General features: G+C 71.3%; 49 protein-coding genes. 11 read left to right on the top strand and 38 right to left on the bottom strand.

The features are described 5' to 3' along the window. Positions 1–90 precede the first annotated feature (90 nt). Positions 91–1,356, top strand: a complete 1,266-nt coding sequence (locus tag ACFYYH_RS17710) for a hypothetical protein (protein WP_388551560.1) — start codon at positions 91–93, stop codon at positions 1,354–1,356. Positions 1,357–1,453: 97 nt separating this feature from the next. On the opposite strand, the gene ACFYYH_RS17705 is transcribed toward ACFYYH_RS17710, so the two are convergent. From ACFYYH_RS17705 to ACFYYH_RS17670, 8 genes are all read right to left on the bottom strand, one after another. Beyond that, the gene (locus tag ACFYYH_RS17705) at positions 1,454–1,792 is read right to left on the bottom strand and encodes a metal-sulfur cluster assembly factor (RefSeq protein WP_363080665.1); all 339 of its coding nucleotides are present in this window, start codon (positions 1,790–1,792) and stop codon (positions 1,454–1,456) included. After that, on the bottom strand, positions 1,789–2,253 hold the full coding sequence (sufU, locus tag ACFYYH_RS17700; RefSeq protein WP_388551558.1) for a Fe-S cluster assembly sulfur transfer protein SufU: 465 nt from the start codon (positions 2,251–2,253) through the stop codon (positions 1,789–1,791). The genes ACFYYH_RS17705 and sufU overlap by 4 nt, the downstream gene beginning before the upstream one ends. 18 nt (positions 2,254–2,271) lie before the next feature. Further along, positions 2,272–3,546 (bottom strand): cysteine desulfurase, encoded by a 1,275-nt coding sequence (locus tag ACFYYH_RS17695; protein ID WP_388551556.1) that lies wholly within the window; start codon positions 3,544–3,546, stop codon positions 2,272–2,274. Further along, positions 3,543–4,307: a Fe-S cluster assembly ATPase SufC gene (gene sufC / locus ACFYYH_RS17690; RefSeq protein ID WP_388551554.1), complete on the bottom strand. Its 765-nt coding sequence runs from the start codon at positions 4,305–4,307 to the stop codon at positions 3,543–3,545. The genes ACFYYH_RS17695 and sufC overlap by 4 nt, the downstream gene beginning before the upstream one ends. A 7-nt stretch (positions 4,308–4,314) precedes the next feature. Further along, entirely contained in the window at positions 4,315–4,632 is a 318-nt protein-coding gene (locus ACFYYH_RS17685) for a bifunctional 3-phenylpropionate/cinnamic acid dioxygenase ferredoxin subunit (protein WP_388551553.1), read from the bottom strand. Continuing rightward, positions 4,632–5,810 (bottom strand): Fe-S cluster assembly protein SufD, encoded by a 1,179-nt coding sequence (gene sufD, locus ACFYYH_RS17680; RefSeq protein ID WP_388551551.1) that lies wholly within the window; start codon positions 5,808–5,810, stop codon positions 4,632–4,634. Before sufD ends, ACFYYH_RS17685 begins: the two co-directional genes overlap by 1 nt. Before the next feature lie 74 nt (positions 5,811–5,884). Continuing rightward, positions 5,885–7,306, bottom strand: coding sequence for a Fe-S cluster assembly protein SufB (gene sufB, locus ACFYYH_RS17675; protein ID WP_066950221.1), 1,422 nt, complete (start codon positions 7,304–7,306; stop codon positions 5,885–5,887). After that, a complete protein-coding gene (locus ACFYYH_RS17670) occupies positions 7,303–8,052 on the bottom strand; it encodes a helix-turn-helix transcriptional regulator (protein ID WP_388551549.1) in 750 nt (249 codons plus the stop codon). Before ACFYYH_RS17670 ends, sufB begins: the two co-directional genes overlap by 4 nt. 257 nt (positions 8,053–8,309) lie before the next feature. Here ACFYYH_RS17670 and ACFYYH_RS17665 point away from each other — a divergent pair, with 257 nt between their 5' ends. The 3 genes from ACFYYH_RS17665 to ACFYYH_RS17655 all read left to right on the top strand — a co-directional run bounded on the left by ACFYYH_RS17665 (position 8,310) and on the right by ACFYYH_RS17655 (position 11,226). Next, positions 8,310–9,293 carry an ABC transporter ATP-binding protein gene (locus ACFYYH_RS17665; protein ID WP_388551547.1) on the top strand — a complete coding sequence of 328 codons (984 nt, stop codon included), beginning with the start codon at positions 8,310–8,312 and terminating at the stop codon, positions 9,291–9,293. A 113-nt stretch (positions 9,294–9,406) separates the two neighbouring features. Then, positions 9,407–10,123 (top strand): ABC transporter permease, encoded by a 717-nt coding sequence (locus ACFYYH_RS17660; RefSeq protein ID WP_388551707.1) that lies wholly within the window; start codon positions 9,407–9,409, stop codon positions 10,121–10,123. 128 nt (positions 10,124–10,251) lie between these two features. Further along, positions 10,252–11,226: a heme A synthase gene (locus ACFYYH_RS17655; protein ID WP_388551546.1), complete on the top strand. Its 975-nt coding sequence runs from the start codon at positions 10,252–10,254 to the stop codon at positions 11,224–11,226. Positions 11,227–11,261: 35 nt separating this feature from the next. On the opposite strand, the gene ACFYYH_RS17650 is transcribed toward ACFYYH_RS17655, so the two are convergent. The 15 genes from ACFYYH_RS17650 to ACFYYH_RS17580 all read right to left on the bottom strand — a co-directional run bounded on the left by ACFYYH_RS17650 (position 11,262) and on the right by ACFYYH_RS17580 (position 28,524). Next, positions 11,262–12,269, bottom strand: coding sequence for a sugar kinase (locus tag ACFYYH_RS17650; RefSeq protein ID WP_388551544.1), 1,008 nt, complete (start codon positions 12,267–12,269; stop codon positions 11,262–11,264). Next, complete coding sequence (locus tag ACFYYH_RS17645; RefSeq protein WP_388551542.1) at positions 12,266–13,261, bottom strand: SMP-30/gluconolactonase/LRE family protein; 996 nt, start codon at positions 13,259–13,261, stop codon at positions 12,266–12,268. The genes ACFYYH_RS17650 and ACFYYH_RS17645 overlap by 4 nt, the downstream gene beginning before the upstream one ends. Further along, positions 13,258–13,899: a bifunctional 4-hydroxy-2-oxoglutarate aldolase/2-dehydro-3-deoxy-phosphogluconate aldolase gene (locus ACFYYH_RS17640; protein WP_388551540.1), complete on the bottom strand. Its 642-nt coding sequence runs from the start codon at positions 13,897–13,899 to the stop codon at positions 13,258–13,260. Before ACFYYH_RS17640 ends, ACFYYH_RS17645 begins: the two co-directional genes overlap by 4 nt. A 151-nt stretch (positions 13,900–14,050) precedes the next feature. Then, positions 14,051–14,881 (bottom strand): hypothetical protein, encoded by an 831-nt coding sequence (locus ACFYYH_RS17635; protein ID WP_388551539.1) that lies wholly within the window; start codon positions 14,879–14,881, stop codon positions 14,051–14,053. Continuing rightward, positions 14,875–16,020 carry a galactonate dehydratase gene (gene dgoD / locus ACFYYH_RS17630; RefSeq protein WP_388551537.1) on the bottom strand — a complete coding sequence of 382 codons (1,146 nt, stop codon included), beginning with the start codon at positions 16,018–16,020 and terminating at the stop codon, positions 14,875–14,877. Before dgoD ends, ACFYYH_RS17635 begins: the two co-directional genes overlap by 7 nt. Continuing rightward, a complete protein-coding gene (locus tag ACFYYH_RS17625; protein ID WP_388551535.1) occupies positions 16,017–16,787 on the bottom strand; it encodes a FadR/GntR family transcriptional regulator in 771 nt (256 codons plus the stop codon). Before ACFYYH_RS17625 ends, dgoD begins: the two co-directional genes overlap by 4 nt. Positions 16,788–16,854: 67 nt before the next feature. Continuing rightward, entirely contained in the window at positions 16,855–17,613 is a 759-nt protein-coding gene (locus ACFYYH_RS17620; protein ID WP_388551533.1) for an SDR family NAD(P)-dependent oxidoreductase, read from the bottom strand. Positions 17,614–17,755: 142 nt separating this feature from the next. Continuing rightward, positions 17,756–19,876 (bottom strand): alpha-galactosidase, encoded by a 2,121-nt coding sequence (locus tag ACFYYH_RS17615; protein WP_388551531.1) that lies wholly within the window; start codon positions 19,874–19,876, stop codon positions 17,756–17,758. Then, the gene (locus tag ACFYYH_RS17610) at positions 19,873–20,781 is read right to left on the bottom strand and encodes a carbohydrate ABC transporter permease (protein WP_388551529.1); all 909 of its coding nucleotides are present in this window, start codon (positions 20,779–20,781) and stop codon (positions 19,873–19,875) included. Before ACFYYH_RS17610 ends, ACFYYH_RS17615 begins: the two co-directional genes overlap by 4 nt. Beyond that, entirely contained in the window at positions 20,778–21,626 is an 849-nt protein-coding gene (locus tag ACFYYH_RS17605) for a carbohydrate ABC transporter permease (RefSeq protein ID WP_388551527.1), read from the bottom strand. The genes ACFYYH_RS17610 and ACFYYH_RS17605 overlap by 4 nt, the downstream gene beginning before the upstream one ends. A gap of 112 nt (positions 21,627–21,738) precedes the next feature. Continuing rightward, positions 21,739–23,028, bottom strand: a complete 1,290-nt coding sequence (locus ACFYYH_RS17600; protein ID WP_388551525.1) for an ABC transporter substrate-binding protein — start codon at positions 23,026–23,028, stop codon at positions 21,739–21,741. Between the two features lie 198 nt (positions 23,029–23,226). After that, positions 23,227–25,398 carry a glycoside hydrolase family 27 protein gene (locus ACFYYH_RS17595; protein ID WP_388551523.1) on the bottom strand — a complete coding sequence of 724 codons (2,172 nt, stop codon included), beginning with the start codon at positions 25,396–25,398 and terminating at the stop codon, positions 23,227–23,229. Between the two features lie 375 nt (positions 25,399–25,773). Continuing rightward, positions 25,774–26,886, bottom strand: a complete 1,113-nt coding sequence (locus ACFYYH_RS17590; RefSeq protein WP_388551521.1) for an amidohydrolase — start codon at positions 26,884–26,886, stop codon at positions 25,774–25,776. A gap of 149 nt (positions 26,887–27,035) precedes the next feature. Then, the gene (locus tag ACFYYH_RS17585) at positions 27,036–27,458 is read right to left on the bottom strand and encodes a hypothetical protein (RefSeq protein ID WP_388551520.1); all 423 of its coding nucleotides are present in this window, start codon (positions 27,456–27,458) and stop codon (positions 27,036–27,038) included. A gap of 118 nt (positions 27,459–27,576) precedes the next feature. Further along, the gene (locus tag ACFYYH_RS17580) at positions 27,577–28,524 is read right to left on the bottom strand and encodes a heme o synthase (protein WP_388551518.1); all 948 of its coding nucleotides are present in this window, start codon (positions 28,522–28,524) and stop codon (positions 27,577–27,579) included. A gap of 306 nt (positions 28,525–28,830) precedes the next feature. Between ACFYYH_RS17580 and tkt the strand changes: the two genes are divergently transcribed. From tkt to pgl, 5 genes are read left to right on the top strand one after another with little or no spacing between them, the layout of a single operon-like run. After that, complete coding sequence (gene tkt / locus ACFYYH_RS17575; RefSeq protein WP_388551516.1) at positions 28,831–30,906, top strand: transketolase; 2,076 nt, start codon at positions 28,831–28,833, stop codon at positions 30,904–30,906. A 34-nt stretch (positions 30,907–30,940) separates the two neighbouring features. After that, positions 30,941–32,059: a transaldolase gene (gene tal / locus ACFYYH_RS17570; protein WP_388551514.1), complete on the top strand. Its 1,119-nt coding sequence runs from the start codon at positions 30,941–30,943 to the stop codon at positions 32,057–32,059. 5 nt (positions 32,060–32,064) lie between these two features. After that, a complete protein-coding gene (gene zwf / locus ACFYYH_RS17565; protein ID WP_388551512.1) occupies positions 32,065–33,597 on the top strand; it encodes a glucose-6-phosphate dehydrogenase in 1,533 nt (510 codons plus the stop codon). Further along, complete coding sequence (gene opcA / locus ACFYYH_RS17560) at positions 33,594–34,622, top strand: glucose-6-phosphate dehydrogenase assembly protein OpcA (RefSeq protein ID WP_388551510.1); 1,029 nt, start codon at positions 33,594–33,596, stop codon at positions 34,620–34,622. The genes zwf and opcA overlap by 4 nt, the downstream gene beginning before the upstream one ends. Continuing rightward, complete coding sequence (gene pgl, locus ACFYYH_RS17555) at positions 34,619–35,401, top strand: 6-phosphogluconolactonase (protein WP_388551508.1); 783 nt, start codon at positions 34,619–34,621, stop codon at positions 35,399–35,401. The genes opcA and pgl overlap by 4 nt, the downstream gene beginning before the upstream one ends. A 206-nt stretch (positions 35,402–35,607) precedes the next feature. On the opposite strand, the gene ACFYYH_RS17550 is transcribed toward pgl, so the two are convergent. From ACFYYH_RS17550 to uvrA, 15 genes are all read right to left on the bottom strand, one after another. Further along, complete coding sequence (locus ACFYYH_RS17550; protein WP_388551506.1) at positions 35,608–37,227, bottom strand: PH domain-containing protein; 1,620 nt, start codon at positions 37,225–37,227, stop codon at positions 35,608–35,610. Beyond that, a complete protein-coding gene (locus ACFYYH_RS17545; RefSeq protein ID WP_388551504.1) occupies positions 37,224–37,721 on the bottom strand; it encodes a PH domain-containing protein in 498 nt (165 codons plus the stop codon). The genes ACFYYH_RS17550 and ACFYYH_RS17545 overlap by 4 nt, the downstream gene beginning before the upstream one ends. A gap of 4 nt (positions 37,722–37,725) precedes the next feature. Continuing rightward, entirely contained in the window at positions 37,726–39,378 is a 1,653-nt protein-coding gene (pgi, locus tag ACFYYH_RS17540; RefSeq protein ID WP_388551705.1) for a glucose-6-phosphate isomerase, read from the bottom strand. 271 nt (positions 39,379–39,649) lie between these two features. Then, positions 39,650–39,985, bottom strand: a complete 336-nt coding sequence (locus tag ACFYYH_RS17535; RefSeq protein ID WP_003976875.1) for an RNA polymerase-binding protein RbpA — start codon at positions 39,983–39,985, stop codon at positions 39,650–39,652. Positions 39,986–40,157: 172 nt separating this feature from the next. Continuing rightward, positions 40,158–40,388, bottom strand: a complete 231-nt coding sequence (secG, locus tag ACFYYH_RS17530; RefSeq protein WP_046495616.1) for a preprotein translocase subunit SecG — start codon at positions 40,386–40,388, stop codon at positions 40,158–40,160. Between the two features lie 157 nt (positions 40,389–40,545). Continuing rightward, a complete protein-coding gene (gene tpiA, locus ACFYYH_RS17525) occupies positions 40,546–41,322 on the bottom strand; it encodes a triose-phosphate isomerase (protein ID WP_388551503.1) in 777 nt (258 codons plus the stop codon). A gap of 7 nt (positions 41,323–41,329) precedes the next feature. Further along, on the bottom strand, positions 41,330–42,541 hold the full coding sequence (locus ACFYYH_RS17520) for a phosphoglycerate kinase (RefSeq protein ID WP_388551501.1): 1,212 nt from the start codon (positions 42,539–42,541) through the stop codon (positions 41,330–41,332). A gap of 125 nt (positions 42,542–42,666) precedes the next feature. Then, entirely contained in the window at positions 42,667–43,671 is a 1,005-nt protein-coding gene (gene gap, locus ACFYYH_RS17515) for a type I glyceraldehyde-3-phosphate dehydrogenase (protein WP_382859351.1), read from the bottom strand. 179 nt (positions 43,672–43,850) lie between these two features. Continuing rightward, positions 43,851–46,802 (bottom strand): M14 family zinc carboxypeptidase, encoded by a 2,952-nt coding sequence (locus ACFYYH_RS17510; protein WP_388551499.1) that lies wholly within the window; start codon positions 46,800–46,802, stop codon positions 43,851–43,853. 175 nt (positions 46,803–46,977) lie between these two features. Further along, complete coding sequence (gene whiA / locus ACFYYH_RS17505; protein ID WP_046495602.1) at positions 46,978–47,967, bottom strand: DNA-binding protein WhiA; 990 nt, start codon at positions 47,965–47,967, stop codon at positions 46,978–46,980. After that, entirely contained in the window at positions 47,958–48,992 is a 1,035-nt protein-coding gene (yvcK, locus tag ACFYYH_RS17500; RefSeq protein WP_388551497.1) for a uridine diphosphate-N-acetylglucosamine-binding protein YvcK, read from the bottom strand. Before yvcK ends, whiA begins: the two co-directional genes overlap by 10 nt. Beyond that, the gene (rapZ, locus tag ACFYYH_RS17495) at positions 48,989–49,930 is read right to left on the bottom strand and encodes an RNase adapter RapZ (protein ID WP_388551495.1); all 942 of its coding nucleotides are present in this window, start codon (positions 49,928–49,930) and stop codon (positions 48,989–48,991) included. Before rapZ ends, yvcK begins: the two co-directional genes overlap by 4 nt. After that, on the bottom strand, positions 49,923–52,037 hold the full coding sequence (uvrC, locus tag ACFYYH_RS17490; RefSeq protein WP_388551493.1) for an excinuclease ABC subunit UvrC: 2,115 nt from the start codon (positions 52,035–52,037) through the stop codon (positions 49,923–49,925). Before uvrC ends, rapZ begins: the two co-directional genes overlap by 8 nt. 108 nt (positions 52,038–52,145) lie before the next feature. Beyond that, on the bottom strand, positions 52,146–52,574 hold the full coding sequence (locus tag ACFYYH_RS17485) for a Rieske (2Fe-2S) protein (RefSeq protein ID WP_388551492.1): 429 nt from the start codon (positions 52,572–52,574) through the stop codon (positions 52,146–52,148). Positions 52,575–53,056: 482 nt separating this feature from the next. Next, a complete protein-coding gene (gene uvrA / locus ACFYYH_RS17480) occupies positions 53,057–55,990 on the bottom strand; it encodes an excinuclease ABC subunit UvrA (protein WP_388551490.1) in 2,934 nt (977 codons plus the stop codon). 247 nt (positions 55,991–56,237) lie between these two features. Between uvrA and ACFYYH_RS17475 the strand changes: the two genes are divergently transcribed. Both ACFYYH_RS17475 and ACFYYH_RS17470 read left to right on the top strand, forming a co-directional pair. Beyond that, on the top strand, positions 56,238–56,924 hold the full coding sequence (locus tag ACFYYH_RS17475) for a maleylpyruvate isomerase family mycothiol-dependent enzyme (protein WP_388551488.1): 687 nt from the start codon (positions 56,238–56,240) through the stop codon (positions 56,922–56,924). Between the two features lie 10 nt (positions 56,925–56,934). Further along, a complete protein-coding gene (locus tag ACFYYH_RS17470; RefSeq protein ID WP_388551486.1) occupies positions 56,935–57,588 on the top strand; it encodes an MBL fold metallo-hydrolase in 654 nt (217 codons plus the stop codon). Positions 57,589–57,671 lie beyond the last annotated feature (83 nt).

The raw sequence follows: 57,671 nt of genomic DNA, 5'->3' as shown, positions 1-57,671 counted from the left end.
TGTACGACCGTACACAAACCTGCTGGCCAAACCCCCGCGCACCGGCTACGGTGTGCCGTCCGCAGGGGGCGCGTGCGAACGGGGTGGGGCGTGACACAGGGCATGGGGCGGGACGACGGAACCGGTTCTCCGGAGAACGGCCCGGACGGGGGCGCGGGCCCGCACGGAGGCGAAGACGCGCACGGGGACGCGGGCGTGCCCGGCGGAAACGGCCCGTACGGCGGCGGGCCGCGAGGACCGCACGGGCCACCGCCGTACGGGAACGGTCCGTACGGGAACGGTCCGTACGGGAACGGTCCGTACGGCTGGGGCGGCCGGGGCGGCCGGACGCCTCCTCCCCCGCCGCCCAGGCCCGGTGTGATCCCGCTCGCCCCCCTCGGCCTCGGCGACCTGCTGGGCGGCGCCTTCGCCACCATGGGCCGCCACTGGAGACCGCTTCTCGGTGTGGCCGCCCTCGCGTACGGATGCGCCGCCCTCGTGGCCGCGGCCGCGCTGGCCGTCGCCTACCGCGCGGTCGGCGACGATCTGCGCGGACTCTCCGACCCGGGCTACCCCACCGCCCCGGCCTGGCACGACGTCCGGCCGCTGCTGCTCGCCTTCCTCTGGGTCTGGGTCATCGGGATGCTCGCGCTGCTGCTCGCCAACGCGCTGGTGCAGGCGGCCTGCCCCGAGCTGGTCCGGCACGCGGTCCTGGGCCGGCGGACCACCCTGCGCGCGACGCTGCGGCGGGCCTCGGCGCGCCTGCCCGCGGTCCTCGGCACGGCCGCCCTGAGCTGGCTGATCGCCCTCGTCCCGATGGCGCTGTTCCTGGCGGCGTCCATCGCCACGGTGGTCCCGCTCGTCCGGCGGGACGGGTCGCACCTGGCCCTCTGGCTGATCGTGGCCGGTTTCGCGGGCGCGCTCGCGCTCACGCCCCCGGCGGTCTGGCTCTGGGTCCGGTTCGCTCTGGCCCCCGCGGCCGCCGTGATCGAGTCCCAGGGCCCGGTGGCGGCCCTGCGCCGCTCGGCGGAGCTGGTGCGCGGCGCCTGGTGGCGGATCTTCGGCATCTCGCTGCTGGCCTATGTCATGGCGGCCTTCGCCGGCATGGTCCTCCAGCAACTGATCGACCTCGCCGGGCTGTTCCCCGCCGTACCCGGCGCGGGTGACGACGACGGCCCCACCGCGGGGGCGGTCCTGGTCACCCTCGTCGCCTCGCTGGCGCTCTCCCTGGCCGGCCAGTTCCTCAGCCAGATCGTGCTGACGGCCTTCCCGCAGCTCGTGCTGAATCTGCTCTATGTGGACCAGCGCATCCGCGCGGAGAATCTGGCCCCCACCCTCGCCGCCGCCGCGGAGGCGGCGGACCGGCCCGGGGGCTGACCCGGTGCACACGAACGCCGGCCGGGCCGGAGACGGCCCGGCCGGCGGCCGGGAAACACGAGGCGCCCCGCTCGGGGGGGGGCGCCGGAGGATCGGATCAGACGTTGAAGCCCAGTGCGCGGAGCTGCTCGCGGCCATCGTCCGTGATCTTGTCCGGGCCCCACGGCGGCATCCAGACCCAGTTGATCTTGAGTTCGCTGACGATGCCGTCCGTCGCCGCCTTCGCCTGGTCCTCGATCACATCCGTCAGCGGACAGGCCGCCGACGTCAGGGTCATGTCCAGGGTGGCGGTGTTGGAATCGTCGATGTGGATGCCGTAGATCAGGCCGAGATTGACGACATCGATACCCAGCTCGGGGTCGACGACGTCGTACAGCGCCTCGCGGACCTCGTCCTCCGAGGCCGGCTTGATCGTCAGGGTCTCGTTCTCGCTCATGCGGTCTCCTTCGTCGCACTCTCGCCCAGGGCCTGGGCCGTCGCGTCCTTCCATGCCATCCAGCTCAGCAGTGCGCACTTGACGCGGGCGGGGTACTTGGAGACGCCGGCGAACGCGATCGCGTCCTCCAGCACCTCCTCCATCGCGTCGTCCGGCTCCAGCTGGCCCTTGGAGTGCATCAGCTCCAGGAAGGTGCCCTGGATCTTGTCCGCCTCGGCCAGTTCCTTGCCGACCAGCAGTTCATTCAGTACGGATGCGCTGGCCTGGCTGATGGAGCAGCCCTGGCCCTCGTACGAGACATCCGCGATCCGCGAACCTTCGTACCGCACACGCAGCGTGATCTCGTCACCACAGGTCGGGTTCACGTGGTGCACTTCGGCGTCGCCGTCCCGCAGACCGCGCCCGTGCGGGTGCTTGTAGTGGTCCAGGATGACGTCCTGGTACATCGAATCCAGCTTCACGGACAGCCTCTCAAGTCCTCATCCGAAGAACTGACGGACGTGCTCCAGCCCCTCGACCAGAGCGTCGACCTCGGCCGGAGTGGAGTACAGATAGAAAGACGCTCTCGTGGTCGCGGGAATTCCGTAGCGCAGGCAGACCGGCCGGGCGCAGTGGTGGCCGACCCGGACGGCGATGCCCTGCTCGTCGAGGACCTGGCCCACATCGTGCGGATGGATGTCACCGAGCGTGAAGGAGATCGTGGCGCCCCGGTCCTCGGCCGTGGCCGGGCCGATGATCCGCAGATCGGGGACCTCCAGCAGCCGCTTCACCGCGTACTCGGTGATGGCGTGCTCATGCGCGGCAATCCGCTCCATACCGATCGCGGAGAGATAGTCCACGGCCGCGCCGAGGCCCACGGCCTGCGCGATCGGGGGCGTACCCGCCTCGAACTTGTGCGGGGCCGGCGCATAGGTCGACGAGTGCATCGACACGGTCTCGATCATCTCGCCGCCGCCGAGGAACGGAGGCAGGTCCTCCAGCAGTTCCTGACGGCCCCAGAGCACCCCGATCCCGGTGGGTCCGACCATCTTGTGGCCGGTGAAGGCCACGAAGTCGGCCTGGAGCGCCTGGACGTCCAGCACCTGGTGCGGGGCGGCCTGCGAGGCGTCGACGCAGACCAGCGCGCCGACCTCCTGGGCGCGGCGGACGATCGCCTCGACCGGGTTCTGGGTGCCCAGGATGTTGGAGACCAGCACAAAGGAGACGATCTTCGTCTTCTCGGTGATGATCTCGTCGATGTTGGACAGGTCGAGACGGCCGTCGTCGGTGATGCCGAACCACTTCAGCTTCGCGCCCGTACGCTGCGACAGAAGCTGCCACGGCACGATGTTGGAGTGGTGCTCCATCTCCGTGATGACGATCTCGGTCTCGTGGTCCACGCGGTAGGGCTCGTCGGCCCAGCCGAGCATGTTGGCCACGAGGTTCAGTGACTCCGACGCGTTCTTGGTGAAGATCACCTCGTCGCGGCTGGGAGCGTTGATGAAGGCGGCGACCTTGTCGCGCGCGCCTTCGTACAGCGCCGTGGCCTCCTCGGCGATGGTGTACACGCCCCGGTGGACGTTCGCGTTGTGCCGCTCGTAGTACTCGTTGAGTGTGTCGAGCACCTGGCGCGGCTTCTGCGAGGTCGCCGCGGAGTCCAGGTACACGAGCTTCTTGCCGTCGTGGATCACCCGGTCGAGGATCGGGAAATCCTTGCGGATCGCCTCGTCGAGCAGTCGATCCGACGCTGTGAGAAGGCCCGGCAGCTCTGTCACGCGCTCACGCCACCCTTCACATATGCCTCGTAGCCCTCTTCCTCCAGCTTGTCGGCCAGTTCCGCGCCGCCGGACTCGGCGATACGGCCCTGGGCGAAGACATGCACGAAGTCGGGCTTGATGTAGCGGAGAATCCGCGTGTAGTGCGTGATCAGCAGGGTGCCGACCTCGCCGGTCCCGCGGACGCGGTTGACGCCCTCGGAGACGACCCGCAGCGCGTCCACGTCGAGGCCGGAGTCGGTCTCGTCGAGGATCGCGATCGCGGGCTTGAGCAGTTCGAGCTGGAGGATCTCGTGGCGCTTCTTCTCACCGCCGGAGAAGCCCTCGTTCAGATTGCGCTCGGCGAAGGCGGGGTCCATCTGGAGGCGCTCCATGGTCTCCCGGACCTCCTTGACCCAGGTGCGCAGCTTGGGGGCCTCGCCGCGCACGGCGGTGGCGGAGGTGCGCAGGAAGTTGGAGACCGAGACGCCGGGGACCTCGACGGGGTACTGCATCGCGAGGAAGAGCCCGGCGCGGGCGCGCTCGTCGACGGTCATGCCGAGGACGTCCTCGCCGTCCAGGGTCACGGTGCCGCCGGTGACCGTGTACTTGGGGTGGCCCGCGAGGGAGTAGGCGAGGGTCGACTTGCCGGAGCCGTTGGGGCCCATGATGGCGTGCGTCTCGCCCTGCTTGACGGTCAGGTCGACGCCCTTGAGGATCTCGCGGGGGCCGGCCTCGGCCTCGACGGAGACGTGCAGGTCGTGGATTTCAAGCGTTGCCATGGGTGACTCAGGACTCCTGGGTGACGGAGACGAGCACATCGTCCCCTTCGATCTTTACGGGGTATACGGGGACGGGGCGCGTCGCGGGCAGACCGGACGGTTTCCCGGTGCGGAGGTCGAAGCTGGAGCCGTGCAGCCAGCATTCGATCATGCAGTCCTCGACCTCGCCCTCCGAGAGCGAGACATTCGCGTGCGAGCAGATGTCGTTGATCGCGAACACCTCGCCGCCGGTACGGACGACGGAGACGGGCGTGCCGTCGAGTTCCACCCGCTTCGGGGTGTCCTCCGCCAGCTCGCCCAGCCCACAGACACGGACGAAGGCCATCAGACCGATGCCTCCAACTCCGCGTCGATCTTGGTCATCAGGCGTTCCTCGACGTCCGGCAGGCCGATCTTCTGGACCAGCTCGGCGAAGAAGCCGCGGACCACCAGCCGGCGGGCCTCGGTCTCGGGGATGCCGCGGGCCATCAGATAGAAGAGCTGCTCGTCGTCGAACCGGCCGGTGGCCGAGGCATGGCCGGCGCCCGCGATCTCGCCGGTCTCGATCTCCAGGTTCGGCACCGAGTCGACCCGCGCGCCGTCCGTGAGGACCAGGTTGCGGTTCATCTCATAGGTGTCGGTGCCCTCGGCCGAGGCCCGGATCAGTACGTCACCGATCCAGACCGCGTGCGCGTCGCTGCCCTGGAGCGCGCCCTTGTAGGCCGCGTTGGACTTGCAGTGCGGGGCGTTGTGGTCGACGAAGAGACGGTGCTCCTGGTGCTGGCCGCGGTCGGTGAAGTACAGACCGAACAGCTCGGCCTCACCGCCCGGGGCCGCGTACCTCACCTGGGGCGTGAGCCGTACGACATCGCCGCCGAAGGTGACCACCACGGACTTGAAGGAGGCGTCCCGGCCGACCAGCGCGTTGTGCTGGGCGACATGGACGGCCTTCTCGTCCCAGTCCTGGAGCGAGACGACGGTCAGCTTGGCGCCGTCGCCGACGAGGTAGTCGACATTGGCCGCGAGCACGGCGTCGCCGGTGTGGTCGATGACGACGACCGCCTCGGCGAAGGCTCCCAGCTCGACGATCTGGTGCCCGTAGGCGGTGCCGCCCTCGCCGTGGACGCTGATCCTGATCGGCTCGCTCAGCACGGTCTCCTTCGGCACCGAGACGACCGAGGCCTTCTCGAACGAGGAGTACGCCTGGGCGGCGACCCGGTCGACCGGAACACCGGCGCGGCCGATCCGCTCGTCCTCCCGGCCGACGGTCTCGACGACGACGCCGTCGGGTGCGGTCACCTCGACCGTGACGCCGTCCGCCGCGACGGCGGTGCCGTCGTGCAGCCCGCGCAGCCGCTCCAGCGGCGTGAACCGCCACTCCTCCTCACGGCCGTGCGGGACGGGGAAGTCCGCCACGTCGTAGGAGGGGGGCGCGCTCATGCGCGTGGCGACGGTCGACTCGGCGGCCACCGCGATCGAACCGGCGGTGGTGGAACCCGCCGGAATGTTCTGAGCCTCAGCCATGGCTGTCGTCGTGCTCTCTCTCTGCCTCTGCGTAAGGAATAACGGTCACTGGCGGGGGCGCCGCCGGGCCGGGGTCAGCCGACGGAGCCTTCCATCTGGAGTTCGATCAGCCGGTTGAGCTCCAGCGCGTACTCCATGGGCAGTTCCTTGGCGATCGGCTCGACGAAGCCGCGCACGATCATCGCCATCGCCTCGAACTCGGAGAGACCGCGGCTCATCAGGTAGAAGAGCTGGTCCTCGGAGACCTTGGAGACGGTGGCCTCGTGGCCCATGGACACGTCGTCCTCACGGACGTCCACGTACGGGTACGTGTCGGAGCGGGAGATGGTGTCCACCAGCAGGGCGTCGCAGAGCACATTGGACTTGGAGCCCTCGGCGCCCTCACCGATCTCGATCAGACCACGGTAGGAGGTGCGGCCGCCACCGCGCGCCACCGACTTGGAGACGATGTTCGACGAGGTGTTGGGGGCCATGTGGACCATCTTGGCGCCGGCGTCCTGGTGCTGGCCCTCGCCCGCGAAGGCGATGGACAGGGTCTCGCCCTTGGCGTGCTCGCCCATCAGATAGACGGCCGGGTACTTCATGGTCACCTTGGAGCCGATGTTTCCGTCGACCCACTCCATCGTGGCGCCCTCATAGGCGACGGCGCGCTTGGTGACCAGGTTGTACACGTTGTTCGACCAGTTCTGGATGGTCGTGTAGCGGCAGCGCCCGCCCTTCTTGACGATGATCTCGACCACGGCGCTGTGCAGCGAGTCCGAGGAGTAGATCGGGGCGGTGCAGCCCTCGACGTAGTGGACGTAGGCGTCCTCGTCGACGATGATCAGCGTCCGCTCGAACTGGCCCATGTTCTCCGTGTTGATACGGAAGTAGGCCTGGAGCGGGATGTCGACGTGCACGCCCTTCGGCACGTAGATGAACGATCCGCCGGACCACACGGCCGTGTTCAGCGAGGCGAACTTGTTGTCACCGACCGGGATGACCGTGCCGAAGTACTCCTGGAACAGCTCGGGGTGCTCCTTGAGCGCGGTGTCCGTGTCCAGGAAGATGACGCCCTGCTCCTCCAGGTCCTCGCGGATCTGGTGGTAGACGACCTCGGACTCGTACTGGGCGGCGACACCGGCGACGAGGCGCTGCTTCTCCGCCTCCGGGATGCCGAGCTTGTCGTACGTGTTCTTGATGTCCTCGGGCAGTTCCTCCCAGGAAGCGGCCTGCTTCTCGGTGGACCGGACGAAGTACTTGATGTTGTCGAAGTCGATGCCCGACAGGTCCGAGCCCCAGCTCGGCATGGGCTTCTTGCCGAACAGGCGCAGACCCTTGAGCCGCAGCTTCAGCATCCACTCCGGCTCGTTCTTCTTCTCCGAGATGTCGCGGACGACAGCCTCGGAGAGACCGCGCTTGGCCGCGGCGCCCGCGGCGTCGGAGTCGGCCCAGCCGAATTCGTACGTACCCAGACCCTCGAGCTCGGGGTGGGCAGTCTCCGTGGGGAGCGTCATTCGGGGTTCCTCCCGGCTGTGCTTTCAGATGCGTGATGGGTGGTCTCTTGGGTGGCGCTGGCGCGGGGGATGAACGTCGTGCAGACACCGTCGCCGTGGGCGATGGTGGCCAGCCGCTGCACATGGGTGCCGAGCAGTCGGGAGAAGGACTCCGTCTCCGCCTCGCAGAGCTGCGGGAACTGCTCGGCGACATGGGCGACCGGGCAGTGGTGCTGGCAGAGCTGCTCGCCCTGCTGGTTCGGCGCGCTACGCGCCGTAGCAGCGTACCCGTCGGCGCTCAGTGCCCTGGCGAGAGCCTCGGTGCGCTTGTCGGGCTCGGCGGACTCGACCGCCGCGCGGTAGGTCTCGGACTGGTCGGCGAGGCGGGCGCGCGCGAACGCCGCGACGGCCGCCTCACCGCGCTCGCCGCCGCCCGCGGCCCGCGCGATCCAGCGCAGGGCGTCGGCGGCGAGCTGGTCGTAGGACTGGTCGAAGGCGTCCCGGCCGCAGTCGGTCAGGACGAACACCTTGGCCGGCCTGCCCCGCCCGCGTGAGCCGTAGACCCGCTGCTCACGGGGTTCCACCACGGCGTCGGCGGCCAGGGCGTCGAGATGACGGCGGACGGCCGCCTGGGTGAGCCCGAGGCGCCCCGCGAGCTCGGAGACCGTGGAGGGGCCATGGTCCAGGATGGAGCGCGCGACCCGGTTGCGAGTGGAGTGCTCACCGGTCGCGAGTTCCTCCTGAGGAGCCTCGCCAACGTATTTCACAACGCCATTGTTGCGTAATTCCGGCGGCCCTGACAACCACGGTCCGCAGCGGCCGGCGGTGGGTTCCATCACTTAGGGTTACCTAAGAAGTGGCGTTTCGCGGTGTGGGACAAGGGCTCCCGCGCGCGTGGGACGGCTTCCCGAACGCCGTACGAGGTCCCCCTCACCGACAGGGCAAACAGCGCCTTCCGGCCCCCCGGCGGCCCCTTTCGGCCCCGCGGGCCGGGGGCCGCCGCGCCCTGCCTAGACTTCCCGGCATGCGCAGCGTCTTCCCGGGCGGCTCCCTGCCCGACCGCGGTACCGCCACGGGCCCGGCCCCCGGAGAGCCCGTCGTCGAGGTCCGCGGTCTGGTCAAGCGGTACGGGTCCAGAACCGCGGTCGACGGCCTCGACCTGGTGGTACGCGCCGGTACGGTCACCGCCGTGCTCGGCCCCAACGGCGCGGGCAAGACCACGACGGTCGAGATCTGCGAGGGCTACCGCCGGGCCGACGCGGGCAGCGTGCGCGTCCTCGGTCTCGACCCCGTCGCGGACGGCGCCCGGCTCCGCCCGCGCATCGGCGCGATGCTCCAGTCGGGCGGTGTGTACTCCGGTGCGCGCGCGGAGGAGATGCTCCGCCACATGGCCCGGCTGCACGCGCGTCCGCTGGACGTGGACGCGCTGATCGAACGGCTCGGCCTCGGCGACTGCGGCCGTACCACCTACCGCCGGCTCTCCGGCGGCCAGCAGCAGCGGCTCGCGCTCGCCCTGGCCGTCGTCGGCCGCCCCGAACTGGTCTTCCTGGACGAACCGACCGCCGGGCTGGACCCGCAGGCCCGCCGCTCCGCCTGGGAGCTGGTCCGCGAGCTGCGCGCCGACGGGGTCACCGCCGTACTGACCACGCATTTCATGGACGAGGCCGAAGAACTCGCCGACGAGGTCGTGATCATCGACGCGGGCCGGGTGATCGCCCAGGGCAGCCCGGAGGAGCTGTGCCGCGGCGGCGCCGAGAACACCCTGCGCTTCACCGGGCGCCCCGGTCTCGACCTCGGCTCCCTGCTGAAGGCGCTGCCCGACGGGACGGGCGCCGACGAGCTGTCCCCGGGGGCGTACCGGATCAGCGGCTCGGTCGGCCCCCAGCTCCTCGCCACGGTGGCCTCCTGGTGCGCGCAGCACGGGGTGATGCCGGACGGGATCTCCGTCGAGCGGCACACGCTGGAGGACGTCTTCCTCGAACTGACCGGCAAGGAGCTGCGTTCATGACCGCCGACACGAGCAGCGGCACGGGCGCGGCCACGGGCGCGGGAGCGGCCACGGGCACAGGAGCGGGGGCGGGAACGTACGCCCCGGCACCCGGCGCGGCCCCCGTGCTCCGCATGATCGCGGCCCAGACCGCGTTCGAGACCAGACTGCTGCTGCGCAACGGTGAACAGCTCCTGCTGACCGTGATCATCCCCTCGCTGCTGCTGGTGCTGTTCTCGACGGTCGACATCGTCGACACCGGCGCGGACGAGGCGGTCGACTTCCTCGCACCCGGTGTGCTCGCCCTGGCCGTGATGTCCACGGCGTTCACCGGACAGGCCATCGCCACGGGGTTCGAGCGGCGGTACGGCGTGCTCAAGCGGCTCGCCGTGTCCCCGCTGCCCCGATGGGCCCTGATGACCGCCAAGACGCTCTCCGTCCTGGTCACCGAGGTGCTCCAGATCGCGCTGCTGACGGTGATCGCCCTCGCGCTGGGCTGGTCCCCGCACGGAAACCCGCTCACCGTCGTGCTGCTGCTCGTGCTGGGCACCGCGGCCTTCTCCGGGCTCGGTCTGCTGATGGCGGGCACGCTGCGGGCGGAGGCGACACTGGCCGCGGCCAATCTGGTCTTCCTGCTGCTCCTGGTGGGCGGCGGGGTGATCGTGCCGCTGGACCGGTTCCCCGACACGGCCGGGTCCGTCCTCGGGCTGCTGCCGATCTCGGCGCTCTCCGACGGTCTGCGGGACGTCCTCCAGCACGGCGCCGCGGTGCCCTGGGGCGATCTGGGGGTGCTGGCAGGCTGGGCCGCGCTCGGCCTCGGCGCCGCCGCGGCGCTCTTCCGCTGGGAGTGAGCGCCCCCGTCCCGCCGGGAGGAGCGCCCCGTCCCGCCGGCAGTGGGCGCCCCGTCCCGCTGGGGGTGGGCGCCCCGTCCCGGGGTGCGCGCCCCCCTCGTGAAAAGCTGCACAAGCTCCCGCCTACGATGGTTGCCGTGCTGACCCCCCTCGCCTCTATCGCCCAGCGCTGGACGCCTTCGCCCCGTACGGTCCGGCGCGCCGCGCTCACCGCCGTCGTGATGAGCGTGGTGATCGTCGTCACCGGTGGCGCGGTCCGGCTGACCGGCTCCGGCCTCGGCTGCGACACCTGGCCCAAGTGCACGGACGACAGCCTGTTCGCCACGCCCGAGCAGGGCATCCACGGTGCGATCGAGTTCGGCAACCGGATGCTGACGTATGTGCTGTGCGCGGCGGTCGGCTGGGCGATCATCGCGGTGCGCTCGGCGAAGCCCCGGCGGCGCGGGCTGACCCGGCTCGCCTGGTCCCAGTTCTGGATCGTCATGGGCAACGCCGTGATCGGCGGCGTCACGGTGCTGATGGACCTCAACCCGTGGACCGTGGCGGGCCACTTCTTCCTCGCCACCGGCCTGATCACCGTCACCACGCTCACCTGGCTGCGCACCCGCGAGGGCGACGGCGCGGCCCGGCCGCGTGTGCCGCGCCCCGTGCGCAAGCTGTCCTGGGCCCTGACCGGGGCGGCCGTGGTCCTGATCGCGGCGGGGACGACGGTGACGGGCTCGGGCCGGCACGCGGGCGACAGCAGCGATGTGCCGCGCATGCCGTTCGACTGGGTCACCGCCGCCCATGTGCACGCGGTGTTCGCCTGGCTCGTCTGCGCGCTGGCCGTGGCGATGTGGCTGGTGTTGCGGGTGGTGGACGCCCCGTCGGACACCCGGGCGCGCGCCCGGGAACTGCTGCTGGTCCTGCTCGGCCAGGGCGCGATCGGCTATGTGCAGTTCTTCACCGATGTCCCGGAGATCCTGGTCGGCGCCCATATGCTCGGCTCCTGTCTGGTCTGGATCGCCGTGCTGCGGCTGGCGATGAGCCTGCGCGAACGCCCGAACGCCACACCCGAGATCCCGGCGCAGCCGGAGTCCACGCTCTCCCCGGTCGCAGGCTAGCTAGGGCCTCTCGCTCGGTCCTGTCCGGCGGGACTTCACGGGGCCTGGGACGCCCAGGTCCGTTCGTCCGCCGCCAGCAGCTCTCTCATCCGGGCCGCCGGCGGCAGCGGGCCGTGGTCCGCCGTGACGCGCAGGGCCGCCGCCGCCGTGAGATGCCCCAGGCGCACGGCGTGCACGGGGTCGCCTGCCGCCCGCAGCCCGGCCAGGAAGCCCGCCGCGAACGCGTCGCCCGCGCCCACCGGCTCCACCACCTCGACCGGCAGGGCCGGGACGGTGTGCGGCACCTGGCCGAGATAGGCCGTGGCCGCCCGTCCGCCGTCCTTGACCACCACGACGCGCGGCCCCGGCAGCAGGGCCCGTACCGCCGAGGCGTCCGTCACCGCCGGGCCCCACAGCGCCTGGGCCTCGTCCAGACCCACGAAGACCAGATCGGCGCGGTCGGCGAGCGCGTGCAGGATCTCCCCCGCCGACTCCCCCGCCGGGCGGCCGGTCCACAGCGCGGCGCGATGGTTCACGTCGAAGCTGACCGGATACGGCCGGCCGGGTGCCAGCGCCTCCTCGGCCAGGGCCCGGCAGCTCTCCGACAGCGCGGGGGTGATGCCGGTGAGATGGACGAGTCCCGCTCCCCGTACGGCCGCCGACCGCAGCACCTCCGGGCCGAGCGCCGAGGCGGCGGAGCCGCGCCGGTAGTAGTGCACACGGGTGCCGTCGGCGCCGGGGTTCTTGATCAGCAGACCCGTCGGCCGGGTGGGATCCGTGCGTACGCCGGTGACGTCCACGCCGAAGGACGCCACCCGCTCGCGGATCCGTCCGCCGAACGGGTCGTCGCCGAGCGCGGACACCCAGCGCACCGGCACCCCGTGGTCGGCCAGATACATCGCCACGTTCGACTCGGCGCCCGCGATGTCCAGCCGGAGCAGCTCCGCGTCGTCGAGCGGGGCGACCGGCTCGGGCGCCAGGGCCGCCATCGTCTCCCCGACACAGACGACGGGCCCCGCCCCGATCGGCCGGAGTCCGCCGTCCGGCACGCGCGGGGTGCTCATGAGCCGCTGCCCGGGTCCGGGCGGTAGGCCGCCGCCGGCGGTCCCGGTACCTCGACCCGTACGGTGAAAACCGCGCCGTCGAGGGGCCCCGGCCGGGACAGCCCCGTACGGGCACTGGTGATGTACAGCGTGCGCCCGTCCTCCCCGCCCAGACAGACCCCGGCGGGCTGTGACGCGGGGACAGGAACCACCCGGTCCAGGGTGCCGTCCCGGCGGTAGCGGTGGACCACGCCCTCGCCCCAGACGGCGGTCCACAGACCGCCGTCCGCGTCGACGGCCATACCGTCGGGCCCGCCCGCCGCCAGCCTCGTGAACACCGACGGCTCCCCCAGCGCGCCCGTCCCCGGGTCGACCGGATACCGGCGGATGAGCCCCCGCGCGCTGTCCGCGAGGAACAGGGTCGCTCCGTCGCCGGAGAACGCGGGGCCGTTCGGTACGGTGATGCCGCCCAGCACCCGGTGGACGGTTCCGTCGCGGTCGACGCGGTAGAGGGATCCCGCGCCCTCGACCCCGTCGTAGGCCATGCTGCCCGCCCAGAAACGGCCGTGCGGATCGGCGGTCCCGTCGTTCATCCGCATCGGTACGGGCGCGCCGTCCTCCGGACGCGCCAGCCACCGGACCCGGCCGCCCGCGTCCGCGCCCCCGCCGGTCTCGGCGTCGGCGTCGGCATCGGCGTTCCCGTCGGCGTCGGCGTTCCCGTCGGCATCGGCATCGGCGTCAGTGTTCCCGTCGGCGTCGAGCAGACAGATCCCCGGGCCCGCCGCCGCGATCCAGCTTCCGGGACGGCCCTCGACCGGGGCCACCGCGCCGAGGGCCACCGGCAGCCGCGCCAGCTCGGCCAGCGCTCCCGTGCCCGCGGGGTCGCCGGACGGCGCCGTCAGCAGCCGCCCGGAGAGGATGTCGACCAGTACGATCCGGCCGTCGGCCCAGCGGATTCCCTCGCCCAGTTCGAGACGGTCCGTCCAGCGGGGCTCGGCCCCCGCGCCGCTCATCGCCCCGCCTCCGCCCGCTCGCGCACCACGGTGAGGAAGTCCCTCGCCCGTGTGCGCAGTGCGTCGGGGTCTCCGCCGTCCGCCGCGTCCCCGACCAGCGGTGAACCGACCCCCACCGCCACCGCCCCGGCCGCCAGATACGCGCGCGCGGCCGCCGCGTCCACTCCTCCGACCGGGACGAACGGCAGGTCGGGGAAGGGGCCCCGCAGCGCCCGCAGATACGCCGGGCCGCCCGTCTGCCCGGCCGGGAAGAGCTTGAGCGCCTCGGCGCCGAGCCGCACCGCGCTCAGGATCTCCGTCGGTGTCATGACCCCGGCGAGGGCGGGCATGCCCAGCTCCCTGGCCACGGTGATGCCGTCGCTGACCGCCGGGGTCACGATGAAGTCGGCGCCCGCCGCGTGCGCGGCGCGCGCGTCGTCGGGGCCGAGGACCGTGCCCGCGCCGAGCGGCGCGTCCGGGCCGAGAGCGGCACGGGCGCGGGCGATCACCTCCAGCGCGTTCCGTCCGGAGAGCGACACCTCGATGAGGGCGACGCCCTCCTCGGCCAGGGTCAGTACGGTCCTCAGCGCCGCGTCCGGATCGGCGCCGCGCACGATGGCGACCAGCCGGTGGGCGCGGAGCGCGCTCAGCAGATCCACGGGGTTCCTCTTCTCTTCCTCTTCTTCATGGATGGGATGGCTTCATGGGCGGCGCCCGTGCAGGGCCTGTGCGTGGGCTGTGGCAGGGCCTGTGCACGGGCTGTGCATCGACGGCGGCTCCGGTGCGCGCGGGGCGGCGCTCCGGCGCGCTTCACGCGGGGCGGCGCACCGACAGCGTGAGCCGCCAGCGGACCTCGCCCGACGCGGGGACGCGTGCCGCGTCCTCCTCCCCCGCGTGGGCCAGGTCGAAGACGCGCCCGAGCATCGGCTCGACCCCGAGGGAGCGGTACGGCGCGTCCTCGGGGAAGCCGCCGAGGTTGCGCCAGAGCGCGACCGAGACCGGCTGTCCCCCGGCCTCGACCGACAGGCACAGTTCGTCGGCCCCGTCCCGTACGGACACCTCGGACGTGTCGACCACGGCGCCCACGGCCGTACCGTCGGCGGGGCCGAGCCGGTCGAGCGGCACGCCCGCCACCGTGGGCCAGCGGCCCGGGAGCAGGCCCGCGCCGCCGTCGGGATACAGCCGGACCGCCGCCCCCTCGGGCATCACCACCCGGGCCCGCACGGAGAGTTCGAGCAGCGCGTGCGCGGCCCAGAGGAACCGGTAGCCGGGCGCGGCGGACAGCCGGTAGTCCACGACCGTACGCGCGGGTTGCGCGCTGATCCGCCGCAGCAGCCGGAAGTCCGGGCAGTCGACCGCCTCCGCCACCCCCGGCCCGCTCTCCTCGGCCCGCCGCCACACCCGGGACCACGCGTCACCGTGATCCGGTGTCCCCCTGATCGTGGGGACGCACTCCTCCAGGCCGCCCGCGTCGGCGAACGCGTCCCCCGGCCGGACGCCCGCCCGGCGCGGCTCGTCCCGGAACCACAGCCACTCCCGGCCGCCGTCCCGGCCGTCCCCGCCGCCCCGCAGCGACGTCCAACGCCCGCCGTGGGCCGGGTCCGTGACCACCAGGGGCGCGGCGGCCCCGGCCCTCACCATTCCGCGAACGACCCGTCCGCGTGCCGCCACACCGGGTTGCGCCACGCGTGCCCCGCGCGGTCGGCGGCCCGTACCGCGTCCTCGTCGACCGTGATGCCGAGGCCCGGCAGCCCGGTGCGGTGCGCCTGCCCCGCCTCGAACCGGAAGGGTTCGGTGTCGACGACGTACGACAGCAGATCGGCGTCCTTGTTGTAGTGGATGCCCCGGCTCTGTTCCTGGATGAGGAAGTTCGGTGTGCAGAAGGCGATCTGGAGGCTGGCGGCGAGCGCGATGGGCCCCAGCGGGCAGTGCGGCGCCAGTTGCGCCCCGTACGTGTCCGCCAGCGACGCGATCCGGTGGACCTCCGAGATGCCTCCCGCGTGCGAGAGGTCCGGCTGTGCCACGGCGATCCCCGCCGCCAGCGCGGGCAGGAACTCGGCCCGCCCGTAGAGCCGTTCACCGGTGGCTATGGGCACCGGGCTCGCCGCCACGAGCGCGGGCAGCAGATGCCCGTGCTCGGGCAGCAGGGGCTCCTCGGCGAACAGCGGGTGCAGCGGGGCGATCTCCTGGAGGACACGGCGCACACCGGCCGGGCCGAAGCGCCCGTGGAAGTCCACAGCGACATCGCGGTCCGGGCCGAGGACCGCGCGGGCCGCGGCCACCCGTTCCACCACGGCGGTGGTCTCGGCCAGGGTGGTGATCGGTGACGTACGGCCCGCCGCGTTCATCTTGACGGCGGTGAAGCCCGCCTCGACCTGTTCGGTGATCTCCTCGGTGAGCCGGTCCGGTTCGTCACCGCCGACCCACGCGTAGACGCGCACGGAGTCCCGTACGGGTCCGCCGAGCAGGGCGTGCACGGGTGCCCCGTAGGTCTTGCCCGCGATGTCCCACAGCGCCTGGTCGATCCCCGCGACGGCGCTGGAGAGCACCGGGCCGCCCCGGTAGAAGCCGCTCTTGCTGAGCACCTGCCAGTGGTCCTGGATCCTGAGCGGGTCCTGGCCGATCAGATACTCGGCGAGGACGCCGACGGCGGCCCGGACGACCTCGGCACGGCCCTCGACCACCGGTTCGCCCCAGCCCACCACGCCCTCGTCGGTCTCGATCCGGCAGAACAGCCAGCGGGGCGGTACGAGGAACGTCTCCACTCGAACGATCTTCACTTGGCCTCGGGGCCCTTCTCCTCGGTGTCCGCGCGGGGAGCGCCGTGCACCTTGTCGAGGTCGCGCACCGCCTGGTCGAGCAGGGCGCGCATGGCGCGCTCCGCCGCGTCCTGGTCCCCCGCCCGTACGGCGTCGAGGACGGCACGGTGACTGGGTACGGGGTCCTCGCCGTGCGGGGAGCTGTGCACGATCTGGTCGCGGTGGGCCAGTCCGGACTCGATGACCATCTCCATCCGTTCCAGCAGTTCGTTGTGGGTGGCCGCGAGCAGCGCCCGGTGGAAGGCGAGGTCGGCCTCGACCGCGCGGGCCGCCCCGCCGGCCTCGCTGCTGTCGTCCTCCGTCGTCCGGCCCATCGCCGTCAACGCCGCCTCCAGCTCGGCGAGATCGTCGTCGGTGCGGCGCGCGGCGGCCAGCCGTACGGCGGCCGGCTCCACGATCCCGCGTACCTCTCCCAGATTGCGCAGCAGACCGAGGTCGGCGTCGGAGCTGGTGCCGTCGGCGAACTGCCAGCGCAGGACGTCCGCGTCGAGGAGGTTCCAGTCGGCACGGGCTCTGACGAACGTGCCTCTGCGCTGCCGTGCGTCGACCATCCCCTTGGCCCCGAGCACCTTCAGCGATTCGCGCAGGGCGGTCAGACTGACGTCCAGCTCGCGCTGCAACGCCACGAGATCGAGTGTCGCCCCCTCGGGAATCTCCCCGCTGAGCACCCGGCGCGCAAGAATCTCCACGGTCTGGCCGTGTACTCCGCGGCGCGCGTACGGCGTCATGTCGTAATGCCTTTCTGCTGGTCGGTCGTTGTCCGGCGGTGGTGGCGCGGTGTCGGCGGTCCTGGGGTCAGGCCGACGCCTTCACCACGCTCCAGCCGCCGTCCACGAGCAGGCTCGATCCGGTGATGTACGAAGCTTCCTCGGCCGCCAGAAAGGCGATCGCCGCGGCGACCTCCTCGGGTCTCCCGAAGCGGCGGGCCGCGGTCTCGGCGACGCTGCGCTCCCGGTCCGCCGCCGGCACCCGGTCCCAGGCGGCGGTGAGGATCGGTCCCGGCAGGACGGCGTTGACCCGTACCTCGGGGCCGTACTCCACGGCGAGCTGTCCGCTGAGCGAGAGCAGCGCGCCCTTGGAGGCGGCGTACGCGGGGTGTCCGGGGATGCCTTTGTGCGCGTGGACGGACGAGGTGAGGACCACCGCCCCGCGCTGGGCGCGCAGATCGGGCAGAACGGCCCGGAAGCCGAGGAAGCCGCCGGTGAGATTGACGGCGAGCTGGCGTTCCCAGGCGTCGAGGGAGAGTTCGTGGGCGGGCGCGACCCGTACGGTGTAGGCGTTGCTGACCAGGACGCCGACCGGTCCGTAGGTGTGCGCGGCGGCCACGATCCGCTCCCAGTCTCCCTCGTCGGAGACATCCGCCGGGACGAAGGTGGCGCTGCCGCCGGCCGCGCGGACACCGGCGGCGACGGCTTCCCCGCGCTCCGCCGCGATGTCCGCGAGGATCACGGCTGCGCCTTCCGCCGCGAGCCGTTCGGCGGTGGCGGCGCCGATGCCCGAGGCGGCTCCGGTGACCACGGCGACGCGGTCGGTGAATCGGGCGGTTCCGTTCATGGGACGGGTCGACTCCTTGGGGGGTGGGGGCGGGGTGTCGGGACGGTGGACGGCGGGCCGGCCGCCGGGGACCGGTGACGGGGTCAACGCCGGTGTGTCCTGGGCGACATGAAGACTGTAGTGACCGTGCGGTCCGGTCCGGTCACTCACGCGTGAGGACCACCAGCTCCGCGTCGTACCGCTCCGTCCAGGCGAACGGCAGCCCGGAGTGGAGGAGATGGGCCCCGCTGTACAGGACGCCCGACGCGGTGTCCCGGTAGCGGGCCGCCGGGTCGAGTCCGCGCAGCCGGAGGCGGGCCGGGCGCCCCGGGACCAGCGGCGCGCCGTCCAGCCGTCCGGTGTTCCACGCCGTGACGACGACCCTGGCGCCGCCCGGCTCCTCGTACTGCGCCCCGCAGGTGGGGTCGGCCGGGGAGTTCAGCAGCCGCGCCTCCCCGTGGTGGACGACCGCGCGGATCTCCTTGTACCGGGCGATCCAGTCCGCCGCCTCGGCGCGCTGCTCCGGCGTCCAGGTACGGATGTCGGCGCCGATGCCGAGCACGCCGGCCGCCGCGGTGACGAAGCGGAAACCGAGCGAGCGCGGGCGCGGGTCGAAGACACCGGGCGCGTCGGTGACCCAGGAGCTCATGGTGTGCGGGGCGTGCGCGTGGAGATAGCCGTACTGGATGGCGAGCCGGTCGAGCGGCGCGGTGTTGTCGCTGGGCCACACCACGTCCGTACGGGCGAGGGTGGCGTGCTCGATGCGGCCGCCACCGCCCGCGCAGCCCTCGACGGTGACCTCCGGGTGGTGCGTGCGGAGATGGTCGAGGACCCGCAGATACCCGGCGACATGCGCGGCGTCGAGGTCCTGCCGCTCGACGGGGCCGCCGCCGGGCCTGCCGCGTTCGGTGGGCGGGCGGTTCATGTCCCATTTGAGATAGCTGATGGCGTGGTCGCCGAGCAGCCGGTCGAGCGTGCCGAGGACGAATTCCTGGACGTCCTCGCGGCCGAGGTCGAGGAGGAGCTGGTTGCGTACGAGGGTGGCGGGGCGGCCCTCCAGCCGGTAGACCCACTCGGGGTGCGCCGCGTACAGCCCGGAGGCGGGGCTGATCGCCTCCGGCTCCACCCACAGTCCGAAGTCCAGTCCCAGCCCGTGGACCTGGGCGATGAAGTGGTCGAGTCCGTCCGGGAAGGACGCCGGATCGGTGTACCAGTCGCCGAGCCCGCCGGTGTCGTCGGGACGCCCGGTGAACCAGCCGTCGTCGACGACGAAGAGTTCGGCTCCCATCCCGGCGGCGATCCGGGCCAGTTCGAGCTGGGTCCCGGCCTCGACGTCGAAGCCGGTGGCCTCCCAGGAGTTGTAGAGGACCTTGCGGGGCCGGTCCATCCGGTCGCCGGTGAGCCGGCGCTCGTAGCGGTGCCAGACCCGGGTGAGCCCGTCGAGGCCGTCGGGGCTGAAGGCGCAGGCGAGCCGGGGGGTGCTGAGCGTCTCGCCGGGGGCGAGCCGTACCGCGCCCTCGTGCGGGACGCGTCCCGCACGGACCCGGACGGCGCCGCCGGGCTCGGCGTCGGTGGTGATGTGCCAGTTGCCGGACCACTCCAGGGCGATGCCGTAGGTGGGGGTGGCCCCCTCGGCGGGGAACGACGCGTCCTGGACGGCGAGCCAGGGGGCGTAGGCATGGCCGGGGACGGCCTGGGTGGAGGCCATCCCGAAGCTGCCACGGGCCAGTTCGAGCTGGGTGAGCTGGAACTCCTGGGACCACTGGCCGGTGAGGTACGTCAGCCGGGCGCCGCCCGTGACGGGGACGGTGACGGCGGCGGAGTCGAAGCGTTCCAGCCGCAGTCCGGTCTCCGCGAGGCAGGTCAGTTCGGTCCAGCGGAGGATCACATCGGTGCCGGGGACGGTCTCGTAGCACAGGGCCGTCGTCAGTCCGAGGGTCTCGTCGGTGAAGACCAGCCGCAGGGAGGAGTCGTCGGGGTGCGTGGCCCCGGCGAAGTGCCACCACACCCCGCGCTCCTGGCCGGGCCGCTGGGCGACCAGATCGGCGCCGGTGAACGGCCGCAGCCCGTACGGGATGTACTCGGCGGGCGCCAGATCGGCCGGGGTGATGAAGTGCGTACGCCGTGACCAGTCCAGCGCGGAGGGTCCGGTCTCGGCTCCGTGCGGGCCCCACGCGGCCAGTTCGGCCCAGCGTCCGTCGCCGGCGAGGACGACCGCGTAGGTGGTGTTCTCGGTGCGCAGCAGCCACCGGTCGTCCCGCGCGTGCGGGTCGTGCGTCGTCACTTGACTGCTCCCAGATTGAGTCCGGCGACGAAGTGCCGCTGGAACCGCAGGAATACGATCACGGTCGGGGCCGCCGCGATCACCGAACCCGCCGCGATGACGTTCCACATCGACACGTACTGCCCCTGGAGGCCGATGAGCGAGGCGGTGACCGGCATCTTGCTGTCCGTGCGCAGCACGGTGATGGCCCACAGCAGGTCGTTGAAGATCCAGGTGAAGGAGAGCGCGCTCAGCGCGGCGAGGGCGGGCGTGGCCAGCGGCATGATGATGCGCCGGTAGATCTGCCACGGGCTCGCGCCGTCGATGACGGCGGCCTGCTGGATCTCGGGCGGGATGGCGCGCATGAAGCCGTGCAGCACGAAGACGTAGAAGCCGACGCCGAAGCCGACCTGGACGCCGATGAGCGCGTACAGCGAGTCGTACAGCCCCAGTGACTCGCTGATCTTCGAGACCGGGATCAGCAGGATCTGCGGGGGCAGCAGATTGCCGCCGAGCATCAGGAGCAGCAGGGTGCGGCGCAGCGGCAGGTCGTAGCGGGCCAGTGCGAAGGCCGCCAGGGAGGCCAGCGCGAGCGACAGCAGCACGGTCGGCACGGTGACGAGCAGGCTGTTGGCGAGGGCGCGGCCCTGTCCGCCGTCGACCCAGGCCTGGCCGAAGCCGCTCAGGGTGAAGGAGTGCGGCAGTCCGCCGAGGCCGTTGGCGGCGATGTCGTCGAAGGACCGGGTGCTGGTCACGAGGACGAGGAGGATCGGCACCAGCCACAGCAGGGACAGCGCGCCCGCGCCGAGGTGGAAGCCGGCGGTGGACCAGGCGCGGCGCCGGGAGCGCCGGGTGGTCACGGGCGGGGTGCCGGGCCGGGCGGGGTGCTTCCCGGCCGGCGGTGCGGCGGCTCGGGTGACGCTCATGAGTCGGCCTCCCGGAAGGCGCGGACGAGATAGGTCACGATGACCCCGAAGGCCAGTACGAAGATCACGACCGCGAGTGCGGAGCCGTATCCCAGCCGCAGGGACTGGAAGGCGGTGGAGTACATATAGGTGCTGAGCAGTTCCGAGGAGTGGTAGGGACCGCCGCGGGTGAGCGCCCAGACCACGTCGAAGGAGCGCAGCGAGTCGATGACGATCACCGACAGGACCACCGCGTTGACGCTGCTGAGCTGGGGCAGGGTGATGTGGCGGAACTGCTGCCACCGGCTCGCGCCGTCGACCTTCGCCGCTTCGTAGAGCACCGGGTCGATGCCCTTGAGACCGGCGAGGTAGAGCACCATCACATAGCCGATCTGGCGCCAGAGGGCGGGCACGATCACGGCGTAGAGGGCGGTGTCCTGGTCGGCCAGCCAGGCGTGCCGGAGGCTGCCGAGCCCCACGGCGTCGAGGGTGTTGTTGATCAGACCGTCGGGCTGGTACATCGCCTGCCACACCAGGGCGGTGGCGGTGAGCGAGAACACCACGGGCAGGAAGAGCGCCGCCCGGTAGAAGCCGATCCCGCGGCGCTCCTGCTGGAGCAGCAGGGCCGCGCCGAGGCCGAGGAGCGCGGAGAGACCGCCGAAGAGCAGCAGCCACAGCACGGTGTCGAGCACGGCGGTGCGGAAGATGGTGTCGCCGAACATCTCGCGGTAGTTGGCGAGGCCGACGAACTCCGGCGCCGAGACACCGTCCCAGTTCGTGAGCGAGAGATAGAAGCCCTGGGCCGCCGGCCAGAACACCCAGAAGGCCTCGGCGAGCAGGGGGACGAGGACGAAGACGAGGACCACGGGCCTGACCCGGGTCGCACCCCGGCGTCCCGGGCCCGCGGGCCGTCCCCGGCCTCCCGGCCGTCGCCGCTCGCCCCGCCGTCCGGACCGGGGTTCGGTCAGCACCGCCACGTCACTGTCCCCAGATCTTCTGGGCGTCCCGCTGCCAGGTGGTGAGGATCGAGTTGATCTCCTTGGGCTTGGCGAGGAAGCGGGTGAGCGCGGTGTCCGCCGTGGGCTGGAGGGCGTCGCTGGAGTCGCGGTTGAAGAACTGGGTGACGTCCGCGGCGCTCTCGATCAGCGCGCGCCCCTTCTTGACCAGCGGGGTCCCGGTGTCCTTGGCCTTCGGGTTGGTGGGCAGCGCGGTGCCGGAGGAGCCCTTGAGATAGATCTCCTGCGCCTCGGCGGTGGCCATGAAGGCCATCAGTTCCTTGACCTCGTCCCGGTGGCCGCTGCGGGCGCTGGCGAAGTAGCCGTCCGTGGGGCCCTCCTCGGCCACCGGGACCTTCGGGTCGATGACCGGGAAGCGGAAGAAGTCGATGTCGTCGAGCTGGTCCTTGGGCGCGGAGTCGGCGAAGAAGGTGCCGATCAGCATCATTCCGGTACGGCCCTGGAGCAGCGCGGTGGTGGCGTCCTGGAAGGCCAGGGCCGTGCCGTTGGGGTCGAAGTAGGGCAGGGCCTCGGTCCACCGGTCGAAGACCTTGTGGACCTCGGGGTCGTCGAAGCGGTGCTTTCCGGCGAGGAGGTCGCGGTGGTACTGCGCCCCGTTGATCCGGATGTTGAGGTAGTCGAACCAGGCGGAGGCCACCCAGGCGGTGTTGCCGCCGGCGCCGAGGCCGATCGGCGCGACGCCCTTGGACTTGAGCGTGTCGCACAGGTCGAGGAACTCGTCCCAGGTCTTCGGCTCCTGTACGCCCCACTTGGCGAAGTTCGACTTGCGGTAGAAGCAGCCCCACCAGTAGTAGGTGGCCGGCACGAAGACCTTCTTGCCCGCCGAGGAGGTGCAGAGCTTCTTGAGCGCCTCGCTGTAGCCGGACAGCTCGGGCTTCTCCCAGAGGTCGCCGACATCGAGCAGGAGGTCCTTCCTGGCGTACGAGTCCGCCACCGAGCCGGGGTACCAGGTGAGCAGGTCCGGCGGCTGGGCGGAGGTCAGATAGGTCGGGAGCTGGGTGCGGAAGGTCTCGGAGGCGACGGTGTTGAGCGAGGCCTCCGCGCCGCCGCGCTTGTTGAACGCGGCGACCAGATCCTCCATGGCCTTCTTCGCCTGCGGCGAGGAGAGATTGGACTGAAGGGTGACGGGGCCGCCGCCGGCGGAGGCCTTGCCGCTCGGTCCCGAGGTGACACAGCCGCTGATGAGCGCGGCGGCGCCGACCGCTCCGGTGCCCGCCAGGAAGCGGCGGCGGCTGGGGGCTGAACTGTTCATGGACGTGCTCCCTGATGGCTAGAGAAGTCTGTGGGGGCGGGGACTGGAGGGGGATGAGGCCGGAGGCCGGGGGGGCCGGAGGCCGGGGGGGCCGGAGGCCGGGGGGCCGGAGGCCGGGGGGCCGGAGGCCGGGGCGGTCCGCGCCGCGGCCCGGGTGCGAACCGGGCCGCGGGCGGACCGCGGTGCGGCGCCGTGCGGTCAGAGACCGCTCTGGTGGACGCGGTCGCCGACCCCGCGGAAGACGGTCAGCACCCGGCCGTCCGGTCCCGCGGTGGCCCCGAGCGCGCCTCGGAAGACATCGCTCTTGAACTCGGTGCGCGGCCCCCAGCCGCCCCAGCCGTCGGCGCTGCCCGCCGGGTACGCACGGGTCCAGAGGGTGTAGTCGCTCGCGCGGGCGTAGAGGTGCACGGTGTTCCCCGACGAGACGAGGGTCGGGCTGCCCCCGACGGTCCCGCCCAGCGAGGACCACGCCGACCAGGCGCCTGATCCGTCCCGCGTCCTCGTCCACACCGCGTCGTCGGCGGTGCGTACGGCGAGATGGGTACGGCCCGCCGCGTCGGTGACGGCCGAGGGGCGCCCGTACACGATCAGTCCCTCCGGCGCGCCGAGCGGGGTCCAGTGTGCCGAGGGACCGCCCGACGGTCCGCGCGAGGCGATGGTGCCGTCCTCGCCCCGGGCGAAGAGCGTCCAGTCGTCCGGGCCCCGGAAGGCGACACCCGGGGCGTCGGTGAGCGTGCCGCCGAGCTTCTGCCAGGGGCCCCAGTGTCCGGCGACGGAGGTGCGCCGGTACGCCGCGTTGTCCGTACCGCGGACGAAGACATCGATCCGGCCGCCCGCCGAGGCGTACGCGGCGGGCTGGCCGAGGATCCGGCCGTGTGTCGGTCCGCCCAGCGCGGTGGTGCGCGCCGGCCAGTGGCCGTCACGTCCTGTCTGCTGCCGCAGCGAACCGTCCGTACCGCGCGTGAAGGCGGTCAGTACGCCGGCGCCGTCCGCCACCAGCGCGGGATCGGCCGAGGACGCCACGCCGAGCGGCACCCCGGGGGCCTCGTCCGTGCCGGAGAGCCGGAGGAAGGCCGTGCCGTGCGCGGGGACCGTCACCGTGTACGAGCCGGTGTGCGTGCCCGCGTTCTTCCTGGCGCGCAGATCCCGTACCGCGACCGGGCCGCCGAGTCCCGCGTCGGCGAAGCTCACCGTGCGCTCGGCGGGCTGCTCGGAACGGTTGAGCAGCACCACCGCCCGCTTGCCCGCGCCCTGGAGCACCTTGCTGTAGACATCGCCGGTGGCGTCGGTGGCGACCCGTACCCCCTGGATGGCCAGCGGGTCCTGGTCGACGGCGAGGATCTCGGGGTTGCGCAGGGTGTCGATCATCGACTGCGGCAGGGTGCGCGGGTCGGAGCCGATGACCAGCGGTGCGCCCATGACGGCCCACAGCACCAACTGGCTGGTGGACTCCTCCTCGTTCAGCTCGTACGAGCCGTCCGCGGTCTTGCGCATCGGGAGCAGATAGTCGGGGTCGTTGTAGTGACCGGGGCCCTGCGCCTCGGGGTGCCAGGCGTTGGCGTCGGCGCTGCGCAGGATGTTGGTCCAGTTGCCGGGGTACGGCGTGCCGAACGCGAGGTCGGTGCCGGTGCGCCAGGAGTCGGCGATCGTGGGGCCGTAGACATACGCGTTGTGCGCGTCCTGCTCCGGGGTGTGCGGCAGCCCCCAGTCGTCGGTGAGCGGGTTGCACAGATTGAGCAGCATCCGCCGGCCGGACTTGGCGACCGCGTCGCTGAACTCCTTGAACGCGGGGCCCGGGTCGAGCTTCGCGCCGATACCGCAGAGGAAGTCGACCTTGATCGCGTCGATCTTCCAGCCCGCGAACTGCCGGGCGTCCTCGGTGTAGTGGCCACGGCTGCCGAGGCCGCAGCTCTTGCCGCCGTCGTACTCACCGGCGTCGGTGTAGATACCGGCCTTGAGTCCGCGCTGATGGAGATAGGTCACCAGCGCGGGGATGCCGGAGGGGAAGCGGTCCGGGTGCGCGGCCAGCCGTCCCCGGCTGTCCCGCGGGTTGTCGGCCTGCCAGCCGCCGTCCAGCCACACGATGTCGTAGCCGCTGCTCTTGAGGCCGCTGCTGACCAGGTAGTCGGCGACGTCCTTCACCGCGCTCTCGGTCGGGGCGCCCAGACCGTAGTAGGTGTTCCAGCCCATGTAGGGCGTGGGGGCCAGACCGCTGTCGTAGTACCGGGGCGCGCCCTGGTCGTCGGCGGCGCGCGGCGCGGAGGGCCGTGGGGCGGAGGCGTCCGGCGCGAGGGCGTGCGCCGTGGGCATCGCCGCCCCGGCCAGCGCGGCGACTCCGAGAATCGCTCCGGCCCGCCGGGCACGCACCATCCCTGCACGATGCGAAGTCAACTGTGTCTCCCGAGGATTGGGGTCCAAGGGCGTCACGCCGCCGCCCTCCCGTCCCGAGAGCGCGGCGGCGGCGCCACGACGAAGACTGTGACCCGGCGGTCCGACCCTGTCAACGATTATTACTAATTAAATGAAACAAGCCTGACTCCCCTTCGTCATCCATCGTCATCATCCGGATCATCCGGAGCGGAACGCGGGGCGGAGGACAGACCGGGAGGCAGGACGGAAGGCAGGACGGAAGGCAGGACGAGAGGCAGGACGAGAGGCAGGACGCAGCACCGGCGGATGATGTTCGCGAACGTGAAGATCAGGCGCGGGCGGGACGCGCGGGCGGCCCCGGGGGACACGCGGCGGTCAGTCGCCCAGCAGCCGGTAGAGCCGGCGGGCGTTGCCCGCGGCGATCATCCCGGCGACGCGCTGGGCGTCCCCGGGCGCCCAGGCCCCGTCGGCCACCCAGCCGCCGAGCACCCGCGCCAGTGCCTCCCGGAACACCCGCGCCCCCACCACATGCAGCTCGGGCAGCCCGCGCGCACCACTGGAGAACAGGAGCTTCCCGAACGGGGCGAGTTCCAGGATCTCGGCGAGTACGGCCGTGGCCCGCGCTCCCGTATACGCGAGCGCGGGCCCCAGATCCGCGTACACATGCGGGAAGACCCCTGTGAGCTGGGCGGCGTGCCGGTGGTGCGGATAGGCGCCCAGCAGGACCAGATCGGTGCCGAGCCCGGCCGTGGCCGCCGCGAAGCCGGAGAGCGGCAGCGGCTCGGAGCGGCCGGCCGGCGGCAGGACACCGGCGGTGCCCGTGTGCAGTTGCAGAGGGAGTCCGGAGCCCACGGCGGTCCAGAGCAGATGGCGCAGGAGTACGGGATCGGTGAGCGGCGCCCCGGCCGCCCGGCCGGCCAGCCAGCGGCCGGCGGCGCCGCGTACCTCGCCGGGTCCCGGCGGCTCGGGGGCCAGCGCGAGGCCGTGCCGGATCCCGGCGACGGAGCTGAAGGCGACGGCCGACGCGGCGGCGGTGTGCACGGACTCGGCGAGACCGGCGAGGAAGGTGCCGACTCCGCCCGTGGCATCGGCGACCCGCTCGGCGAGCGGTTCGAGCCGGACGATCTCACGGGCCTCGGCCGCGCCCGCGGACGCGATCTCCTCGGGGCCGGTCAGATCGCCGGGCACCCCGGTGTCCACCAGATAGGTGGCGATCCCGGTGGAGCGCAGCAGCCGTCGGCCCGCCTCCAGCACGCCCAGCTCCCTGCGGCGGGCCAGATAGCGGGCCGGCGGGCAGTGGGGTTCGAGGCCGAGTACGGGCGGGCACCAGCGGCGTACCGCGAAACCGGTCTGGGTGTCGAAGAACGTGGTGCCCGCGGCCGGTGGCTCCGCCGTCCTGCCCAACTGGGCCTCGAAGGTACCGAGGCCCAGCTCCCCGCGGAGCACACCGTGGCAGTACTGGTCCACCAGGGACGCAGTTTCGATCATCGGGATTCCCGTCGTGGACCGTACTCCTACAGTCCTAACGGGCGAACCGCGATCGGGTGGCGCCCAACGGCCGCGTCGGGGCCCCGCCGGCCCGCGCGCCGACCGGCGGGACCGGCCCCGGCGCGGGTGCCGTGTCAGCGGCTCCCGTATCAGCCGCCGAGCTGGATCCCGGCCATCCGCTTCCACTCGTACGGACCAGTGCGGACCTTGGCCGCCAGTTCCCCGTCGAAGGACTCGTGCAGGGTGAGTCCGGCCTTCTGGGCGGCGCTGCGGGCGACGGCGTGGGTGGGGGCGACGAGATCGCCCCAGCCGCCGTCCTCGCCCACGAGCACGATGCGGGTGCCCGCCTGTCCGAGGTACGCGAGCCGGCCCTCCGCGCCGCCGTGCCGCCGGGCGAAGGCGTTGATCTGCCGGGCCAGCCGCGCGGCCCTGCGCTCCGCGCGCGCCGCCCGCCGGTCCGGGGCCGCCTCGGCCTCACCGCTCGGGGCGCTCTCGCCGCTCGGCGCGCTCTCGCCGCCCGGGGCGCTCCCGCCACTCTCGTCGCTCTGGTCAACCTGCTGGGTCTCTGCCATGAACTCGATGCTACCCACGGGTAGATCAACGGGCGACGGGCGGGACGCGTGGCCTGTGCCACGCGTCCCGCCCGTGCGGACAGCGTCCAGGGCCTCCCTTGGCGGAGGAAGGGCCTCCCTAGCGCAGGAAGGGATCCACCGCCACCGCCACGAAGAGCAGCGACACATAGGTGATGGACCAGTGGAACAGCCGCATCTCCTTCAGCTTGCCGCCGGTCTCACCGGCCCTGGCGCGTGACTGGAGTCCGTGCGCCTCCCACAGCCACCAGCCGCCCGCCGCCAGCGCCACCGTCGTGTAGAACCAGCCGGTGTACCCCAGCGGGGTGAGCAGCAGCGAGACGACGACCATCACCCAGCTGTAGAGGACGATCTGCCGGGCCACCACACGGTTGGTCGCGACGACCGGGAGCATCGGCACGCCCGCGCGCACGTAGTCCTCCTTCACCTTCATCGACAGCGGCCAGTAGTGCGGCGGCGTCCAGAAGAAGATGACGAGGAAGAGGATGACGGCGGCCCAGGACATCGAGTTGGTGACGGCGGACCAGCCGATCAGCACCGGCATACAGCCGGCGATGCCGCCCCAGACGATGTTCTGCGCGGTACGGCGCTTGAGGATCATCGTGTAGACGACGACGTAGAAGAGGAGCGCGCCCAGCGAGAGCGCCGCCGAGAGCCAGTTGACCAGGAAGCCGAACCAGAGTGTCGAGACCACGGTCAGGGTGAGGCCGAAGACCAGCCCCTCGCGCGGCGAGACCATGCCGGTCACCAGGGGACGCCGCGCGGTGCGGTCCATCAGCGCGTCGATGTCGCGATCGATGTACATGTTCAGCGCGTTGGCGCCCCCGGCGGAGAGATAGCCGCCGACACACGTAGTGACCACCAGCCACAGATCCGGCACGCTTCGGGCGGCCAGGAACATCACCGGTACGGTGGTGATGAGCAGCAATTCGATGATCCGCGGCTTGGTCAGCGCCACGAACGCTTTGACACGGGCCCCGAACGGCCGATGGCCCCCCGGGCTCGGAGTCTGGACGACCCCTGCGGGTCGGGACTCGACGGCCGTCACGCACACCCCTGACAGAGAAATCCCAGCAAGCTCCGGGCGTGCAGCCCCGGTGAAGACTTGCGCGTACCACGCCACTCTAGACGTTGCCCAGACGCCGATCTTCGCGGGGGTGGGTGGTCCGTGAAGCGTGCCGGGCACCCCCTCGGAAGGGTCCGTACGCCTCGCCGGGAGGCGAAGTCCACATGTGCGTCGCACCCTGGTTACGCACGGGAAAGGTTGGGTGAGGCTACGAGGGTAGGCTCGACAGCGAACCGGTGCGCCCTCAGACACCGGGACTGGACATGTGGAGAGGAGCCCTGACTCAGGGTGAGCACCAAGCCGACCACGACAGACCTCGAGTGGACCGAATTGGACCGCCGGGCGGTGGACACCGCTCGCGTCCTGGCCATGGATTCCGTACAGAAGGTCGGCAACGGCCATCCCGGTACGGCCATGAGCCTGGCCCCTGCCGCCTATGTGCTCTTCCAGAAGCTCATGCGGCACGACCCCGCCGACGCCCAGTGGACCGGCCGTGACCGGTTCATCCTCTCGGCGGGCCACTCCAGCCTGACTCTCTACATCCAGCTCTTCCTGGCCGGGTACGGCCTGGAGCTGAGCGATCTGGAGTCGTTCCGCACCTGGGGTTCGAAGACCCCGGGCCACCCGGAGTACCGGCACACCATCGGCGTCGAGACCACCACCGGCCCGCTCGGCCAGGGTGTCGCGAACGCGGTGGGCATGGCGATGGCCGCCCGGTACGAGCGCGGTCTGTACGACCCGGACGCCCCGGCGGGCTCCTCCCCGTTCGACCACACCATCTGGGCGATCGCCGGTGACGGCTGTCTCCAGGAGGGCGTCTCCGCCGAGGCGTCGTCGCTGGCGGGCCACCAGAAGCTGGGCAATCTGGTGCTGCTCTGGGACGACAACCACATCTCGATCGAGGGCGACACGGAGACCGCGGTCTCCGAGGACACCCTCAAGCGGTACGAGGCGTACGGCTGGCACGTCCAGCGCGTCGAGCAGCTCCCCAGCGGCGATCTGGACCCGGCCGGTCTGTACCGGGCGCTGAAGGCCGCGCAGGCCGAGACGGAGCGTCCCTCCTTCATCGCGGCCCGCTCGATCATCGCCTGGCCCGCCCCGCACGCGCAGAACACCGAGGCCGCGCACGGCTCGGCGCTCGGCGACGCGGAGGTCGCGGCCACCAAGAAGGTCCTCGGCTTCGACCCGGACAAGTCCTTCGACGTCGCGGAGGAGGTGCTCGCGCACACCCGTGAGGCGCTCGACCGGGGCCGTGAGATCCGCGGCGAGTGGGAGAAGTCCTTCGCCGCGTGGCGCACCGCCAACCCGGAGCGCGCGGCGACCTTCGACCGGATCAGGGCCGGTGAACTCCCGGCGGGCTGGGAGGAGAAGCTCCCCGCGTTCGAGGCCGGCAAGTCGGTCGCCACGCGTGCCGCGTCCGGCAAGGTGCTCCAGGCGCTCGGCGCGGTCATCCCCGAGCTGTGGGGCGGCTCCGCGGACCTGGCGGGCTCGAACAACACCACCATCGACAAGACGTCGTCGTTCCTCCCCGCGGACAACCCGCTGCCGGGCGCGGACCCGTACGGCCGCACGGTGCACTACGGCATCCGCGAGCACGCCATGGGCTCGACGATGAACGGCATCGCGCTGCACGGCAACACCCGTATCTACGGCGGCACTTTCCTGGTGTTCTCCGACTACATGCGTCCGGCGGTGCGGCTCGCGGCCCTGATGGGGGTGCCCGTCACCTATGTATGGACGCATGACTCGATCGGTCTGGGCGAGGACGGTCCGACCCACCAGCCGGTCGAGCACCTCTCCGCGCTGCGTGCCATCCCGGGGCTGAACATCGTCCGTCCGGCCGACGCCAACGAGACGGCGATCGCCTGGCGCGAGATCCTGCGGCGCCACGACAAGGGCGCTCCGCACGGTCTGGCGCTGACCCGGCAGGGCGTGCCGACGTACGCGCCCAACGACGAGGCCGCCAAGGGCGGTTATGTGCTGTTCGAGGCCGAGGGCGGTGCTCCCGAGGTCGTGCTGATCGGCACGGGTTCCGAGGTGCAGCTCGCCGTGGCGGCGCGTGAGCAGCTCCAGGCCGACGGCATCCCGACCCGGGTGGTCTCGATGCCTTCGGTCGAGTGGTTCGACGAGCAGGACCAGACGTACAAGGACAGTGTTCTGCCGCCTTCCGTGACGGCGCGGGTGGCGGTCGAGGCCGGCATCGGACTGACCTGGTACCGGTACGTGGGCCGGCGGGGCCGCATCGTGTCGCTGGAGCACTTCGGCGCTTCGGCCGACGCCAAGGTCCTCTTCCGTGAGTTCGGCTTCACCGCGGAGGCGGTTGCCACCGCGGCCCGGGAATCTCTGGCGGATTCGGCGCGCTGACGCCCGTATACGAACAGTAGGAGATGCAACTCTCATGACTGACGCACTCAAGCGCCTCTCCGACGAAGGCGTGGCGATCTGGCTCGACGACCTGTCGCGCACGCGCATCACGTCCGGCAATCTGGCCGAACTGATCGACCAGCAGCATGTGGTGGGGGTGACCACCAACCCGTCGATCTTCCAGAAGGCGATCTCCCAGGGCGAGGGGTACGACGCCCAGCTCGCCGATCTCGCGGTCCGCAGGGTCACCGTCGAGGAGGCCGTCCGCATGATCACCACGGCGGACGTCCGGGACGCCGCCGACATCCTGCGGCCGGTCTTCGACGAGACACAGGGCCAGGACGGCCGGGTCTCCATCGAGGTCGACCCGCGCCTGGCGCACAACACCGCGGCGACCATCGCCGAGGCCAAGCAGCTCGCCTGGCTGGTGGACCGCCCGAACACCCTGATCAAGATCCCGGCGACGGAGGCCGGTCTCCCGGCCATCACCGAGACCATCGGCCGGGGCATCAGTGTCAATGTCACACTGATCTTCTCCCTGGAGCGGTACCGCAAGGTGATGGACGCCTATGTCTCGGGTCTGGAGAAGGCCAAGGCGGCCGGTCTCGATCTCTCCAAGATCCACTCGGTGGCGTCCTTCTTCGTGTCCCGGGTGGACACCGAGATCGACAAGCGGCTCGACGCGCTGGGCACGCCGGAGGCCAAGGAGGCCCGCGGCAAGGCGGCCCTGGCCAACGCGCGGCTCGCCTACGAGGCGTACGAGGAGGTCTTCTCCTCCGACCGCTGGGCGGCCCTGGACCGGGCGCAGGCCAACAAGCAGCGTCCGCTGTGGGCCTCGACCGGTGTGAAGGACCCGGCCTACAAGGACACGCTGTACGTCGACGAGCTGGTCGCACCCAACACGGTGAACACCATGCCGGAGGCGACCCTCGACGCCGCCGCCGACCACGGCGCCATCACCGGTGACACGGTGCGCGGCACGTACGACCAGGCACGCGCGGATCTGGAAGCCGTCGCGAAGCTGGGCATCTCGTACGACGACGTCGTGCAGGTGCTGGAGGACGAGGGCGTCGAGAAGTTCGAGGCGTCCTGGAACGACCTGCTCAAGTCGACCGAGGCGGAGCTGAAGCGCCTCGCCCCTTCGGAGGGCTGATTTCCTTGACCGCAACCCACGGAGCGAACCCGCTCCGTGACGCCGCGGACCGACGGCTCCCGCGTATCGCGGGGCCGTCGGGCCTGGTCATCTTCGGTGTCACGGGCGATTTGTCCCGCAAAAAGCTGATGCCCGCCATCTATGACCTGGCCAACCGCGGTCTGCTGCCGCCGGGCTTCTCGCTCGTCGGTTTCGCCCGCCGTGAGTGGAAGGACGAGGATTTCGCGCAGGAGGTGCACGACGCCGTCAAGGAGCACGCGCGCACGCCGTTCCGTGAGGAGGTCTGGCAGCAGCTCATCCAGGGGATGCGCTTCGTCCAGGGCGACTTCGGCGACGACGAGGCGTTCGAGAATCTCAAGGCGACGATCGACGATCTCGACAAGACGCAGGGCACCGGCGGCAACTTCGCGTTCTATCTCTCCGTACCGCCCAAGTTCTTCCCGCAGGTCGTCCAGCAGCTCAAGAAGCACGGGCTGGCGGACCAGAAGGAGGGCTCCTGGCGGCGGGCGGTCATCGAGAAGCCGTTCGGCCACGATCTGACCTCGGCGCAGCAGCTCAACAAGGTCGTCCACGAGGTCTTCCCGTCCAACGAGGTCTTCCGGATCGACCACTACCTGGGCAAGGAGACCGTCCAGAACATTCTGGCGCTGCGGTTCGCCAACACCCTCTTCGAGCCGATCTGGAACCGCTCGTACGTCGACCATGTCCAGATCACCATGGCCGAGGACATCGGCATCGGCGGCCGGGCCGGGTACTACGACGGCATCGGCGCCGCGCGCGATGTCATCCAGAACCACCTCCTCCAGCTCCTCGCGCTGACCGCCATGGAGGAGCCCGCCTCCTTCGACGCGGACGCGCTGGTCGCGGAGAAGACCAAGGTGCTGGGCGCCGTGCGGCTGCCGAAGGACCTGGCCACGGGCACGGTGCGCGGGCAGTACGCGGCGGGCTGGCAGGGCGGCGAGAAGGCCGTCGGCTATCTGGAGGAAGAGGGGATCGACAGCAGGTCGAAGACCGACACCTATGCCGCGGTGAAGCTGGAGATCGACAACCGCCGCTGGGCGGGCGTGCCGTTCTATCTGCGCACCGGAAAGCGGCTCGGCCGCCGGGTCACCGAGATCGCGCTGGTCTTCCAGCGCGCTCCGCACTCCCCCTTCGACCACACCTCCACGGAGGAGCTGGGCCAGAACGCCCTGGTCATCCGGGTCCAGCCGGACGAGGGCGTGACCATGCGGTTCGGCTCCAAGGTGCCGGGCACCTCGATGGAGGTGCGGGACGTCTCGATGGACTTCGCGTACGGCGAGTCCTTCACGGAGTCCAGCCCCGAGGCGTACGAGCGGCTCATCCTCGATGTGCTGCTCGGCGACTCGAACCTCTTCCCGCGCGTGGAGGAGGTCGAGCTGTCCTGGAAGATCCTCGACCCGATCGAGGACTACTGGGAGAAGCACGGCAGGCCCGCGCAGTACGAGTCCGGGACCTGGGGTCCGGTCGAGGCGGACGAAATGCTCGCACGAGACGGACGGAGCTGGCGTCGGCCATGAAGATCGACCTTACGGACACCACATCCAGCAAGATCAACAAGGCGCTGGTGCAGGGGCGTCGGGCGATCGGCACGCCCGCCGTCGGCATGGTGCTCACCCTGGTCATCGTCACCGACGAGGAGAACCAGTACGACGCGCTCAAGGCCGCCGACGAGGCGTCCCGCGAGCACCCCTCGCGCAAGCTGGTCGTCGTCAAGCGGGTCTCCCGCTCGGCGCGCGACCGGTCCAGGGCGCGGCTGGACGCCGAGGTACGGGTGGGCGCGGACGCGGGCACCGGTGAGACGGTCGTGCTGCGGCTGTACGGCGAGGTCATCGACCACGCCCAGTCGGTGGTGCTGCCGCTGCTGCTGCCCGACGCCCCGGTCGTGGTGTGGTGGCCGGTGAACGCGCCGGTCGACCCGGCCAGGGACGCGCTGGGCAAGCTGGCGCAGCGCCGCGTGACGGACACGCACGCGGCGGAGAACCCGACCGACGAACTGACCTCGCGCGCCGACACGTACACCCCGGGCGACACCGATCTGGCCTGGACCCGGATCACGCCCTGGCGTTCGATGCTGGCCGCCGCGCTGGACCAGGTGGACTGCGCGGTCACCTCGGTGGAGGTGGAGGGCGAGCAGCACAATCCGAGCTGTGAGCTGCTCGCCATGTGGCTCGCGGACCGGCTGCATGTGCCGGTGCGGCGCGCCGTCTCCTCGGGGCCTGGGCTCACGGCCGTACGGATGGAGACCACCTGCGGCCCGATCAGCCTGCACCGGGCGGACGGCTCGCTGGCGACCCTCTCCATCGACGGGCAGCCGGACCGCGCGGTGGCGCTGAAGCGCCGGGAGACCTCGGAGCTGATCGCGGAGGAGCTGCGCCGGCTGGACCCGGACGACATCTACGCGTCGGCGCTGCGGTTCGGGGTGGAGCGGCTGGGCGACGGCGCCGAGCCGGCGGTCGCGGCCGCGACGTCCGGTGCCTCGGGCGGTACGGCCACGAGCGCCCCCGCGAAGAAGGCTCCGGCCAAGAAGGCGGCGTCCAAGTGAGTGTCCCGCAGGTGGTCGTCCACCGGGACAAGGAGCTGATGGCGCAGGCCGCGGCGGCCCGGCTGATCACGAAGATCGTGGACGCCCAGGCCGCGCGGGGCTCCGCCTCGGTGGTCCTGACGGGCGGGCGCAACGGCAACGGGCTGCTGGCCGCGCTGTCGGCGGCGCCGGCCCGGGACGCGGTCGACTGGTCGCGGCTGGACCTGTGGTGGGGCGACGAGCGCTTCCTGCCGGAGGGCGACCCGGAGCGGAACATCACCCAGGCCCGGCAGGCGCTGCTCGACTCGGTGCCGGTGGATCCGTCCCGGGTGCACGCCATGCCGGCCTCGGACGGTCCGTACGGCAGCGATGTGGAGGCCGCGGCCGCGGCGTACGCCACCGCGCTGGCCGCGGCGTCACGGCCGGAGGACCACGGTCCCGTGCCGACGTTCGACGTCCTGCTGCTGGGGGTCGGACCCGACACGCATGTCGCGTCGCTCTTCCCCGAGCTGCCCGCCGTACGGGAGACCGAGCGCACGGTGGTCGCCGTGCACGGCGCTCCCAAGCCCCCGCCGACCCGGGTCTCGCTCACCCTGCCCGCGATCCGCGCGGCGCACGAGGTGTGGCTGCTCGCGGCGGGCGAGGACAAGGCGAAGGCGGTGGAGATCGCCCTCTCGGGCGCCGGGGAGATCCAGGCCCCGGCGGCGGGCGCGTACGGCAGGAGCCGCACGCTGTGGCTGCTGGACGCGGCGGCGGCCTCGGGGCTGCCGCGCGGCCTCTACCCGCCGGCCTCGGCCTGACGGCCACCCGGCTGGGTCCTCGAAGGCCCGGACCGCCTCGCACAGGCGGTCCGGGCCTTCGCACGTCCGGGCCTCCGCACGTCCGGGCCTCCATCCGGGCCTCCGCAGGTCCGGGCCTCCTCCTCCCCTCCCCCGTCCCGTCCCGCCCGCCGAGTGTGGTCGGGCGGGACGGGGGGAGGCCCGACAGTCGGGCGGGGGCGCTCGGCTCAGGGGCGGGGTCCGGGGCGTTCCTCCACGGCTCCGCCGGATTCCACGCGTGTCAGAAAGGGCTCCAGAAGGCCGGGGACGGCCTCCGCCGCGAAGGCCAGGCCCTCCCCCTCCGCCGTGTCGTACACGTGGTACGCGCCGTCTCCCGCGGCCGTCGTCGCCGTCACGGTCAGCAGTCCCGCCCGGCGCTGGAAGGAGGACTGCCGGATGGTCCAGCCGGTCACCCCGGCGCGCTGGAGGGCGACGGTCGTACGGCGCAGCGTGCCCGAACGGGTCACCAGATAGGCGCCGCCGAGGCCATGGCCCAGATTGCGGTACGCGTCGAGCGCGAGCAGCACGGCGACCGGCACCAGGACCACCGCGACCGCCGCCGCGACGGTGAGCAGCACCTCGGTCAGCAGCAGACCGAGGACCGCGAGGAGCGCCGGCGGCAGCAGCGCGGCGGACAGCGCCCAGCGCAGCCGGCGCGCACGGGCCGCGCGGGGGTGCGGGACCAGCCGGACCGTCCGGGTCGGGGACACGGGCTCGCGCAGTATCCGCGCCGCCACCTCGTCCGCGACCGCGCGCGGCGCGGGAGGCAGCAGGCTCTTCTGCTCGGCCTGCTGTTCCTCCTCGTCGTGGGCGAGCCCGGTGGCGACCGCGTCCAGCCTGGCCGCTCCGGCCAGCCGGACGCCGAGCGGCTCGACCAGCTCCACCCCGCGCAGCCGCCGCTCCTCGATGGAGACGGAGCGGGAGGTGAACAGCCCGCGCCGGACCCGCAGGGTGCCCCCGGGCTCCCGTTCCAGCCGGTAGTTCCACCACATCTCGATCCAGAGGGCGAGGGCGCCGACGACCCCCGCGATCCCCGCCAGCACCAGGAACCCGGCGAGCAGCACGATCCCCCAGACGGGGGAGATGCCCCGCAGATGGCCGCCCACCCAGTCGATCACCCGGTCCTGTACGCCGAACCACTCGCTGAGCTGGAAGAGTCCGCCGACGCCCGCTCCGGCCAGCGCCAGGCTGAGGAAGGAGAGCGGCGCGTACCGTATCCAGCCGGGGTCGAACGCCGCCAGCACGCCGTCGCCGGTGTCCTCGGACGTACGGGGCACCCGGCCCAGCAGTTCCGTACGGAGCCGTTCGCCCTCGGCCCTGGTGACCGGGTCCAGTTCGAGCGTGGACTCGCCGCCGGTCTGCTCCCCGGTCCCTATCCGGACCTTGACCAGCCCGAGCAGCCGCAGCAGCAGGTTGGCCGTCAGATCGACCGTACGTATCCGTTCACGGGCCAGCGAGCGCCGTTTGACCAGGAAGAGACCCGTGTGCAGTTCCGCGCGCTCGGGCCCCGTGCGGTAGCGGGTGCGGCGCCAGCGGACGTAGTCCCCGCCCGTACCGCAGACGATCAGCAGCACGGCCCCCGTCAGGACCCAGGCGAGCGTCTCGCCGAGCGGGAGCCTGCCCGCCAGCCCCACGCCGACCGGCACCCCGGTGCCCACCACGACCCCCGCCATGACCACGGCGGTGACCAGCAGGGTGCGCCGGTCGAGGCGCCGCCAGACCTCCTCGGCCGCCTCCCCGGGGGCCCGCGCCTCCCGCACGCCCTCCCCCAGGGCCCGCGCCTCGCCCTCGCCCGGGGACTCGCTCATGTGGCGTCCCCGGGCGTGGCCTCGGTGATCCGCGTGAGCCGCTCGGCCAGCTCCGCGGCCAGCTCGTGGTCGAGCCCCCCGATGCGCAGCGCGCCCTTCGAGGACGCGGTGGTGACGATCACCGTGGAGAGCCGGAAGAGCTGCTCCAGCGGACCGCGCACGGTGTCCACGGTCTGTATCCGGGACATCGGCGCGATCCGCCACTCCTGCCAGAAGAAGCCGGTACGGACGTAGACCGCCTCCTCCGTCACCTCCCAGCGGTGCACCCTGAACCACCACACGGGTATCAGCGCCGCGCAGGCGAGGCCGAGCACCGCCAGGACGGCGGCGGGGACCAGCAGCCAGGGCCGTGCGGGGGCGATGAACGCCCCCAGCACGGCCAGTACCCCGGCCACGGCCACGGTCAGCGCCAGCCACTGCACGCGCCACCAGCCGATGGCGCGCCCGTTCAGTGTGTTCTGGGGCGGCCGGAGCCGCCGCGCCCCCTCCTCCACCGGCTCAGCGGCCGCGCAGGGAGCGGTACGTGGCGACCAGCGCCGCGGTCGACCCGTCGAGCCCGTCGCCCGGCTCCTCGCCGGTGAGCACGGGCTCGATCCGCTTGGCGAGCACCTTGCCCAGCTCCACACCCCACTGGTCGAAGGAGTCGATGTTCCAGACGGCTCCCTGGACGAAGACCTTGTGCTCGTACAGCGCGATGAGCTGGCCCAGTACGGACGGGGTGAGTTCCTCGGCGAGGATCGTGGTCGTCGGGTGGTTGCCGCGGAACGTCTTGTGCGGCACCAGCTCCTCCGGCACACCCTCGGCGCGTACCTCCTCGGGCGTCCTGCCGAAGGCGAGCGCCTGGGTCTGCGCGAAGAAGTTGGCCATCAGCAGATCGTGCTGCGCGGCCAGACCGGGCCGCAGATCGTCCACGGGCCGGGCGAAGCCGATGAAGTCGGCCGGGATGACCTTGGTGCCCTGGTGGATCAACTGGTAGTACGCGTGCTGTCCGTTGGTGCCCGGGGTGCCCCAGACCACGGGTCCGGTCTGCCAGTCGACCGGCCGGCCCTCCCGGTCCACCGACTTGCCGTTGGACTCCATGTCGAGCTGCTGGAGATACGCCGTGAACTTCGACAGATAGTGGCTGTAGGGCAGGACCGCGTGCGACTGGGCGTCGAAGAACGATCCGTACCAGACGCCCAGCAGCCCCAGCAGCAGGGGCGCGTTGGCCTCGGGCGGCGCGGTACGGAAGTGCTCGTCGACCAGATGGAAACCGTCGAGCATCTCGCGGAACCGGTCGGGACCGATCGCGATCATCAGCGAGAGCCCGATGGCCGAGTCGTACGAGTAGCGCCCGCCGACCCAGTCCCAGAACTCGAACATGTTGGCCGTGTCGATCCCGAACTCGGTGACCTTCTCCGCGTTGGTGGAGAGCGCCACGAAGTGCTGGGCGACGGCCTCCTGCCCGGCGCCCAGACCGGTCAGCAGCCAGTCGCGGGCGGAGGTGGCGTTGGTGATGGTCTCGATGGTGGTGAAGGTCTTGGACGCGATGATGAACAGCGTCTCGGCCGGGTCCAGGTCCCGTACGGCCTCGTGCAGATCCGCGCCGTCCACATTGGAGACGAAGCGGACCGTGAGGTCGCGGTCGGTGAAGGACCGGAGCGCCTCGTAGGCCATCGCGGGACCGAGGTCGGAGCCGCCGATACCGACATTGACCACGTTCTTGATGGGACGCCCGGTGTGACCGGTCCACTCACGGGACCTGATCCGGTCGGCGAACGCGCCCATCCTGTCCAGCACGGCGTGCACCGCAGGGACGACGTTCTCCCCGTCCACCTCGATGACGGCGTCGCGCGGGGCGCGCAGCGCCGTGTGCAGGACGGCGCGGTCCTCGGTGGTGTTGATCTTCTCCCCGCGGAACATGGCGTCCCGCAGCTCCGTCACCCCGGTCGTCGCGGCCAGCTCACGGAGCAGTGTCAGCGTCTCGTCCGTCACCAGGTGCTTGGAGTAGTCCAGGTGGAGGTCGCCCACCCGGAGGGTGTAGGTGGTGCCGCGCGCCGGATCGGCGGCGAACAGCTCCCGCAGATGCGTCTGCCCGAGCTGTTCACGGTGTTTGCCGAGCGCGTTCCACTCGGGCGTCCGGTTGAGCCTGGTACGGCCTTCTGCGTTCATCTCGGACATCGGTCCACTTCTTCTCGTGCCTGCGTGCATGCCTGCGTGCGTGCCTGCGTGCCCTGCTGCCCGACCAAACCTATGCGATCGAGGTGGCCACGAGGCGACGGCCGCCACGGAGAGCCGGACCCGGGACGACCGGAGCCCGGGGAACGGCACGGACCCGGCGCACAAACGGACCGGCCGGGCACTGGTCGAGTGCCCGGCCGGTCCGAAGTGTGTCCAGATCTCGAAGTGTGTCTGGTCTCGATGTGTCTGGATCCCGGTGTGTCTAGATCTCGCCGCGCAGTTTGGCGAGCGCCTCGGCGAGGATCGCCTCGCCGTCGGCGTCGCTGCGTCGCTCCCGTACATAGGCGAGGTGCGTCTTGTACGGCTCGGTACGCGGCGGGTCCGGCGGATTGTCCCGGTCCTGACCGGCCGGGAATCCACAGCGCGGGCAGTCCCACGTCTCCGGAACCTGTGCGTCACTGGCGAAGCTCGGCTGCGTCTCGTGCCCGTTGGAGCACCAGAAGGAGATGCGCAGGCGGGGCGCGGACTCGCCACGCTCGGCCTCACCCATCGGCCCCGCTCCGACCCGGCTTCCCCGGATCGCGTTGCCACTTGCCACGGTCGTAACTCCCTGCGTGATGGTGCCGCAAAGCATCGATAGGCAGCTCCGCTGCCGGGCGCCCCAGTCTACGTAAGGCCCAACGCGCGTCCAGTGAAGGGAGTTACCCCCCTGCCGCCCGGCGCGGACCCCCATGATAGGCCGCGCCCGCGGCGCCGTACCGTACGTGTGCCTAGCTGTCCAGCTTCAGCAGCAGACCAAGCACCACAATGCACGCGAACCACAGCAGACCGACAACAACGGTGATGCGGTCGAGGTTACGCTCGGCGACCGAGGAGCCGCCGACGGACGACTGCATTCCGCCACCGAACATGTCGGAGAGGCCGCCGCCCTTCCCCTTGTGCATCAGCACGAGCAGCATCATCAGCAGGCTGAAGACGATGAGGGCGATCGAGAACCCCATAACCACGGCTGGACCAACTTCCTCGGGACGGACAGAACCGGCAGGGCTGTGAGTCAGACCAACGGTTCTGATACGGACTGCGGGGACCCGCCGGGAGATGTTCCACCGTCCCGGGCCGGCCCCCGCAAGGGTACGACGGATCCGTGCTACCGCATACTTACTGGTCCCGGAACCTGACGATCTTGACGAACTCGTCGGCGTCCAGCGCGGCGCCGCCCACCAGGGCGCCGTCCACATCGGGCTGGGTCATGATCGCGGCGACGTTCCCGGACTTGACCGAGCCGCCGTACTGGATCCTGACCTGGTCGGCCAGCTCCTGGGAGTACAGCTCGGCCAGCCGGCCGCGGATCGCCCCGCAGACCTCCTGGGCGTCCTCGGGGGTGGCGACCTCGCCGGTGCCGATGGCCCACACCGGCTCGTACGCGATCACCACGGTCCCTGCCTGCTCGGCCGGGATGTCCTTGAGGCCCCCGTCGAGCTGGCTCAGGGTGTAGGAGACCTGGTCACCGGCCTTGCGGATGTCCAGGCCCTCGCCCACGCAGAGGATCGGGGTCAGCCCGTGCCGGAACGCGGCCTTGACCTTGGCGTTGCAGATCTCGTCCGTCTCGGCGTGGTACTGCCGGCGCTCGGAGTGGCCCACGGCGACATAGGCACACTTCAGCTTGGACAGCATCGGGCCCGAGATCTCGCCGGTGTACGCGCCGGAGTCGTGCGCCGAGATGTCCTGGGCACCGTACTTGATCTTGAGTTTGTCGCCGTCGACCAGGGTCTGCACGGACCGCAGATCGGTGAAGGGCGCCAGTACGGCGACCTCGACGGCGTCGTAGTCCTTGTCCGTCAGCGCGAAGGCGAGCTTCTGGACATGGGCGATGGCCTCCAGGTGGTTGAGGTTCATCTTCCAGTTGCCCGCCATCAGCGGGGTACGGGTGCTCATATGCGGGTCAGTCCTCCAGTGCGGCGAGGCCGGGAAGCGTCTTGCCCTCGAGATATTCGAGGCTGGCACCGCCACCGGTCGAAATATGGCCGAATGCGTTCTCGTCGAAGCCCAGGATGCGGACGGCGGCGGCGGAGTCACCACCGCCGACGACGGAGAAGCCCGGGGAGTCGACGAGCGCCTGGGCGACGGCCCGGGTGCCCTCGGCGTAGTCGGGGTGCTCGAAGACGCCCATGGGGCCGTTCCAGAAGACGGTCTCGGCGTCGCGGAGCTTCGAGGCGTACAGCCGGCCGGTTTCGGGGCCGATGTCCAGGCCCATCTTTCCGGCCGGGATGGCGTCCGCGGCCACCGTGTCGGGGTGTGCGGGCGCCTTGGTCCTGAGGTCCGGGAACTCGGCCGCGACCAGGACGTCCACGGGGAGCACGAACTCCACCCCGCGCTCGTCGGCCCGCTTCAGATACTCCTGGACGGCCGGGATCTGGTCCTCCTGGACCAGCGAGGAGCCGATCTCGTGGCCCTGCGCCCTGAGGAAGGTGAAGACCATGCCACCGCCGATCAGGATGCGGTCGGCCTTCTCCAGGAGATGGTCGATGACCCCGAGCTTGTCGGAGACCTTGGCGCCGCCGAGGACGACGGCGTAGGGCCGCCGGACCTCGTCCGTGAGCTTCCTGAGCACGGCGACCTCGGTGGCGATCAGTCCGCCCGCGGCGTGCGGCAGACGGGCCGGGAGGTCGACGACCGAGGCGTGCTTGCGGTGGACCGCGCCGAAGCCGTCCCCCACGTAGAGATCGGCCAGCCCGGCGAGCTGGTCGGCGAAGGCGCCGCGCTCGGCGTCGTCCTTCGAGGTCTCGCCCGGATTGAAGCGCAGGTTCTCGATGACGGCGACCCGGCCGTCGGCCAGGCCCGCGACGACGGCCTTGGCGGAGTCGCCCACGGTGTCGGTCGCGAACGCCACGTCGGCGCCGAGGAGTTCACCGAGGCGCGCGGCGGCGGGGGCGAGGGAGAAGGCGGGGTCGGGGGCGCCCTTGGGGCGGCCCAGGTGGGAGGCGACGATCACCCGGGCGCCGGCCTCGGCGAGCCGGGCGACCGTCGGCAGGACGGCCCTGATCCGGCCGTCGTCGGTGATGGTGGTGCCGTCGAGCGGCACATTGAGGTCGGCACGGACGAATACCCGCTTGCCGCCGACCCCTTCGGCGAGAAGTTCGTCGATCGTCTTCATCTGCTGCTGGACTCCTTGGGATGTCTGGACAGGCCGACAGGGCTCGAACGGCGCAGCGTGTGCGCCGACCGAGCCCTGTCGCTCATACCGAGTTGCCTACCGGCCCTGAACTCAGGGGCCCTGGATCAGAGCTGGCCGCCGACGAAGACGGTCAGGTCGACCAGACGGTTGGAGTAGCCCCACTCGTTGTCGTACCAGCCGATGACCTTGACGTTCTTGCCCTGGACCATGGTCAGGGAGGAGTCGAAGGTGCAGGAGGCGGGCCAGTTGACGATGTCCGAGGAGACGATCGGGTCCTCGGTGTAGTCCAGGATGCCCTTGAGCTGGCCCTCGGCGGCCTTCTGGAACGCGGTGTTGACCTCGTCCTTGGTCACCTCGCGCTCCAGCTCGATGACCAGGTCGGTGACGGAGCCCGTCGGGACCGGGACACGCATCGCGATGCCGTCGAGCTTGCCCGCCAGCTCCGGGATCACCAGCGCGGTGGCCTTGGCGGCACCGGTGGTGGTCGGAATGATGTTCTCGGCGGCGGCGCGGGCACGGCGCAGGTCGCTGTGCGGGAAGTCCAGGATGCGCTGGTCGTTCGTGTACGCGTGGACCGTGGTCATCATGCCCTTGACGATGCCGAAGTTCTCCAGGAGAACCTTGGCCATCGGCGCCACACAGTTGGTGGTGCAGGAGGCGTTGGAGATGATGTGGTGGCTGGCCGCGTCGTACTTGTCCTGGTTGACGCCCATCACGATGGTGATGTCCTCGTCCTTGGCCGGAGCCGAGATGAGGACCTTCTTGGCGCCGCCGGCGATGTGCTTCGCGGCGTCGGCCTTCTTCGTGAAGATACCGGTCGACTCGATGACGATGTCGACGCCCAGCTCGCCCCAGGGGATGTCGGCCGGGTTGCGCTCGGAGAGCACCTTGATCGTGTGGCCGTCGACGGTGATCGTGTCGGCGGTGTGGGTCACCTCGGCCTTGAGGCGCCCCAGAATCGTGTCGTACTTCAGAAGGTGTGCCGTGGTCGCAGTGTCACCCAGGTCGTTGACAGCCACGATCTCGATGTCTGCACCCTGCTCCAGCAGCGCGCGGAAGTAGTTACGACCGATGCGGCCAAAGCCGTTGATGCCTACGCGGATCGTCACGAACCGATCTCCTCGTTAGGTACGCCGGGTTTCGACGCCGGCGAGTTGTATGGGATGTCCCCGACCGCTTATGACCCTACCTCTCCACGGCGCGCGTGGTGACATCGAGTGGCCCTGCGAGCCGACGGTGGCCCGTACCCGCGAGTACGGGTACGGGCCACCGCGTGCGGCCGTGCGGATCAGTGCCGCAGGGCCCGCAGCGCCTTGCCCAGCAGCGCCGCGCGCTCCGCCGTGTCCGGTACGTGTTCCAGACCGAAGCCGAGCAGGACGGTGTCACGCGTCGTGACCGACGCGTAGGACTTGAAGAGCTCCTGGGCGCGTGCCCAGTCCCCCTCCACCACCGGGCTGCCCTCCGGCGCGCCCGGGGTGGCCCAGACGCCCAGCGAGGTCTCGAAGCCCTCGGACGCCTGCTCCACGCCGCCCACGGCGAGGCGCGCGTCGTCCACGAAGAGCCCGCGCCCGCCGCTGCCCGGGTCGGTGATGTAGCTGAGCGACAGCTCGGCCTTGGTGCCCGCGTAGGCGCTCAGGTCGAAGGCGACCTGACGCCACCCGTTCGAGGTGCCGGTGAAGCTGTTCCACGCGCCGGTGGTGCCGGTGGCGGTGCAGCCGTCGTCCCCGAGGGTGAGATAGCGGCCCAGGAACGGATGGGCGTTGAGGAAGAACCCGGCCTCGCACTCGGCGGGGACGGCGGTGCCGGTGGCGCCGCCGGCCTCGGGCAGGGTGGTCCAGTCGTCGGCCCCCGCGGTGTGGGCCTCCAGGACCGCGTGGTCGTACTCGGGCTCGGTGTTCCAGTTGAGCGCGAGCCGCAGCTCCGGCTTGTCCGCCGCGCTGACACCGGTCAGATCGACGGTACGGGTGAGCCGGCGCCAGGCGTTGTCCGCGTGACTGGCGGCGGCCATCCACACGCCCGCGTAGGGCGCGTACGGGTTGGCGATCCCGGTGTACGCGCCGCCCTGCGCGCTCCTGAACTGCGGGAACGTCTTCGGGTCCAGGGTGTCGGAGGTGACCGTGTAGCCGCCCGCCGCGTTCAGCGGGTTGCCCGGTGCCGCGCCGAGCGCTCCGGACACTCCCGAGAGCGCTCCGGCGCCGCCGAAGCCGGCGGGGCCCGCGATGGACGTCCGTCCGTACGCGCCCAGGTAGTACTGGCTGAAGTCGTTGGTCTGCGCCCGGCCGACCCGGGCGTTCCCGCCGGCCTGCTCACCGGCCTCGATCAGCTTGCCGCCCTCGTTGAGGAAGTCGCGCACGGCGATCTGGGTCGGCCCGCCGGGGGCCACGGCTCCGGTGTAGTGGACCACGGTGGAGAAGTGGCTGAGGACACCCAGCGCGTGCGGTGCGCCCTGGGCGGCCACGTCCCAGACGACGGCGGTACGGCCGTTGGCGCGCAGGGCGTCGGTGTAGGCGCGGGTCTGCTGGGCGGGTGCGCCCTCCTCGGCGATCACGAGTGTGTCGGCGCGGGGGCGTTCGGCCACGGTGTAGGTGAAGTGCTCGCTGGCGACGGACTTCCCCTTCGCGGTCCGGCCGGTGAACCAGACCTCGACCGTGTCACCGGGATCGGCGTCCTCGACCTCGGCGCGGTACTGGTCGAAGTGGAGGTTGTCCTCGCCGCCGTAGGTCTCGCCGCCCTTCCAGGCCCTGAGGTTCTCGTCCTGCGTACGCCCGCCGTTGATCCGGTACTTCAGCTCCTTGTCACGGACCGACTTGCGGGCGGTGACGGAGACCTCCTGGTCGGCGCCGCGCGCGTACGAGGTGGTGAACGGGTCGACGGTGAAGTCGGGGGCGGTCAGTCCGACCGAGGAGACGGGCTGGTCGGGGTGGGCGGCGGTCTCGGCGACGGAGAGCGCGAAGGGGACGTTCTTGGCGAACTCCTCCTGGATCAGCTTCTCGTCGTCGGGGAAGTTGAAGCCGGAGCGGCAGTCCCGGGCCTCCCACGCGTCACCGGGGTCGAGGTCGGAGGCCGTCTGGCAGGTGGTCATCTCCGGGGTGAACATCATCGTTCCGTTGACGTTCGCCGCGTGGCCGTCGGCCTCACCGTTGGTGGTGTACAGCTCGGAGGAGACCTGCGGGTAGTAGCCCGGGACGGCGGAGTTCTCGGGCGTGCCCGCGAGCGCCTGGTAGAGCACGTCGTCGGGGGTCGGGGTGGCGACCTGCCAGCCCACGCCGTAGAGGAGCAGTTCGGCGGCGGAGTGGTAGTTGATCCCGTACTCGAAGCCGATGCGCTTCTCGAACCGGTCGATCGCCTGTGTCTCGGGCTCGGAGTTGGGGCCCGCGCCGCGGTAGGTCTCGTTCGCGGGCTGCGGGGACGAGCCCTCGTCGTCGTAGCCCCACTTGTACGCGAAGTTCCGGTTGAGGTCGACACCGTCGCCGGAGGTGATCTGTCCGTCCCCGTTGACGTCACGGAGGTTCTTGCGCCAGAGCCGGGCGCTGTCCGAGCCGTGGGTGTAGTCGTACCCGTCCGGGTTGGCGGAGAGCACGAACCACAGCTCGGTGGAGTCCACGATCTTCGTGATCCGTGGGTCCTTGCCGTAGTTGTCGACATAGTGGTGCATCAGCCGGCGCGTCATCTCGGGAGTGATCCACTCCCGCGCATGCTGGTTCGACATGTAGAGCACGGACGGCTTGGCCCCGTCCTTGGTGGTGCGCGCGCCCTTGCTGACCTTGAGCGCGAGGATGTCCTGTCCCTGGACGGTCTTCCCGATGGAGACGACCTTGGTGATACGGGGGTTGGCCTGCCCGGTCCCGACGATCTCCTCCTGGAGATTGCCCTCGCCGCTGTACGGGCGGAAGACCCCGTCGCCCGCGGCCCGCGTCCGGGCCGTGGCCTTCGCGGGGACCGTGCGCTCGGTGACCTCGACGCCCTGCTTCTCCAGGGCGCGTGCCTGGGCGTCGGTGAGGAACAGCTCGACCTTCGCGGTCCCCTTCTCGGGGGCCCGTTCGGTGAGTTCATGGGCGTCCTGGCCCGCCGAGAGAAGCAGCGGTATCTGCTCCTGGGTGACCTCGGCGTCGAAGACCTTCACCGCGTCCGCGCCGGCGGCGGACTCCGGTCCCGGCCGTGCCTGGGCGGCGGGCGCCGCCGTCACACCGGCCAGCAGCAGTGCGCCTGCGGCGAGTACCGATCTCGCTCTACGTCTCATGTGCCCCTCTTGCTGTTGTCTGCCACGTCCGTGAACTGACGTCAGGCTGACCATGCTCCATGATCATGTCAAGTGCACTCTGAGGGCAGGTCAACATGCCTGCTGCCGGCACCTGTTCGGTACCGGCAGCGGGTGTGCGGGGCGAGTACGGCCGGAAGGGCGACGGCCGGCGGGCTCAGCCGACGAGACCGTCGGCCAGTTCCTCGCTCAGATTGGACTCCGTCCCCGGAATCCCCAGGTCCTGTGCGCGCTTGTCGGCCATGGCCAGCAGCCGGCGGATCCGGCCCGCGACCGCGTCCTTGGTCAGCGGCGGGTCGGCGAGCGCCCCCAGCTCCTCCAGGGAGGCCTGCTTGTGCTCCATCCGCAGCCGGCCGGCGGCGGCGAGATGCTCGGGCACCTCCTCGCCGAGGATCTCCAGCGCGCGCTGCACCCGGGCGCCTGCGGCGACCGCCGCACGGGCGGAGCGGCGCAGATTCGCGTCGTCGAAGTTGGCGAGGCGGTTGGCCGTGGCGCGGACCTCGCGGCGCATCCGCCGCTCCTCCCAGGCCAGCACCGACTCGTGCGCGCCGAGCCGGGTCAGCAGCGCGCCGATGGCGTCCCCGTCCCGTACGACCACCCGGTCGACGCCGCGCACCTCACGGGCCTTCGCGGCGATCTGGAGTCTGCGCGCGGCACCGACGAGCGCGAGGGCGGCCTCGGGACCCGGGCAGGTCACCTCCAGCGAGGAGGAACGGCCCGGCTCGGTGAGCGAGCCGTGCGCCAGGAACGCGCCGCGCCAGGCGGCCTCCGCGTCGCAGGTGGCCCCCGAGACCACCTGCGGCGGCAGCCCCCGGATCGGGCGTCCCCGGCCGTCGACCAGACCCGTCTGCCGGGCGAGCTGATCACCGCCGGTGATCACCCGTACGACGTAACGGCTGCCGCGGCGCAGCCCGCCGGGGGCCATCACCACCAGCTCGGAGTTGTGCCCGAAGATCTCCAGGATGTCCTTGCGGAGCCGGCGCGCGGCGATGCTGGTGTCCAGCTCCGCCTCGATCACAATGCGGCCGCTCACCAGGTGCAGCCCGCCCGCGAACCGAAGGATCGCCGAGACCTCCGCCTTCCTGCAGCACGTCCGGGTGACGGGGAGGCGGGCGATCTCGTCCTTCACCGCTGGCGTCATCGCCATGGGCCGATCCTTCCATGCATCCGAAAAATACGGTCGTACGCGGCTGCCAACAGCTCCGGATCGTGGACCGGCGAACTGTCGGGCGCTGCCACCGGCGCCAGCTCGACCGCGGCACCGAACCGTCTGGCGGCATCGGAGAGTGACTCACGGTCGGGCACGGCGGCCTTGTCGGCCAGCACCACGTCCAGGGCGAGTTTAGGGGCGTGTCGCCCCAAAACCTCCAAATGACGCTGCGGTGAGAAGCCATCGGTTTCACCGGGTTGCGGTGCGAGGTTCAGCGAGAGGACCCTGCGGGCCTTCGTCTCCATGAGCGCGTCGAGCAGCTCGGGCACCAGAAGGTGCGGGATCACCGAGGAGAACCAGGAGCCGGGACCGAGCACCACCCAGTCGGCGTCCCTGACCGCCGCGACGGCCTCGGGGACGGCGGGCGGGTCGTGCGGCACGAGATGCACCGACTGCACCTCGCCGGGGGTCAGCGCGACCGTCGCCTGGCCCCGCACCGTGTTCACCTCGTCGGGGTACGCCGGGTCATGGCCCCGTACGAGCGCCTGCAACTCCAGCGGCACGGCGGACATCGGCAGCACCCTGCCGTGGGCGCCGAGGAGCCTGCCGACCAGGTCGAGCGCCTGGACATGGTCGCCGAGCTGCTCCCAGAGGGCGACGATCAGCAGATTGCCCACCGCGTGCTCATGGAGGTCCCCCTGGGACTGGAAACGGTGCTGGATGACCCGCGCCCACGTCTGGCCCCAGTCGTCGTCGCCGCAGAGCGCCGCCAGGGCCTTGCGCAGATCACCGGGCGGCAGTACCCCCAGCTCCTCCCTGAGCCGCCCGCTGGAGCCCCCGTCGTCGGCGACGGTGACCACGGCGGTGAGATCGCCCGTGATGCGGCGAAGGGCCGCGAGAGAGGCGGACAGACCCATGCCGCCGCCGAGCGCGACGACCTTGGGCTGGGCGCCGCGCCCGCGCGCCGACAGCGCGGGGGCTCCCCTGCGCAGCCGGCGCATCCGCAAGGTGCGTCCGGTCACTCGCGCCCCATGTCCCGGTGGACGACGACGGTCTCGATTCCTTCGGAGGCGAGGCGGGCGGCGACCTTCTCGGACATGGCGACGGAGCGGTGCTTGCCGCCCGTACAGCCGACCGCGACGGTCACATACCGTTTGCCCTCGCGGCGATATCCGGTGGCGATGAGCTGGAGCAGCTCGGTGTAGCGGTCGAGGAACTCCTTGGCGCCCGGCTGGTTGAAGACATACGCGGACACCTCCTCGTTCAGTCCGGTGTACGGGCGCAGCTCCGGGACCCAGTGCGGGTTGGGCAGGAAGCGGCAGTCCACCACCAGGTCGGCGTCGACCGGCAGTCCGTACTTGTAGCCGAAGGACATCACCGTGGCCCGCAGCTCCGGCTTCTCGTCGCCGGCGAACTGGGCGTCCATCTTGGCGCGCAGCTCGTGCACGTTGAGGCTGGAGGTGTCGATCACCAGATCCGCGTCGCCGCGCAGCTCGCGCAGCAGATCGCGCTCGGCCTCGATGCCGTCCACGATCCGGCCGTCGCCCTGGAGCGGGTGCGGACGCCGCACGGACTCGAAGCGGCGGACGAGCGCCTCGTCGGAGGACTCCAGGAAGACGATCCGCCGGGTGACCTCCTTGGCGTCGAGGTCGGCGAGGGACTCGCGGAGGTTGTCGAAGAACCGCCTGCCGCGTACGTCCACGACGACGGCGATCCGCGCCACATTGCCCTGCGAGCGCGCGCCCAGCTCCACCATGGTGGGGATCAGCGCGGGCGGCAGGTTGTCCACGACGAACCAGCCGAGGTCCTCCAGGCATTTGGCGGCGGTGCTGCGGCCCGCGCCCGACATACCGGAGATGATCACCAGCTCGGGAATGGCCGTGTCGCCGGCGCTCTCACCGGCCTCCTTCGTGGTGCCCGTACTCACGTGCTCCGCTCCGTCCCGGTCGTGCTCAGTCATGCGTGCTGCCCCCGTCGTCTTCCATGATCTCTCCTGTTGCCGTGTTCACGGCGGGTGCCGGCGGGGCCGTCTTCGCGAGGGCCACGACGACGGACTCGGCCGTCTTGCGGCCCAGGCCCGGTACCTCGCAGATCTGGTCGATTGTCGCCTGCCGCAGCCGCTTCACCGAGCCGAAATGCTTGATGAGCGCCTGTTTGCGGGACTCGCCGAGGCCCGGGACATCGTCGAGCGGGCTGGTCCTGACGCGTTTGGCCCGCTTGGCCCGCTGATAGGTGATGGCGAAACGGTGTGCCTCGTCCCGTACCCGCTGGAGGAGGTAGAGACCCTCGCTGGAGCGGGGCAGTACGACCGGATCGTCGTCCCCGGGCAGCCAGACCTCTTCGAGGCGCTTGGCGAGACCGCAGACGGCGACATCGTCGATGCCCAGCTCGTCGAGGGCGCGCTTGGCCGCCGCGACCTGGGGCTGTCCGCCGTCGACCACGACGAGCTGGGGCGGGTAGGCGAAGCGCCTGGGCCTGCCGTCGTCGTCCCTGCCGGGCCCGCCGGCCGGCTCCTCGCCCGGGAGCGCCGGTACGGCCGTCACCCCGGGCGGTCCCGGCGGCGCGTGGTCCACGGAGCCCACCGGCGGCTCGCGGTCCGTGGCGTCCACCGCCGGCTCATCGTCCATACCGTGGCCGTCGGGCTGTTCGGGCCACTCGCCGGTCTGCTCCTTCTCCGAGAGATAGCGCCTGAAGCGACGGCCGATCACCTCGTGCATGGACCGGACGTCGTCCTGGCCCTCGAAGCCCTTGATCTGGAAGCGGCGGTACTCGCTCTTGCGCGCGAGGCCGTCCTCGAAGACCACCATCGACGCCACCACGTCGTCGCCCTGGAGATGCGAGATGTCGAAGCACTCGATCCGCAGGGGCGCGCTGTCCAGGGCGAGGGCCTCCGCGATCTCCTCCAGGGCGCGGGAGCGGGTGGTCAGATCGCTGGCGCGCTTGGTCTTGTGCAGGACGAGCGCCTGCTGCGCGTTGCGCCCGACCGTCTCCATCAGGTCCTTCTTGTCACCGCGCTGCGGAACGCGCAGCGAGACCTGGGCGCCACGGCGCTCGCTGAGCCACTGGGCGACGGCCTCGGCGTCCTCCGGCAGGGCGGGGACAAGCACCTCCTTGGGAACGGAGTCGCCGCGCTCCTCCCCGTAGAGCTGCTGGAGCGCGTGCTCGACCAGACCGGCCGTCTCCACGGCCTCGACCTTGTCGGTGACCCAGCCGCGCTGGCCACGGACCCGGCCGCCGCGGACATGGAAGATCTGCACGGAGGCTTCGAGTTCGTCCTCGGCGACCGCGATCAGGTCGGCGTCGGTGGCATCGGCGAGCACGACGGCGTTCTTCTCCATCGCGCGGCGCAGGGCGCCTATGTCGTCCCGGAGCCGGGCGGCCCTCTCGTACTCCATCTCCTCGGCGGCGGCCGTCATCTGCCGCTCCAGACGGCGGATGTACGTGCCGGTGCGGCCGGCCATGAAGTCGCAGAACTCCTCAGCCAGTTCGCGGTGCTCCTCGGGGGTGACCCGGCCGACACAGGGTGCCGAGCACTTGCCGATATAACCGAGCAGACAGGGCCGGCCGGTCCGCTCCGCGTTCTTGAACACGCCCGCGGAGCAGGTCCTCACGGGGAACACACGGAGCATCAGATCGACGGTCTCGCGGATCGCCCAGGCGTGTCCGTACGGTCCGAAGTAGCGCACGCCCTTCTTCTTGGCGCCGCGCATGACCTGGACGCGGGGGTACTTCTCGTTGAGCGTCACCGCGAGCGAGGGATAGCTCTTGTCGTCGCGGTACTTGACGTTGAAGCGGGGGTCGAACTCCTTGATCCAGGAGTATTCGAGCTGGAGCGCCTCGACCTCGGTGGAGACGACCGTCCACTCGACGGAGGCGGCCGTGGTGACCATGGAACGGGTGCGCGGATGCAGGCTCGCCAGGTCCTGGAAGTAGTTGGCGAGCCGCTGGCGCAGGCTTTTCGCCTTTCCGACGTAGATCACCCGGTGGTGATCGTCGCGGAACTTGTAGACCCCCGGCGAGTCGGGGATCTGTCCCGGCTTGGGGCGGTAGCTGGAGGGGTCGGCCATGCCGTCCACCCTACTGTCGGCGACGGACAGTGCGGCCTCGCCGGGGGTGCGGTACGCCCCGGAGGGCAGAGGCCGCTCTTGGCGGCCGTCGGACCTTCCCGGCGGCTCTCAGGCCCGGGGACCGGCGATGAGCCTGCCGCCCTCTGCCGTAATCGGCACCTCCGGCAGCGGTACGGTCGCCGGACCCTGGATCGCCCTGCCGGTGGTGACGTCGAACTTGCTGCCGTGGCAGGGACAGTCACCCACCGTGCCCTCCAGCTTCTCCAGGAGACAGCCCGCGTGGGTGCACTGGGCGCTGAACGCCCTGTACTCCCCGCGCGCCGGGCAGCTCACCACCAGACGCTGTTCACGGTAGAGCTTGGCGCCGCCGACCGGGATGTCCCGCGCCGCGCCCAGTTCGACGGCCGCGGTGGGCGTGGGGTCCTCCGCGTGCCCGAGCTTCGACTCGGTGGAACACGCCGCCATCCCCGCCCCCGCGACCCCGGCGAGCGCGACCCCCTTCAACACGGTACGGCGGGGCGCGGACGGGCCGGTCATGGTGTCTCCACAGGTCAGGGTGTCGCTGGCACAACCGACGATACCGGCCCCCACCGAAACCCCCCGTCCCGCACCGGCCCGACGACCGCCCCACGGACCGGGACCAGGGCCGAAGCCACGGCCGGGGCCCGAGACCGTGACCGCCGGGGCCGGAAGTCGGTCCCGGGGTCCGAGACCGGGCAGGATCCGAGGCCGGGGCACGACCATGCCCTCGGATCGGGACCCCGGCCCGAGGGCATGGCCCCTGAGCCGCTCCCGCGCTCGGCCCCGGGCGGCTGGGCCGGGGCCCGTAGCCGGAGCCAGGGCCCCGAAGCCAGAGCTGGGGCCCGAGGCTGTGGCCGCCGGGCCGGAAGCCGGGCCCGGGGTCCCAGGCCGGGCAGGATCCGAGGGCCGGAACACGGCCAGGCCTCGGACCAGGACCGGGGCCTGGGGCCTGGGGCCTGGGCCTCGGGGGCGGGCCGGGCCGGCCCCCGAGGCCGGGTTCAGGCGCGGCGGGACGCCGTCGTCGCCTTCTTCGGCGCCGCCTTCCTCCGTGGCGCCGCCTTCTTCGCCGGCGCCGCGTCGCTGATCCGCTCCGCGTCCAGGATCTCCCGCAGGAACTTCCCGGTGTGGCTGGCCGGGACCCCCGCCACCTGCTCCGGGGTGCCCTCCGCGATCACCAGACCGCCGCCGTTGCCGCCCTCGGGCCCCATGTCGATGACCCAGTCCGCGGTCTTGATGACATCCAGGTTGTGCTCGATGACGATCACCGAGTTGCCCTTCTCGACCAGCCCGGACAGCACCGTGATCAGCTTGCTGATGTCCTCGAAGTGCAGACCGGTCGTGGGCTCGTCCAGGACATAGACCGTACGGCCCGTCGAACGCTTCTGGAGCTCGCTCGACAGCTTCACCCGCTGCGCCTCGCCGCCCGACAGGGTCGGCGCGGACTGGCCGAGCCTGACATAGCCGAGACCCACCTCGTTGAGCGTCCTGAGGTGGCGCGAGATCGTCGGGACGGCCTCGAAGAAGTCCAGGGCCTCCTCGATCGGCATGTCCAGCACCTCGGCGATGGACTTGCCCTTGTAGTGGACCTCCAGCGTCTCCCGGTTGTACCGCGCCCCGTGACAGACCTCGCACGGCACATAGACGTCCGGCAGGAAGTTCATCTCGATCTTGATCGTGCCGTCACCGGCGCAGTTCTCGCACCGGCCGCCCTTGACGTTGAAGGAGAACCGTCCGGGCAGATAGCCGCGGACCTTGGCCTCCATCGTCTCCGCGAAGAGCCTGCGGACATGGTCGAAGACGCCGGTGTACGTGGCCGGGTTGGACCGGGGCGTACGGCCGATGGGCGACTGGTCGACATGGACCACCTTGTCGACCAGATCGTCCCCGTCGACCCGGGTGTGCCGGCCGGGCACCGACTTCGCGCCGTTCAGCTCGCGTGCGAGATGCGTGTACAGGATGTCGTTGACCAGCGTCGACTTGCCCGAGCCCGAGACACCGGTGATCGCCGTGAACACACCCAGCGGGAACGACACATCGATGTCCCGCAGATTGTTCTCCCGCGCGCCGTGCACGGTGAGCTTCCGCTCGGGATCGACGGGCCTGCGGATGTCCGGGGTCGGAATGGACCGCTTGCCCGCCAGATACTGCCCGGTCATCGACTCCTTGTTGGCCAGCAGCCCCTTCAACGGCCCGGAGTGCACGACCTTGCCGCCGTGCTCCCCCGCGCCGGGACCGATGTCGACCACCCAGTCGGCCACCTTGATCGTGTCCTCGTCGTGCTCCACGACGATCAGGGTGTTGCCCATGTCACGGAGGCGGACCAGGGTCTCGATCAGCCGGTGGTTGTCCCGCTGGTGGAGTCCGATGGACGGCTCGTCCAGCACATAGAGCACCCCGACCAGGCCGGAGCCGATCTGGGTGGCGAGCCGGATCCGCTGCGCCTCGCCGCCGGAGAGCGTGCCCGCCGCGCGGTTCAGCGAGAGATAGTCCAGGCCGACGTCGACCAGGAACCTCAGCCGTTCGTTGACCTCCTTGAGCACCCGCTCGGCGATCTTCTTGTCCCGGGCGTTCAGCTTGAGCTTGCCGAGGAACTCCGCGCAGTCGCTGATCGAGAGCGCCGAGACCTCGGCGATGGACTTGTCCATGACCGTGACCGCGAGGACGATCGGCTTGAGCCGGGTGCCCTCACAGGTCGGGCAGGGCACCTCGCGCATATAGCCCTCGAAGCGCTCCCTGCTGGAGTCGCTCTCGGCCTCGCTGTGCCGCCGCTTGACGAAGGAGACGGCCCCCTCGAAGGCGGGCGTGGTGTAGGCGCGCTCACGGCCGTACCTGTTCCGGTAGCGGACCTCGACCTGGGTCTTGTGGCCGTACAGCAGGGCCTTCCTGGCCCGCTGCGGCAGCCCGGCCCACGGGATGTCCGTACGGAAGCCCAGAGCCTGGGCGAGACCGCCGATCAGCCGGCCGAAGTACTCCTTGGTGTGCCCGTGGGACCAGGGGTGGATCGCGCCCTCGTCGAGCGACTTCTCCTCGTCGGGAACAATCAGCTCCGGGTCGACCTCCATCCGCGTACCGATACCGGTGCACTCGGGGCAGGCGCCGAAGGGCGAGTTGAAGGAGAAGGAGCGGGGCTCCAGCTCCTCGAAGGAGAGATCGTCGTACGGGCAGTAGAGATGCTCCGAGTACATCCGCTCGCGCTCGGGGTCGTCCTCGGGAAGATCCACGAAGTCGAGCACGACCATGCCGCCGGAAAGACCGAGCGCGGTCTCGACCGAGTCGGTCAGCCGGCGCTTGGCGCTGTCCTTCACCGTGAGACGGTCGACGACCACCTCGATGGTGTGCTTCTCCTGCTTCTTGAGCGTGGGCGGCTCGCTGAGCTGGATCGTCCGGCCGTCGACCCGGGCCCGGCTGTATCCCTTGGTCTGGAGATCGGCGAAGAGATCGACGAACTCGCCCTTCCGCTCGCGCACGAGCGGCGAGAGGACCTGGAAGCGGCTGCCCTCGGGCAGCTCCAGCACCCGGTCCACGATGGCCTGCGGCGACTGCCGGGAGATCGGCCGTCCGCACTCGGGGCAGTGCGGCTTGCCGATCCTGGCGAAGAGCAGCCGGAGGTAGTCGTAGACCTCGGTGATCGTGCCGACCGTCGAGCGGGGGTTCCGCGAGGTCGACTTCTGGTCGATGGAGACGGCCGGGGAGAGCCCTTCGATGAAGTCGACGTCCGGCTTGTCCATCTGGCCGAGGAACTGCCGGGCGTACGAGGACAGCGACTCCACGTAACGGCGCTGGCCCTCGGCGAAGATCGTGTCGAACGCGAGCGAGGACTTGCCCGACCCGGAGAGCCCGGTGAAGACGATGAGGGAGTCACGGGGGAGGTCGAGCGACACGTTCTTGAGATTGTGCTCGCGCGCGCCACGGACGATGAGACGGTCGGCCACGCCGGTCCGCACCTTTCTTTCTGGGGAAACAGGGGCTGAGCCCCCTTCTCGGACCAGGGGGACGCCAGAGCGATTGACTGCCAAGCGGTGAGCGGCCCCGCGCGCGTGCGCGCCGGGCTCGGATGTGCCTCCATGCGATGTGCCTACATGCCAGGATGCCTCTCCCGAGCCTATAGCACGTGCATTCGATTTACGGCGGCCCTTCACCGCCTTCACCCGATCGAGTGGCCCGGCTATCGTCGGCGCCATGATCGACCACGTGCACGACCTGGTATCCGTACGCGAAGCGACCGAGCGGCTCCTCGGCGCGGCCGACGCACTGGACAACGCGGCGGTCGCCGCGCCGTCACGCCTTCCCGGCTGGAGCCGGGGCCATGTACTGGCCCACCTCGCCCGGAACGCGGACGCCCTGGTCAATGTTCTGGAAGGACGGCCCATGTACGAGAGCGACGCCTCCCGCGGGGCGGACATCGAGCGGGACGCGCCACGCGCCCTCGACATCCAGCTCGCCGATGTACGTAACACCGGCGAGCGGTTCCTGCATTCCGCGTCCGCGCCGGCCGACTGGACCCGGATCCTCGTGCTGCGCAACGGTGTCACGGACGTGGCCGCCCGCCTGCCGTTCCGCCGGCTGGTCGAGGTGGAGCTGCACCATGTCGATCTGGGGATCGGCCGCGAGCTGGAGGATCTGTCCGAGGAGTTCACCGTGCGCGAGATCGACTTCCTCACGGAGCGCTTCTCGGGCAACCCTGCGGTCCCGCCGCTGACCCTGAAGGCGACCGACGGCCGCACCTGGCGCACCGGCGGCGCGGAGGGCGTCCCGCGCCCCGTCACCGGCCCCGCCGCCGATCTGATGGGCTGGCTGGCCGGGCGCCGTGACGGAGCGGCGCTGGAGTCCGCGGACGGCCCCCTGCCCGTACTGCCCCCGCTATAGGGTGATCCTTATGACGTACAGCGGAGCGGTGACAGTCGGCGGACCGGCGGATGTGCACGAGCTGCCCGCCCTGATGATCTCCAAGGTCGCCGTCGGGCCGATGGAGAACAACGCCTATCTGCTGCGCTGCCGGGCCACCGGGGAACAGCTCCTGGTCGACGCGGCCAATGACGCGGCGACCCTGCTGACCCTGATCGGTGACGACGGCATCGCGTCCGTCGTCACCACGCACCGGCACGGCGACCACTGGCAGGCGCTGGACGAGGTCGTGGCGGCCACCGGCGCCCGCACCTACGCGGGCCGCTACGACGCCGAGGGCATCCCCGTGCCGACCGAGGTGCCGGTCGAGGACGGCGACACCATCAGGGTCGGGGAGATCGGGCTCACCGCGCTGCGACTGGTGGGGCACACCCCCGGTTCGATCGCGCTGGTCTACGACGACCCGCACGGCCATCCGCATGTCTTCACCGGGGACTGCCTCTTCCCCGGCGGCCCCGGGCGGACCACGACCCCGGCCGAGTTCACGAGTCTGATGGACGGGCTCGAAGCCAAGGTCTTCGGAGCCCTGCCGGACGAGACCTGGATCTACCCGGGCCACGGGAACGACTCCACGCTGGGCGCCGAGCGCCCGCACCTCGCGGAATGGCGCGCCCGCGGCTGGTGATGCCCCGGGGCGTCCCGGGGGGACCTCCAGGCAACGGGGGCCTTCACGGCCGTGGATCCCCGCGCGCGAAGGCCGACGGGGCG

It is taken from the genome of Streptomyces sp. NPDC002018 (assembly GCF_042890865.1).
Classification (GTDB): Bacteria; Actinomycetota; Actinomycetes; order Streptomycetales; family Streptomycetaceae; genus Streptomyces.
This window is presented reverse-complemented; position numbering and strand designations above follow the sequence as displayed.

Bases quoted from the DNA above. Each gene is read 5' to 3' on its own strand.
- ACFYYH_RS17705 (WP_363080665.1), bottom strand. From the start codon at position 1,792: ATGAGCGAGAACGAGACCCTGACGATCAAGCCGGCCTCGGAGGACGAG.
- sufC (WP_388551554.1), bottom strand. From the start codon at position 4,307: ATGGCAACGCTTGAAATCCACGACCTGCACGTCTCCGTCGAGGCCGAG.
- ACFYYH_RS17685 (WP_388551553.1), bottom strand. From the start codon at position 4,632: ATGGCCTTCGTCCGTGTCTGTGGGCTGGGCGAGCTGGCGGAGGACACC.
- sufD (WP_388551551.1), bottom strand. From the start codon at position 5,810: ATGGCTGAGGCTCAGAACATTCCGGCGGGTTCCACCACCGCCGGTTCG.
- sufB (WP_066950221.1), bottom strand. From the start codon at position 7,306: ATGACGCTCCCCACGGAGACTGCCCACCCCGAGCTCGAGGGTCTGGGT.
- ACFYYH_RS17665 (WP_388551547.1), top strand. From the start codon at position 8,310: ATGCGCAGCGTCTTCCCGGGCGGCTCCCTGCCCGACCGCGGTACCGCC.
- ACFYYH_RS17660 (WP_388551707.1), top strand. From the start codon at position 9,407: ATGATCGCGGCCCAGACCGCGTTCGAGACCAGACTGCTGCTGCGCAAC.
- ACFYYH_RS17655 (WP_388551546.1), top strand. From the start codon at position 10,252: ATGGTTGCCGTGCTGACCCCCCTCGCCTCTATCGCCCAGCGCTGGACG.
- ACFYYH_RS17650 (WP_388551544.1), bottom strand. From the start codon at position 12,269: ATGAGCACCCCGCGCGTGCCGGACGGCGGACTCCGGCCGATCGGGGCG.
- ACFYYH_RS17645 (WP_388551542.1), bottom strand. From the start codon at position 13,261: ATGAGCGGCGCGGGGGCCGAGCCCCGCTGGACGGACCGTCTCGAACTG.
- ACFYYH_RS17635 (WP_388551539.1), bottom strand. From the start codon at position 14,881: ATGGTGAGGGCCGGGGCCGCCGCGCCCCTGGTGGTCACGGACCCGGCC.
- ACFYYH_RS17625 (WP_388551535.1), bottom strand. From the start codon at position 16,787: ATGACGCCGTACGCGCGCCGCGGAGTACACGGCCAGACCGTGGAGATT.
- ACFYYH_RS17620 (WP_388551533.1), bottom strand. From the start codon at position 17,613: ATGAACGGAACCGCCCGATTCACCGACCGCGTCGCCGTGGTCACCGGA.
- ACFYYH_RS17610 (WP_388551529.1), bottom strand. From the start codon at position 20,781: ATGAGCGTCACCCGAGCCGCCGCACCGCCGGCCGGGAAGCACCCCGCC.
- ACFYYH_RS17600 (WP_388551525.1), bottom strand. From the start codon at position 23,028: ATGAACAGTTCAGCCCCCAGCCGCCGCCGCTTCCTGGCGGGCACCGGA.
- ACFYYH_RS17595 (WP_388551523.1), bottom strand. From the start codon at position 25,398: ATGGTGCGTGCCCGGCGGGCCGGAGCGATTCTCGGAGTCGCCGCGCTG.
- ACFYYH_RS17590 (WP_388551521.1), bottom strand. From the start codon at position 26,886: ATGATCGAAACTGCGTCCCTGGTGGACCAGTACTGCCACGGTGTGCTC.
- ACFYYH_RS17585 (WP_388551520.1), bottom strand. From the start codon at position 27,458: ATGGCAGAGACCCAGCAGGTTGACCAGAGCGACGAGAGTGGCGGGAGC.
- tal (WP_388551514.1), top strand. From the start codon at position 30,941: ATGACTGACGCACTCAAGCGCCTCTCCGACGAAGGCGTGGCGATCTGG.
- opcA (WP_388551510.1), top strand. From the start codon at position 33,594: ATGAAGATCGACCTTACGGACACCACATCCAGCAAGATCAACAAGGCG.
- ACFYYH_RS17550 (WP_388551506.1), bottom strand. From the start codon at position 37,227: ATGAGCGAGTCCCCGGGCGAGGGCGAGGCGCGGGCCCTGGGGGAGGGC.
- pgi (WP_388551705.1), bottom strand. From the start codon at position 39,378: ATGAACGCAGAAGGCCGTACCAGGCTCAACCGGACGCCCGAGTGGAAC.
- secG (WP_046495616.1), bottom strand. From the start codon at position 40,388: ATGGGGTTCTCGATCGCCCTCATCGTCTTCAGCCTGCTGATGATGCTG.
- tpiA (WP_388551503.1), bottom strand. From the start codon at position 41,322: ATGAGCACCCGTACCCCGCTGATGGCGGGCAACTGGAAGATGAACCTC.
- ACFYYH_RS17520 (WP_388551501.1), bottom strand. From the start codon at position 42,541: ATGAAGACGATCGACGAACTTCTCGCCGAAGGGGTCGGCGGCAAGCGG.
- ACFYYH_RS17510 (WP_388551499.1), bottom strand. From the start codon at position 46,802: ATGAGACGTAGAGCGAGATCGGTACTCGCCGCAGGCGCACTGCTGCTG.
- whiA (WP_046495602.1), bottom strand. From the start codon at position 47,967: ATGGCGATGACGCCAGCGGTGAAGGACGAGATCGCCCGCCTCCCCGTC.
- rapZ (WP_388551495.1), bottom strand. From the start codon at position 49,930: ATGACTGAGCACGACCGGGACGGAGCGGAGCACGTGAGTACGGGCACC.
- uvrC (WP_388551493.1), bottom strand. From the start codon at position 52,037: ATGGCCGACCCCTCCAGCTACCGCCCCAAGCCGGGACAGATCCCCGAC.
- ACFYYH_RS17485 (WP_388551492.1), bottom strand. From the start codon at position 52,574: ATGACCGGCCCGTCCGCGCCCCGCCGTACCGTGTTGAAGGGGGTCGCG.
- ACFYYH_RS17475 (WP_388551488.1), top strand. From the start codon at position 56,238: ATGATCGACCACGTGCACGACCTGGTATCCGTACGCGAAGCGACCGAG.
- ACFYYH_RS17470 (WP_388551486.1), top strand. From the start codon at position 56,935: ATGACGTACAGCGGAGCGGTGACAGTCGGCGGACCGGCGGATGTGCAC.